This window comes from Nocardia sp. NPDC051981 (assembly GCF_040680715.1).
Classification (GTDB): domain Bacteria; phylum Actinomycetota; class Actinomycetes; order Mycobacteriales; family Mycobacteriaceae; genus Nocardia.
In genome coordinates, this window is record NZ_JBFAXK010000019.1 from 1 (window position 1) to 56,423 (window position 56,423).

The following is a 56,423-nucleotide window of genomic DNA, read 5'->3' on the forward strand; positions in this document are numbered from 1 at the left end:
CCCCGAAGGGCCTTACCGCTCGACTTGCATGTGTTAAGCACGCCGCTAGCGTTCGTCCTGAGCCAGGATCAAACTCTCCGTTGAAGACTCTCGATTTACCCCGAAGGGCGAATCAGAAGTATCTCGAACCAGAGTCCGAAAACCTAGCAAAATAGCCGGCTGGAAATTAGCCGACTTAAATGTCCGACCCTCACACGGGGGGTGAGAATCGGAACCAAATTTCAAAATTTGGCACTGACATTCATCGACACACTATTGAGTTCTCAAAGAACACACGCACACACGATCTCCCGGGCTCTTAGTCCCGCTCGTTCGTGAGGCAACTTTTACAGCTTAGCTCAGCCTTCTGAGCGAAACCAAATCCGCTGGTCAGGTGAAGCTAGTGTGATCATCAGGCGCTCCTCGTCCAACCTCGTTTCCCAGGCCCTTGGGGCTCCGGGTCGGTGTCCGTGTCGCTCTGACCTGGAATAAGTTACGTGTTGCTACGAACAGAAGTCAAATCGGCTGGTCAGAGGGGCAAACCGCGCAATTCGCACACTCACGCTCTTGCGACCCGTGGTTGGGTGGACGACCTTGGTGGTGTGTACGTCTGCGATCGGTCGATTACCAGTTCTGTTGTCGACGAGTTCGCGGAACGAGTTCCCGGCCATAAAGAAACCGACTGGCGTGTTAGTTGGCTGCCGGGCCGATTGTTCACTCGCGCCCAGGCGCTGGCCGCCATCGAATTGGCCGAACTCGTCTTCGCCCGGCCCGCCCCGCGGACGCCGACATCCACGCCACCATCGCCGCGACCGCCGAGCAGCTCGGTGTCCGGCCCATCGATGTGGCCGTCACCCTCTCGGCACGACACCCCGACCGCCGACCCCACCACTGTCCACCCGTCGGTGGGCCCGGATACACCGGGCGGACGATTCCCGCCGGAAGCCCTCCGCCCATGGGTGGAATTCCTTTGACACCCACCGTGAACATGCCGAAATTGGGGCTGTGACAGAGGTAATCGCACGTCCCGAACGATCCGGAACCGACTGGTCACGATGGTTTCGGGGGCCGGCCGACCAGCCACGCTGGGCCCGACCCGCTTTGCTGGGCATCGCGGTCGCGGCCGGGGTCCTCTACGCCTGGGGCATCGGCTCGCAGACACCACACCTCTACTACTCGGCCGCCGCCCGCTCGATGAGCATGAGCCGGCACAACTTCTTCTACGCGGCCTTCGACCCGGACGCGACCATCAGCATCGACAAACTGCCGGGCGCGATCTGGATCCAGGCGCTGTCGGTACGGGTATTCGGGCCGCACACCTGGGCGTATCTCCTGCCGCAGGTCATCGAGGGCGTGCTCACCGTGCTCGTGCTCTACCGCGCGGTGCGGCGACTGTCCGGTCCGTACGCGGCCCTCGTCGCGGCAGCGGTCGCGGCCCTGGCGCCGGCGGTGGTCGCGCTGGATCGCGGCAATATCTCCGACACCCTGCTGATCCTGCTGCTGGTGCTGGCCGCGGATCAGGCGGCGGCCGTGATCGTGTCGGGGCGGGTGCGGAATCTGGTGTGGTGCGGGCTGTGCATCGGCCTCGCCTTCCAGGCGAAGATGGTGCAGGCCTGGTTGATCGTCCCGGTGCTGGCGGCGGCGGCGCTGCTGGCCGCGCCGAGAGGTGAACTGCGGCAGCGCATCACGGGTCTGGCCTGGTTCGGCGCGACCACGCTGGCGGTGTCGCTGAGCTGGATGACAGTGGTCAGCCTGCTGCCCGCCGGGCACCGGCCGTACGTGGACGGCAGCCACCACAACTCGCTGTTCGAGCAGGTCTTCGTCTACAACGCGGCCAGCCGCACCAATGACGGATTCAGTGTGGGGTCGGCCAACTTCACCACCGGTGGCCAGGGCTCTGGATACCGCGCGGAGCTGGTGCTCGGGCCGGACAGCCGGTTCGACCATCTCTTCGGAGGCGGCGGCGGTCGCGAGACCGGGTGGCTGATTCCGCTCGCGCTGGTCTGCCTGATCGCCCTGGCCTGGGCGGCCCGGCGGCGGCCGCGCACCGACCGCGAGACCGCGGCGCTGGTGCTGTGGGGCGGCTGGCTCGTGGTCCACCTGGCGATCTTCCTGGTGATCGGGACGGTGAATCCCTACTATCTGGCGGTGCTCGCACCCGCGATCGCGGCCCTGATCGGCATGGGAGCCCAGGCTTTCCGCCAGACGGATGACCGCCGGGTCCGCGGGCTGGGGTTGACCGCCGTGGCCGCGACCGCCGCGTACGGCTGGTGGCTGTCCGCGGCCGCGCCCGGTTGGGCGCGGGCCGGGCTCGTGGTTGTCACCGTGGTGCTCATCCTGGCCGCGCTGCGCGTCCGCGAATCAGTGGCAACCGCACTGCTACTCGTCGCGGCGCTCGCCGCGCCGACGACGGCCGCGGTCTCGGTGGTCGCGGACGGATACGGTCCGCTGGACACCCCCTATGAATCGGCGCAGGCCCGGCAGGTCACCCAGGGTTTCATGGCCTCGGCCCTCACCTCGGCCCGGGAACTCGACGCACAGCTCGCCAAGACACCCGGCCACCCGCGATATCCACTGGTCACCTTCACCTCCGCGCTGGCCTCGCCGTTCATTGTGAGCAGCGGCCGGCAGGTGCCGGCCATCGGCGGCTTCACGGGTGCGGCCCCGGTGCCCACCACCGCCGATGTCGCCCGCATGATCGAGGCCGGCGAGGTCGGACTGGTCCTGGTGACGCCCGCGGACGACGACCGTGTGACCTGGATCCGGCAACACTGCCGCGCACTGCCCGGCGGCGGGGACGGCGTCGCGGTCCTCGCCTACACCTGCGCCCGCCGCTGACAGCGAAACCGAAACGGTCCCGAATCACTGTGCGGCACTTAGCATCACTGACCATGCAGGACATCAACGGGCTGATTCACAAGATCAAGCACGGCCTCGACACCCAGGTGAGCATCGCGCGGCTGCGGCGAAACCGCACCCTCGCGGAGGCCGCGACCGGACGCACCGTCCTGATCACCGGCGCCTCCTCCGGCATCGGACGCGTCGCCGCCGCCCAACTCGGCGCGGCCGGAGCCACCGTGCTGCTGGTAGCCCGCCGCGCCGACGAACTCGAACAGGCCGTCGCCGATATCGAGGCCGCCGGCGGCAGGGCCGCCGCCTACCCCTGCGACCTCAACGACTTCGACGCCCTCGACGCCATGACCGCCACCGTGCTCGCCGACCACGGCCACGTCGACATCCTGGTCAACAATGCCGGCCGCTCCATCCGCCGCCCGCTCGACCAGTCCTACGACCGCTTCCACGACTACGAACGCACCATGCGGCTCAACTACTTCGCGGCCGTCCGCCTCATCCTCGCCTTCGCGCCCGGCATGCGGGACCGGCGCGACGGCCACATCATCAACATCCTGTCCCTGGCCAACCTTTACGGCGGCCCGGGCTACGCGGCCTACGTCGCATCCAAGGCTGCCCTCGACTCCCTGAGCACCAGCCTCCAAGCCGAAACCCACACCGAGAACGTGCGTTTCACCTCCATCTACCTCCCCCTCGTCCGCACCCCGATGATCGCCCCCAACGCCGTCTACCAGAACGCCGACGCGCTCACCGCCGAAGAGGGCGGGCAGATCATCTGCGACGCCATCATCGACCGGCCCCGGCGACTCGCCCCGGTCATGGGCCGAGTCACCGCACTCATCGACAGCGTCCTGCCCGAACGCGCCGACAGCATCCGCAGCGCGCGCTTCCGGCGAGGCATGTGACCAGCGCCGCGGGGACACCGTCACGCGGACCGGCGGCCCCACAGTGCGGCCAAGGCCAGCAGCCATCCGCTCCACAGCACGTACCCGGCGAAATTCGCCTGCTGCGCGCCCGGCACCTGCCACGGAGCCACCACACCGGCCAGGATCAGGGCCGCCGCCGCCTGTTCCTAGCACCGCGAACGAGCTCGGAAAACCCCGGTGCCACAGAGCCGATGCCGCCGGCACCGCCCAGGCGGCGGTCAGCGAATAACCGTACATCTCACCGAGCGCCGTACCCAGCAAGCGATTCCAGAACTCGAATTCCGATGCGGCGGAGCCACTTCCGGGCGCGGCGCGATCCGCGAGACCTGGCGCCAGCAGCAGCCAGCGCAGCAGGCCGGCGGCCTGCACCACGCCCGCCGCGACCCCGGCACGCACCGCCCAGCGCATGCGCGCCGAATTATCGCGGCGGCCGGCCAGCAGCGCGATCGGAACGAACAGCACCGCCCCGAACGCGAGCACGGAGAACCACGCGACCACAGCGGACTCGTGCGCCCGGAACAACGCCGGCACCTCCGCGCTCGGACGGGACAGGACACGCGGATAGTCGAATACCACGCCCAAACCCGCGAACCCGGCATTCATGCACACGACTGCCAACGCGCCGGAAAGCTCGGCGGCGGTCAGGACGGCGCGATGCAGGGGTGGGAAATCCTGCGGCCCGCGGTGATATGAGGGCTGGGCGCACTGGTGCAGGGCGGTGGTGTCCGCGAGCTGATCCGACACAAGCGAATCGGCCTGTGCGCCACCATCACATGCCCGGGCCCGGCCACCGCGTGCCGACCGCTGCTCTCTTCCCCACACATGGCCGAGGGCCCGGCCACCGTCAGGTGGCCGGGCCCTCGTTCTTCAGATGTGTTGCCGGAAGGCAGGACTCAGAAGTCCATGCCGCCCATGCCGCCGGTCGGGTCGCCCGCGGGGGCGGCCTTCTCCGGCTTGTCGGCGACGACGGCCTCGGTGGTCAGGAACAGGGCCGCGATGGAGGCCGCGTTCTGCAGGGCCGAGCGGGTGACCTTGACCGGGTCGGCAACGCCGGCGGCCAGCAGGTCGACGTACTCGCCGGACTCGGCGTTCAGGCCGTGGCCCGCCGGGAGGTTCGAGACCTTCTCGGCGACAACGCCCGGCTCCAGGCCGGCGTTGAAGGCGATCTGCTTCAGCGGGGCGGACAGCGCGACGCGGACGATGTTCGCGCCGGTGGCCTCGTCACCCGACAGGGACAGGGCGTCCAGGGCCGGGGCGGCCTGCAGCAACGCCACGCCACCACCGGCGACGATGCCCTCTTCGACGGCAGCCTTCGCGTTGCGGACGGCGTCCTCGATGCGGTGCTTGCGCTCCTTGAGCTCGACCTCGGTCGCGGCGCCGGCCTTGATCACGGCAACACCGCCGGCCAGCTTGGCCAGGCGCTCCTGCAGCTTCTCACGGTCGTAGTCCGAGTCCGAGTTCTCGATCTCGGTGCGGATCTGCGCCACGCGGCCCTTGATGGCCTCCGGGTCGCCCGCGCCCTCGACGATGGTGGTCTCGTCCTTGGTGATGACGACCTTGCGGGCGGTGCCCAGCAGCTCCAGACCGGCGGTCTCCAGGGAGAGGCCGACCTCTTCGCTGATGACCTCGCCACCGGTCAGGATGGCGATGTCGGCCAGCATGGCCTTGCGGCGGTCACCGAAGCCCGGGGCCTTGACGGCGATGGACTTGAAGGTGCCACGGATCTTGTTGACGACCAGGGTCGACAGGGCCTCGCCCTCGACGTCCTCGGCGATGATCAGCAGCGGCTTGCCGGCCTGGATGACCTTCTCCAGCAGCGGCAGCAGGTCCTTGACGGTCGAGATCTTCGAGCCGACGAGCAGGATGTACGGGTCCTCGAGGACCGCTTCCTGACGCTCCGGGTCGGTCACGAAGTAACCGGAGATGTAGCCCTTGTCGAAGCGCATGCCCTCGGTCAGCTCCAGCTGGAGGCCGAAGGTGTTGCTCTCCTCGACAGTGATGACGCCTTCCTTGCCGACCTTGTCCATGGCCTCGGCGATCAGCTCACCGATGGACGAGTCGCCCGCCGAGATACCGGCGGTGGCAGCGATCTGCTCCTTGGTCTCGACCTCCTTGGCGGTGTCGAGCAGCTTGGCGGTGACGGCCTCGACGGCCTTCTCGATGCCGCGCTTCAGGCCGAGCGGGTTGGCGCCGGCGGCCACGTTGCGCAGGCCCTCACGGACCAGCGCCTGGGCCAGCACGGTGGCGGTGGTGGTGCCGTCACCCGCGACGTCGTCGGTCTTCTTCGCAACTTCCTTGACGAGCTCCGCGCCGATCTTCTCGTACGGGTCCTCGAGCTCGATTTCCTTGGCGATGGAGACACCGTCGTTGGTGATGGTGGGGGCGCCCCACTTCTTCTCCAGCACCACGTTGCGGCCCTTGGGGCCCAGGGTCACCTTGACAGCGTCGGCGAGGCTGTTCAGGCCACGCTCGAGTCCGCGGCGAGCCTCTTCGTCGTACGCAATTGTCTTGGCCATTGCGTTGAGATCCTCCAGATCAGGGGATTGGCATGATCTGGTCAGGTTCGGTGCCCGCGACGGACGACCCGGCTCATTTGGTCAAATACAGCCCGGTCTCACCGTTTCCGACCTAGCACTCGCAGGTGCGGAGTGCCAAATCCCTTTTTAGCACTCGCCCCAGACGAGTGCAAGGTTGGGGAGATGGCCGCACGAGTCGTCTCGGCGGCCCGGATCCCACGAGGACTACGAGAAGTGGGAGCGGTCGTCTACGCGCAGCAGCAGGGCGATCAGGGCGTCGGTACGACGTTCCTCCGGAGTCCGCGGCTCGCCGTGCTCGACGGTGACGAGTTCGGCGTCCTGGAGGAGGAGTTCGGCTTCGATTCGCATGATGGCCCGGATGAACGGTGGTGCGACCTCGGGTGGGAGGTCTCCGTTCACGATGTAGCCGCCGTCCGGCGTGTTCTCGGTGGAGACATAACTGAGCGCGCGCAGCAGATCGGCGCGCTTTTCCCCCGCAACTAGGTCGGAACCTTCGTCGCCCGCCATTCCGCAATCGTATCTGCCGCATCATGCACACCAGAGGACCCGGTGACGCGGGGATGATCGCGAGCCCTACATCACCAGGTCGGCAGCATGGTGGAGCGACACGCCGACTACTGCGCGTCGGCGGCGGGTGCCGTGACGCCGGGCACCGGCAGCGAGCTCAGCAGGTCCGCGATATCGGTCTGCACCGAGTCCTTGTCCAGACCCAGGCCGGACAGGATGCCCGTGCCGTTCTCCTGGTCCAGCAGGGCGAGAAGGAGGTGCTCGGTGCCGATGTAGTTGTGACCCAGCCGCAAGGCCTCGCGGAAGGTCAGCTCGAGTGCCTTGCGGGCCTGCGCGTCGAACGGGATGAGCGCGGGCACCGGTTCGCCGGTGGCGGCGGGGAGGGCGGCCGTGGCCACCCGGCGGACGGCATCGGCCGAGATGCCCTTGGCCTCGATGACCTTCACCGCGAAGGATTCCGGCTCGGCCAGCAGGCCCAGGATCAGATGCTCGGGACGGGTTTCGAGATTGCCGACGGCCCGGGCCTCCTCCTGGGCGGCCATCACCACGTGGCGGGCACGCTGGGTGAAGCGGGCGAACCCGGCATTGGGGTCGAGGGCGGCGGCCTGGCCCGGATCGGCGGGAGCCTTGGGGACGAAGCGCTTCTGAGCGGCCTGCTTGGTCACGCCCATGCTCTGGCCGATATCGGTCCAGGACGCGCCGGAGCGGCGGGCCTGGTCGACGAAGTGGCCGATCAGGTGGTCGGCCACCTCGCCGATGTGGTTGCCGAGGACCACGGCGTCGGAGAGTTGCTCGAGGACGTCGCCGGGACGGGCCTTCTTGATGCCGTCGATCAGATCGTCGAGGCGGATGGAGTTCGTCATGCGTCAACTTTAGGTTGACCATCATCGAATGGTCAACCATGAGTTGACGAATTGCCGCCACCTTGCGGCTAGTCCAGCGCCACCTTGCCGACCATGCGCACGATCTGCTCCTTGAACCACGCGGCCGTGCGACCGGTCAGCACCGTCCGAGCCGGGGAATCGTCGGCGTGCACGAACTGGATGACGCCATCGTGTCGGCCGAGGCTGATGCACTGGAAGACATAGCGGTACTTGCGCGCCGCCGGTTCCTTGCCGCGCAACCGCGCCGCGATGGCGGTGGCCGCGTACTGTCCCGCCGGAATCGCCGTGGCGCAGGCCATCCGGAGGTCATGTCCATCCGAGCCCGCGATGACGGCGGCGTCGCCGACCGCGTAGATGTCGGGGTGGGAACTCGAGCGCAGTTCGTCGTCGACCAGGATGCGGCCGCGGGCGTCCACGGCCAGACCGGACCTGGCCGCGACCTGCGGAACCCCGAAACCGGTTGTCCACAGCACGGTTTCGGCGGGGATGCGGTCCCCGTCGACCAGTTCCAGACCGTCCGCGGTCACGGCCGCCACCTTGGCGTCGGTGCGGACCCGGACGTCCAGGCGGTCGAGGGTGGCACGAATGTGGTTGTGCGCCTTCGGCGAGAGCCAGCCGCCGGGTTCGTCCGCGCTGACCAGCGACACCAGCAGGTCCGGCCGCGATTCGGCGAGTTCGCTGGCGACCTCGATGCCGGTCGCGCCGCCGCCCACCACGGCGATCCGGCCGGACAGCTCGGGCACGGCCCGAATGTCCTCGGGAACGGCCACGGAGTGCGCGAATTCGGTCGCACCGGGCACGGCGGAGCGATCGCCGGCGCTACCCAGCGCATAGACGAGGGTGTCGTACCCGAGCGCTTGTCCCCCAGCCAGTTCGACGCGGCGGCTAGCGGTATCGATGCGCTCGATCCGGGCCTGCACGAACTCGATGCCCTTGCCCGCCAGCATCTTCCGCAGATCCGCTCGCGGCACCTGCTGACCCGCCAGCGCTTGGTGCAGGCGCACCCGGTCCACGAATTCCGCGCGGGCGTCCACGACTGTGACCCGCGCGCCCTTGGCCTTCGCGACCTGCCGCGCCGCGGACAGTCCCGCGTAGCCCGCGCCCAGCACGACGATCCGATGTTCTCCGGTCATGAGAGGGGTCCTTCCCTTGCGAGGTAGCCGACACCCTCCAGACCGGATGGCCGGGCGCTCCCTGACAGATCGCCGACGTGTGCCCGATCACACCCGGAGTCGACGCAGGTCAGGTAATGGATTCGCCCGTCGATGCCGACTCGGCCCGCGCGAAGAAGGCCAGCTTGTCCGGGTTGAGCACCATGCGCAGCGCGGAGATGCGGTCACCGTCGACCTCGATGGCGCCGACCATGAAGACGACGCCCGCGGTGCGGAAGACCATGGCGGGCTCGCCATTGACGTCCTCGAAGGCGAAGGACGCATCAGGGAACTCGGGCAGCAGCTTGGTGACCAGACCGTAGAGGTACTGCGCCACCCGTGCGGGACCGACGACCGGGCGGCGAGCGGCGTTGACCTTGCCGCCGCCGTCGGCCGTCGAGACGATATCGGCGGTGAACATGGCCTCCAGCGCGGTCAGATCACCGGAATACGCCGCGGCCAGGAATTTTTCGAACAGGGCCCGCACGTGTTCCGGGGACGCGTCGAAGCGGGGGCGGTCGGCGCGCACGTGCTGCGAGGCGCGGCGATAGAGCTGCTGGGAATTCGCCTCGGAAAATTCGAGCATGTCGGCGATCTCGCGATGCGCGTACCCGAAGGCCTCCCGCAGCACGAAGACGGCGCGTTCGGCGGGACTCAGGCGCTCCAGCATGGTCAGCATCGCCATGGACACGAGTTCGCGCTGTTCGGCCGATTCCAGCGGTCCGAGTTCGCCGTGCCCGGTCGGGACCGGCTCCGGAAGCCACGGTCCGACATAGGTTTCCCGGCGGGCGCGCGCCGAATCCAGCCACGTGCGGCACAGATTCACCAGGATGGTGGTCAACCAGGCCTCGGCCGACCGGACCGCGGGGCGGTCGGTGGCGTCCCAGCGCAGGTAGGTCTCCTGGACGGCATCCTCGGCCTCACACGCCGAGCCGAGCATGCGGTAGGCGAGCGCGAACAGGCGCGGCCGGTGTCGCTCGAATTCGACCAGCCCGTCGGCGTCCATCCGTACCCCAGTCCTCGTCGTACGCAATCGTTTGAGGACGATACGCCTACGGCGCACGGCCACGACGGTGACTATCCACACGCCGCCACCGTGCGCCTGCGCACCGATGAGACGCCAATGGATCGCTAATGAAGATCGAGAGCGAAACTACTTGGGCGCCACCCGGATCGCCACCGCGACCGGCGTATTCGCATACGTCGAGGCCAGGCAGGCCAGTTTGGCGGTACCCAGCGCCACGTTCGGGCTGCCGTCCAGGAACGACCCCGGATTGGCGGCCAGGACCTGATCGATCACCTGCTTCTCGGCGTCCTCGGTGAGGTCGCGGAAGTCACCGCAGGTGGTCTGGGCGCCGGCGGGCGCGGCCGTCTTCTTGGCCGCGGTCGCGCTGGTCGGCGCCTCGGCGGGCGGTTGCACCGGGGTCGCGGCGGCGGTGGTGGTGGTGGAAGCGCCCGCGCTGGTGGTTCTGGCCGCAGTGGTGGTCCCGGCCTGCTTCAGGCCGTTCGTATCACTGGATTTGTCCGAGCCACAACCGGCGAGAGTCAACGCCATCGCACCGGCGGCGAGGGCGACGATCGAAAGACGCTTCATACCCTGCTTTCCGAACTTCCCGAGAGTGCCGGCACCGGACCGGCCCGGCGCTCGCAGCAGCGTACCCGGCCCCGGCGACTCCCGGTAGAAAAAGTTCCGGCCCGCGGCTTTCGTCAGTGCAGATGCTGCTGCCAGTCCGCGGGCACCCGGCCCCGCGGGCCGGGCACCGGCTGGTCCAGCGGATGCGCGTGCGGCGGCGCGAGTTCCGGGCCGCCCTCGTACATCTCCTTGTTCTCGAAGTTGTAGTACCAATCCTCACCCGGCTCGAAACTCTGGATGAAGGGGTGCCCGGTGCTCTCGAAGTGCTTGGTGCCGTGCTGGTTCGGCGACATGTCGCAGCAGCCGATGTGCCCGCACTGCGCGCACCGGCGCAGGTGCACCCACCAGCCGCCGGCGGCATCGCATTCGACGCAACCGGATCCGCTGGGCGCGATGCTGGGGTCGATGCCTTCGATCTGTTCGGTCATCAGTTGCCTTCCGTCGTTTACTGCGCTGCTTCTAGAGTGGACTGCGCTGCGTCGGGAGCGGCTGCCTGGAGCGGCAGTCGGACGATGAAACGCGTATTCCCGGGCTCGGATTCGACCCGGATGTCGCCGTGGTGCTTGTTCACCACGATCCGGAACGAGATGTCCAGCCCGAGCCCGGTGCCCTCGCCGACCGGTTTGGTGGTGAAGAACGGTTCGAAGATGCGGGTGCGGATCTCCTCCGGGATGCCCGGCCCGGTATCGCCGATTTCCACTGCGGCGCAGTCGTTCTCACGATAGGTGCGGACGCTGAGGGTGCCGCGCCCGGACATGGCGGAGACCGCGTTGTCGATCAGATTTGTCCACACCTGGTTGAGCTCGGCGGCGTAGCACGGCACCGGCGGCAGCGCCGGATCGTATTCCTTGACCACCGCGATGTCGTCGCCGATCTTGCGGGCCAGCATGACCAGCGTGCTGTCCAGCAGTTCGTGCAGGTCCACCACCTGGAACGGGGCCCGGTCCATCTGCGAGTACTGCTTGGCCGCGTTCACCAGCGAGGAGATGCGGTTGGTCGAGTCGGTGATCTCGTTCATCAGCAGCTCGGTCTCGACCGTGTAGTTGAGCCAGCGCATGGCCGCCTCGAAAACATCGCCGCCACAACCGGACAGCGTGCCGTGCACCTTCTCCATCCAGTCGATGTCGAATCCCGCCTGCACGAAGTTCGGCGCGATGTCCCAGCCATTGGCGACACCGTGGTCCTCGAGCCAGTCGCCCAGCTCGTCCTCGCGGTCGGCGGCTTCCAGCGGCGTCAGCGTCGGGGCCTTGGAGACCTGGGCGGCCGCCTCCTCCTGCAGCTGGGCCAGCGCCTCCAAGGTCTCGGAGTTGAACTTGCCGTGCGCCATCATCTTCAGCTTGTGCCGCATGCCCGCGACCCGCTCGCGCAGCGAGGAGGTGGCGCGCACCGCGGCGGCGGCCGGATTGTTCAGCTCGTGGGTGAGGCCCGCCGAGAGAGAACCCAGCGCCAGCAGCCGTTCCCGCTGACCGATGCGCTCATTGGCATTGCGATTGCCGAAGAAGACGCCCTCCAGCAGGTGCAGCGCCATCGGGAACCATTCCTGCATCATCTTCGCGAAGGTGCCGGCGTCCAGCACGAAGAACTTCGACGGCCGGGTCACGTAGAACGACGCGGTATAGGTCTGTTCGACCTTGTCGCCCATGTAGGCCGTCCACGCGCCCGAGTAGGAGCCGACGTGCTCGGTGCGGACGAGTTCGATCTCCTCCCCGCCCGACATCTTGGTCAGCCGCACCTCGCCATCCATCAGGACGTAGAAGCAGGTGGCCGGATCGCCCTCGCGGAAAACCATTCCGGGCTCGAACATTTCGACCCGGCCGTCCTTGCACAGCCAGGCCAGCTGCTCGTCGTCGAGCTTCTCGAACAGGAACAGCTGCCGCAGTTCGTTCGGGTCGCAGATCAATCGGGTGTTGCCCATTCACCTACTCCTACTGTTTCGCGAGCCAGCGGTGCACCAGCATGACGGCCATCGCGCCCTCGCCGACCGCGGAGGCCACCCGCTTCGCCGATTCCGACCGCACGTCGCCGGCCACGAACACGCCGGGCACGCTGGTCTCCAGATGCTGTGGGGGACGAGGTAGTTCCCAGCCGGCGGGCCGTTCGCCCTCGACCATGAGGTCCGGTCCGGCCAGCACATAGCCCTTGTCGTCGCGCTTGACGGTGCCTTCGAGCCAGTCGGTTTCCGGCGCCGCACCGATGAACAGGAACAAACGCTCCGCGTCCACCTTTTCTTCCGTGCCGGCCTCGTTGTTGCGCAGCATGATCCATTCCAGGTGGTCGTCGCCATCGGCGGACACCACCTCGGTACGGGTGTGCACCTTGATGTTCGGGATCTGCGCGATCTGCTGAATCAGGTAGTGCGACATGGACGCTTCCAGCGACGCCCCGCGCACCACGATGTGCACGGTCCGGGCCCGCCGGGACAGGAACACCGCCGCCTGGCCCGCCGAGTTCGCGCCGCCGACGATGTAGACGTCCTTGTCGGCGCAGTCGCTGGCCTCGGTCATGGCCGAGCCGTAGTAGACGCCGCGGCCGGTGAATTCGTCCACGCCGGGGGCCGGGTGGTGGCGGTAGTTGACGCCGGTGGCGATGAGCACCGAGTGCGCCGCGACGCTGCCGCCGTCGGCGAATCGCACCACGCGCGCGGAACCGCACGCCTCGAGGGCCACCACCTCCCGCGCGGTGATCAGCTCGGCCCCGAATTTCACGGCCTGCCGGCGGGCTCGGTCGGCCAGCTGCGCGCCGGAGAGGCCGTCGGGGAAGCCCAGGTAGTTCTCGATGCGGGAACTCTGCCCGGCCTGGCCGCCGGTGGCGGTGCGTTCCACCAGCACGGTGCGCAGACCCTCCGACGCGCCGTAAACCGCTGCGCCGAGACCGGCCGGGCCGCCGCCGACCACGATCAGGTCGTAGAAGTCGCTGGAGGCGTCGGTGTTCAGGCCCACGCCCTCGGCCAATTGCGCGTCGGTGGGCATGATCAGCACATCGCCGCTGGGATTGATGATGACCGGACACTGGTCCTCGGTGGCATTGGCCGCGGTCAGCAGCCGCGCCCCTTCCGGCTCGTCCACCTGGTACCAGCGATACGGCAACTGGTTGCGCGCCAAGAACTCCCGCACCTCCGAGCAGCGGGCCGACCAGCGGTGGCCCACCACCTTGGTCTCGGTCACCGGCTTGTGCTCGTCCCCGCGCCAGGCCTCCAGCAGGGCGTCGACGACCGGGTAGAGCTTCTCCTCCGGCGGATCCCACGGCTTGAGCAGGTAGTGGTCCAGGTCGACCACATTGATGGCCTCGATGGCGGCATTGGTGTCCGCGTAGGCGGTCAGCAGCACGCGGCGCGCATACGGGTGCAGGTCCATGGCCTGCTCGAGGAATTCGACGCCGTTCATCCCGGGCATCCGGTAGTCGGCGATCATCACCGCGACCGGCTGGCCGCGCAGTTTCATCTCGCGAAGGGCCTCGAGCGCATCGGCGCCGGACTCCGCCCGCAGAATCCGGTAGTCCGCCCCGTACCGGCGGCGCAAGTCCCGCACGACCGCGCGCGAGACGCCAGGATCGTCGTCGACGCTGAGGATGGCCGGCTTCGCGGTAGCTGGTGAAGTCACCTAACGAGTATGGGCTGACGAGGCAAGACCGCGAAGGCCAGACCGTGCCATGTTCGCGTCAGGCGGAACAGACCTGCGTCCTTGCTCGGAACATCCTGGGCATACCGATTCAAATCCGGTGATGCTCAATGAAATCCATCTCGGTAGGGGTGAGCAATCGCTCGAGTCGCTCTTCGAGGTCGCCGTTGGCCTTGCGGCGGAAGCGTTTCGTCGATTTGTCGAGCGTCGGGGACTCCGCATCGGTACCGGACTCTTCGGCGGGGAGGAGTGGGACCGTCTTGGTCTCGAGATGCAGGAGCGAACGCAGGTTCACGGCCGATCACCTCACGTTTCCCAATCGGAAAGCTGGTGGCAGTGTCTGTTGCTTCGTCTATCGACATTGTGCGCCGAGCATTACATTTCGGACATCAACACCCCCAGAATGTGATCTAGTTGATTTTCAACCGCGGAATGAACCGGCGGCACATGCCCATACGTGCAGGTGGGTGTGGTGATCCACACCACGGAGCCAAGGTGATCCACGCCACCCGAACTACGATGCGTGATACCGATCGTTACGTCCCCGGAGGCAACGTTGCCGAAAACTCTCGAAGCCAGCATCGATATCGCGGCAGCGCCCGAGCAGGTCTGGAGCGTTGTCGCCGACCTCAAGCGCATTCCCGAGTTCAGCCCGCAGACCCTGCGCATGCAGCCGCTGGGCCGCGCAGTGCACACCGGCACCTGGACGGTGAACCTCAACAGGGCCAAGGGCTACGTCTACCCGACCACCTCCCGGGTGGTGCGGTTCGAGCCGAATCGCGCGATCGCCTTCCGCATGAACGAGAACCGGACCATCTGGAGCTACACCCTCGAGCCCACCGCGGACGGCGGCACCAAGCTGGTCCAGCGGCGCGACGTCCCCAGCGGCAAGCTGCCGCGGTGGCTGCAGTTCACCATCGACAACGTCTTCGGCGGTGAGCAGCCCTTCGAAGGCGCGCTCGAGGACGGCATGCAGGTGACCCTCGGGAAGATCAAGCAAACCGTGGAGCGCTGAGCGTAGGTTCGGCCTATGCGACGACTGACAGCGCTCTGCGCCGCCACGGCCGGTGTGGCGCTCGTGCTCACCGGCTGCGGCGGCTCCGACTCCTCGGGCGACCGCACGGTCACCGTCACCGGTACCGGAAAGGTCCAGGGCACACCGGATGTGCTCAATGCCGAGCTGGGCACCGAGGTGAGCGCGGCCGACGTGTCCGCGGCCGTGAACCAGGCCGGCGACAAGGCCAAGGCGATCACCGACGCCATGGCCACGGCCGGGGCCAAGCGCGAGGACATCAGGACCAGCGACCTGTCCGTGCAGCCCACCTACGGCACCGACGGCCACAACATCACCGGCTATCGCGCCACCAACACCATGCACGTGGCCGTGCGGGACCTGCCGAAGGCCTCGGGCATCCTGTCGGCGGCGGTGCAGGCGGGCGGCAACGACACCCGCATCAACTCGGTGGCCTTCGGGCTGGAGGACAACACCAAGCTGCTGTCCGACGCCCGCGCGCGAGCCTTCGACGACGCCAAGAGCCGCGCCGAGCAGTACGCGGGCCTGTCCGGACTGAAACTGAAGACGGTCAAGACCATCAGCGAAAACGGCAGCGGCGCAACGCCGCCGCCGATGTACCGGGACACCGCCCCGGGCGCCGCACCCAACATCAACCTCGAACCAGGCCAGCAGACGGTCACTTTCACCGTGACCGTCGCCTGGGATATGGGATAGCTCATCCGCTGCGCGCCGCCGGGTGGCGGCGCGCAGCGGCGCTCACTTCCAGTTCGGCAGCTGGACCACCTGCGCCGCCCAGGACAACCCCGCACCGAAGGCGATGAGCAGTGCGGTGCCGCCGGGTTTGGCGTCGCCCGCGCGCATCATGGCCTCCATGGCCAGCGGGATCGAAGCCGCCGAGGTGTTGCCGGCCTCCTCGATGTCATTGGCCAGGGCGCACCGCTCGGGGAGCTTCAGCACCCGCGCCATGATCTCGATGATGCGACCGTTGGCCTGATGCGGGACCATCGCGTCCAGATCGTCCGTGGTCAGGCCCGCCCGCTCGATGGCCTCGCGGCACACCTGCTCCAAAGAGTGTGCGGCCCAGCGGAAGACGGCCGTTCCCTCCATGGCGAGGTAGGGCCGGACAGCATCGAGGCCCTTCTCGTCGATCTCGTCGAAGAACTGCAGCCAGTCCTTGTCCTGGCGGATGGCGTGGTGCTGGGTGCCGTCCGATCCCCAGACGGTCGGGCCGATGCCCGGTTCGCTGGAGGGGCCGATCACCACCGCGCCGGCGCCGTCGGCGAAGAGGAAGGCGGTGCCACGATCCCTCGGGTTGACCGTGTCCGTCAGCTTTTCCACGCCGATGACCAGCACGTACCGGGCGGTGCCGCCCTTCACCAGATCCGATGCCACGGCGACCCCGTGGCAGAAGCCCGCGCAACCGGCCGAGACATCGAAGGCGGCCACATTGTTCAGACCGAGCGCAGTGGCGATCTGCGGGCCCGCGGCGGGCGTGAGCAGTAGCCAGGTGGACGTTGCGACGATGACGCAATCGATCTGATCCGCGGCGATCTCCGCTGCTTCGATGGCGTCGCGGGCAGCCGCGGCGCTCATGCTGACGATCGTCTCCTCGGGAGAGGCGAAGCGTCTGTTGTGGATGCCGGAACGTGTCCGGATCCACTCGTCACTGGAATCTATCGGCCCCGCCACCTCGTCATTGGTGACGATTCGCTCCGGCCGGTACACACCGAGCCCGAGCATGGCCGTGTGCTCTGCCCCGTTGATCGAAGCAATTCGAGCAGACATTGGTTCTCTCCTATGTACTGCGTACCGCGCGTCGAACGTGACCTTCATCGGGTTCCTCACCCCCCGCGGACCCACAATGCCGCAGACATGAGGCTCCCTCATCTTAATCGCGATAGCCTCTCATGCCAGTGCTACTGATCACAATCGAGGGGTCAATGCCGGGTGGTGCACCTCCGGTCCGGGAGGCCGGCCGCGGGTGTTCGGTCACCGAGAACGCGAGCGTCGAACCCACTTCACGTATCGTGTGATCGCGGTCCCTGACCGTATCTATCCGCGCATGAAAGAGGAGCCTGTGGCCCGCCGACCCACCCCGCCCGGCACTCCGGAACAGACCGGCCTCGGCCACGTCGCCGACCTGGTCCGCAAAGCCGTTCCGCCGCTGCATCCGGCAGGTCTGCCGTTCGTGGCCGCACCGCTGGCGGTGGCCACCCTCGGCTATCGGCGGAAGTGGCTGCGCCGCACCGGTTTGCTGGCGGCCGCGGCCTGCGCCGGATTCTTCCGGCACCCGCACCGGGTGCCGCCGAACCGCCCCGGCGTCGTGGTGGCCCCCGCCGACGGCGAGGTCGCGCTGGTCGACACCGCGGTGCCGCCGGCCGAACTCGGCCTTGGCGACGCGCCGCTGCCGCGGGTGAGCATCTTCCTGTCGGTGCTGGACGTGCACGTGCAGCGGGTGCCGGTGAGCGGCCTGGTGGAACAGGTCGCCTACCAGAAGGGCAAGTTCGTCTCCGCCGATCTGCCCGAGGCCAGCGACCGCAACGAGCGCAACAGCGTGGTCATCGAGACCGCCTCTGGGCAGCGCGTGGTGGTGGTGCAGATCGCCGGGCTGCTGGCCCGCCGCATCATCTGCGAGGCCGAGGCCGGCGACAAGCTGAACATCGGTGACACCTACGGCCTGATCCGGTTCGGTTCGCGCGTGGATACCTACTTCCCGGCCGGGACCAGGCTGCTGGTCACCCCGGGGCAGCGCACCATCGGTGCGGAAACGGTGCTGGCCGAACTGGATTCATGATGGAACAACTCGCGCCCGAACCGAACGGGCGTCGCCGTAACCGCACCATCCGACTGCTGCCGAGCATGGTGACCATCCTGGGACTGTGCTCGGGCCTGTCCGCGGTGAAGTTCGGCATGGAGGGCAAGCTGGGGTTCGCGCTGGCGCTGGTCGGCGCGGCCGCGGTCTTCGACATGCTGGACGGGCGCATCGCCCGCATGCTGGACGCCACCACCAAGATGGGCGCGGAGCTGGATTCGTTGTCGGACGCCATCGCGTTCGGCGTCACGCCCGCCCTGGTGCTGTACGTGACCTTCCTGCACGCCGACAGCATCGGCTGGATCCTGGCGCTGATGTTCGCGGTCTGCATGGTGCTGCGGCTGGCCCGCTTCAACACGCTGATGGACGACGACAACCGCCCGGACTGGCAGCGTGAATACTTCACCGGCGTGCCCGCCCCGGCCGGCGCGCTCATCGTGCTGACGCCCATCGCGCTGTCCGAGCAGTTCGGCGATGGCTGGTGGGTGAGCTTCCCGGTGGTGGCGGTGTGGACGGTGCTGACCGCCCTGCTGTGCGTGAGCACGCTGCCCACCCTGGCCGTCAAGTCGGTGTCGGTGGCCCCGCGCACCGCGCCCATTCTGCTGGTGCTGGTCGCGCTGGCCGCCGCACTGCTGGTCACCTACCCGCTCATCCTGATGATGGCGCTGGTCGTGCTGTATCTCGGCCACATCCCGTTCGCGGTGCACTCCGCGCGCTGGGTGGCGGCCCGGCCCGAGACCTGGCACCACAAGCCCGCCGAGCGCCGCGCCCAGCGCAAGGCCCAGCGCCGCCAGCGCCCGCTGGCCGGACGGGTGCCGCGGGTGTCGGTGTCCACGGCACGGCTGCGCCTGCGCCGCCCTGGTCAGCGCGACCGGGTGTCGAACCGCCCCGGGCGCTGAAACCAACGGCCGGGCCGCGATTCGCCGACGCTGCCGTCGGCGGCCGCCCGGCCCGGGCAGAATTGACGGCGTGACCGACTCACAGCCGGGTTTCCAGTTCACCGCTCGCCTGAACACCTCCCCCGCCGACGATCGGCGGGGGGTGGTCCGGTTGCATCCGGACTCGCTGGCGCTGCTGGGCGTGAATCCGTGGGACGTGATCTCGATCGCCGGCGGCAGACAGACCTCGGCGTTGGTGGCTACACCGTTGAAAGGCAAACCCGTCGGGCGCGGCGAGGCGCTGCTCGACGAGGTGACGATGTCGAACGCGCACATCTCGGCGGGCTCGAAACTGACCATCGCGAAGGTGATTCCGCGCCGGGCCACCCGGATTTCGGTCACGGGCTCGCCGGACGTCATGCGCGCCATCGACGAGACGACCCTGCGGCATGCCCTGCAGGGCAAGGTGGTGTCGATCCAGGACGCCGTCTCGCTGCGCCCGATGGATCTCAAACCCGGGACCAGCCGATCCGGTGTGGCCCAGCAGCTTTCGCGAGCCCTCCATATCGCCTGGACCTCGGAGCTGCTGCGGGTGACGGCCGTCGATCCGCAGCCCGGCCCGGTGGTCGTGAGCACCAACACCGCGGTGGGCTGGGGTTTCGGCGTCGCCGAGACGGACCTGCCCGCGGCTCCCCTGGACGATACGGATACTCGCACCGACCTCCGGGTCAGCACTCCGGCGTCACCAACGCCGTCGGTGGTGACGGTGGCCGATCTGGCCGGGGTCCAGGCCCAGGCCGCGAAACTGCAGGAGTGGCTGAGCCTGGCGCTGGACGAGCCGGACCTGCTGAAGAAACTCGGAGCGTCCTCGCATCTGGGGGTCCTGATCACCGGTCCGGCGGGCGTCGGGAAGGCGACGCTCGCGCGGGCCGTGGCGGGATCGCGGCGGCTGGTGGAGCTGGACGGTCCGGCGGTCGGTGCGACCGACATCGGGCCCAGGCTGCGCGACGTGTCCGACAAGGTGGCCGAAATCTGTTCCGGCGCAGGCGGAGTGCTGCTGATCACCGATATCGACGCGCTGCTGCCGACACCGGCCGAACCGGTGGCCACGCTGATTCTCGACCAGTTGCGCGCCGCCGTGGCGCAGGAGACGGTCGCGGTGCTGGCCACGACGTCGAATGCGGCGGGCATCGACCCGCGGCTGCGTGCTCCGGAGCTGTGCGATCGGGAGGTGTCGCTGCCGCTGCCCACCTCGGGGGTGCGCGCGGCGCTGCTGGAGCAACTGCTGCGCAATGTCCCCACCGATGGGCTGAAGATCGATGAGATTTCCTCGCGGACACCGGGTTTCGTCGCTGCGGACCTGACGGCGCTGGTGCGGGAGGCGGCCCTGCGGGCGGCCGCGCGGGCCAGTCGCGAGCAGTCGGATCCGATGCTGCTGCAGGAGGATCTGGCCGGAGCGCTGGAGGTGATCCGTCCGCTGTCGCGTTCCGGGTCCGAGGAACTGGCCATCGGCAGTCTGAGCCTCGCCGACGTCGGTGACATGACGGAGACCAAGCAGGCCCTCACCGAGGCCGTGCTGTGGCCGCTGAAGCATCCGGATTCGTTCCAGCGGCTGGGTATCGAGCCACCGCGCGGAGTGCTGCTGTACGGGCCGCCGGGGTGCGGCAAGACCTTCCTGGTGCGGGCGCTGGCGGGATCTGGGCAGTTGAGTGTGCACGCCGTGAAGGGCGCGGAGCTGATGGACAAGTGGGTCGGCTCCTCGGAGCGGGCGGTGCGCGAATTGTTCCAGCGCGCACGGGATTCCGCGCCGTCGCTGATCTTCCTGGACGAGGTGGACGCGCTGGCGCCGCGGCGCGGGCAGTCCAGCGATTCGGGCGTCTCGGATCGCATTGTCGCCGCACTCCTGACCGAACTGGACGGTGTCGAGCCGCTGCGGGATGTGGTCGTGATCGGCGCGACCAACCGGCCCGAACTCATCGATCCGGCCCTGACCCGTCCCGGGCGTCTGGAGCGCCTGGTGTTCGTGCCGCCGCCGGATGCCGATGCCCGCGCCGAAATCCTGGGCACCGCCGCCAAATCCGTGCCGCTGGCGAAGGACGTCAATCTGCGGCGGCTGGCGCGTGAGCTGGAGGGCTACTCGGCGGCGGATTGCTCGGCGCTGCTGCGCGAGGCGGCACTCGCCGCCATGCGCCGCGATGTCGAGGCCGCCGAGGTGACGGGCGCGGATGTGGGGGCCGCGCGCAAGGCGGTGCGACCCTCGCTGGATCCGGTCCAGGTGGAGGCCCTGCGGCTGTATGCCGCCCAGCGCGAATCGTCGACTCCGCCCGGCGATGTGTCCGGCTACGTCTGAATGTTCCCCACCAGGGCATATGAGACCGATTAGTCTGCTGTGTCGATGGTTTCGCGGCGTGTTCGCCATGCGCGCCGGTAGCGCGCCGAATCTGTACAAAGTAGGCGAGTCGTACCAATCGGTCCGCCTATCACCGGTAATTTTTCCCTGGTGAGGTCGCATCAGGTAGCCGCGGAGACGATCACGGCGCTGGTCGCAGCAACGGTTGCCGGCCTGGCGCTGGCCCTGCCCATCGACTTCGGCTGGACCTCGGAGACGTCGGCCCTGCAGCGGGACCTGCTGGCCTACACCCTGCCCCGCGCCGTGTCGGCCGGCGCGCTCATCGCCATGATCGCGGCGGTGCTCATCACCACGCTGGGCAGCCCCGTGGCGGCGTGGGCGACCACGCTGGGCGGGCTGCTGGTGCTGCTGGCCAATCACGTGTTCGGCCATGCCGGCGAACCGAATTCGTCGCTGCCCACCATGAACTTCATCGATTCCCTGGCCGGCGGCCTGATCCTGGGCGCGCTGGGGGCGGCGGTGCTGCACCGTCGGCTACCCGCCTTCGGCTGGACCATGGGCATTCTGATCAGCCTGCTGCTCGGTTCGGTGAATCCGGTGTCGCGGACCGGTGGCGGCATCGACGCGACCGCGAGCGATCACTGGCACGCCGGCGATGTGCTGCCCATCTGGATGCTCCTGCTGGCGCTGGTCCTGGTCGGCTTCGGGTTCCTGACCCATCGGAAGCGCGAGGCAGAGGAACGGCTCTCGGCGGAGCTGCCGCTGGCCCCGATCCTGGGGGGCGTGGTGCTGGTGCTGGTAACGCTGGCCAGTGCGGAATGGCTGGCCCGGCACGGCGACAGCCAAGCGGGCATCGTCCTCGCGGTGGCGACCGCGGTGGGGACCGCCATTGTCGCGGCCATGCTGTTGCCGGGCCGGGACGGCGAGATCGTGCTGCTGGCGGTGGGCCTGGGCGCGGTGGGTGCGGCGACCGTGGCGGCCGAGATGCCGGCCTGGTCGATCCCGGTGCTGGCGGCGGTGTCGGCGGTCGGCATGTGGGTGGGCAGCAGGGGCGGGGGTCCGGCCGTCTCCCTGGCCGCGGGCATGGCGCTCGGGGTGCTCACGGCGTTCACGGCCGATTCGACCCGGGCCTGGCTGATCGTGGGCAGTGCGGCGGTCGTGTCCTGGCTCATCGGTTTCGCCCTGCTGTCCACCCGGCCGCGCTATGTGCCGAGCCGGGTGCTGGGCACCCTGGTGCTGTTCGTCCCGTCGGCGGTGCTGGGCATGCGCGATTATGTGTCGCGCGGCCACTACGCCACGCAGTCCGCCGGCAGCGCGTCGATGTGCGCGGTCAGCTCCACCGGCACCGCGGCCCCGGGCTGGACGTCGGCGCTGGTGGCCGGGGGCTGTCTGGCCGGGATCTACCTGCTGCGGCGCAGTCGCCCGCGAATCCCGGCGGCCACCGGCACCGCGCCCGAATCTCCGAACGGCGCGGCCGCCTCCGGCTGACCGTGGTGTGACCGGCGAGCGGTCAGGCGCGCACCGCGGATTCGAGCGCGGGGGCCGTGGTCACGGCGTCGCCGAACCAGGTGCGGTAGAAGGCCGTCACGTAACCGGCCAGCAGGCCGAACACGACGATGCCCGCGGGCACCGGATGTTCGGCGAAGCCGGTCGACAGGTACCGGTAGGACAGCAGCAGCCCGGCGAAGAGCGCGGCGCCGGCCGACACCAGCTGTACGCGGGTGCGATCCCAGCCGCGTTCCGGTGCGCGCAGGGCGGATTCGATGGTCAGGCACAGCACCGCGCCGGCCACCAGATCCGCGCCGTAGTGGTAGCCGAAGCCCAGGGTGGCCGACAGGGTGGCGACGAGCCAGAAGGTCCCGCCCCAGCGCAGCCAGACCGGCGCGGGCGCACCCGTGAAGGGGTCGCGGCGCGAGTGGATGAAGATCGACAGCGCCCACGCGGTGTGCAATGACGGCATGCAGTTGCGCGGGGTGTAGTGGTCGAAGGCGATCGAACCCGGCGAGAGGTCCACCGGCGGCACGATATTCGGCCAGTAGCTACCCAGGGAGAAGACGTGCCCGTCCGCGCCGAACGCGAACATCGGCCCGACGACGGGGAATACGACATAGAAGACCGGGCCGATGAGGCCGAGCACCAGGAAGGTGCGCACCAGGTAGTGCCTGGGCCAGTCCCCCGTCGTGACCACGGTGCGCAGCTGCCAGATGGTCACGATCATCGCGCCGACGGGCAGTTCGATGTAGACCCAGTGCAGCACGGCGGAGGCGAGGGGCCCCAGCCAGTCCAGCAGCTGCCCCATCAGCCAGGAGGGGTCGCCCAGGGCGTGGTCCACCAGCACGATGTGTTCGTCGAGCACCCGGGGCCCGGCCAGCACGGTGATGCCCAGCCAGACGTCGGCGACCTTGCTGGACAGCACCAGCAGGATGCCGAGCGCGGCGGCGTGCAGCGCATTGGTGCGGTCCTTGCCCTGCCACTTCCAGCACGCGAGCCCAATGAGGGCGAACAGTACGAGCACGGGGCCGTTGCCCATGGCCAGTGGTCCACCGGACAGCGTCCGAATCGCTTGGTACGCAAGGTCGATGCCGAGTGCTGCGCCGACCGCCAGGAACCGCCGCCGCCAGCTCAGCCCGATGAGCGCGAGCCCGAGCCCGGCCCACGGCACGGTGAAGGATTTGGCGTTACCCGCGAAGTCGGCCCAGATGCTTTCCAGCGGGCCGGTGAAGTGGTGGTGCGAGGCCACGATCTGCAGGACGATCAGCAGCGCCGCCCCCACCGACAGCGCGGCCGTCAGGCCGGCGCGCGGCGACAACATCCGTAACCCGGTTCGGCGTGTCTCGCCGCCGATTCGGGAGTACGGATCGTCGAGCAGCATCCAGCCATAGTAAACGCCGCATGAACGCCAGCTCGGTGAGTAGTTGAACGCCGCCCATCTCACCAGATGAACAGGCCCCGGTCAGCGCCGCATCACTCCTGGCCACGCGTACACCCTACGGATCCGGTCGTAATCGAAATCACAACCGTGCAAGACGGTTCCGTGGCGCGCGAGTTTCGCGGACCTCAGTGCTCGAGTTCGCGGACCAGCGAATCGACGACCGCGACCAGATCGCCGTGCGCGGCCGCGGCCACCCGGCGCTGACGCTGATAGGACGCGCCCTTCTTCGGGATGTCGGCGACCATGGCGAGCTCGTTCTCGCAGCCGAGGCTCTTGGCGGTCGGCTCCAGCCGATTGAGCAGTTCCATCAGGTCGTCGGTGACCAGTCGCTCATTGCTGTCGGCATCGGTGATGACGATGGCGTCGAGCCCGTATCGCGCTGCGCGCCACTTGTTTTCCTGCACATGCCAGGGCGGCAGGATGGCCGGCATGGTCTCGCCGGATTCCACCCGGCGGTCGAGATCCACCACCAGGCAGTGGATCAGCGCCACGATGGCCGCCAGTTCGGCCTTGGTGGGGGTGCCGTCGCAGACGCGGACCTCGATGGTGCCCCACTTGGGCGCGGGCCGGATGTCCCAGTGCATGCCGCCGAGTTGTTCGATCACACCGGTTTTCATCTGGTCGTGCACGAAACCCTCGAACTGTTCCCAGTTCTCGAACTGGAAGGGCAGTCCGGCGGTGGGCAGCTGCTGGAACATGAGCGCCCGGTTGCTGGCGTATCCGGTGTCGACGCCCGCCCACATGGGCGAGGAGGCCGACAGCGCCAGCAGGTGCGGATAGGACGGCAGCAGCCCGTTGAGGATGGGGAAGACCTTGTCCGGGTGGGAGATTCCGACGTGCACGTGCACGCCCCAGATGAGCATCTGGCGGCCCCACCACTGGGTGCGCTCGATGAGCTCGTCGTAATGCGCACTGCGCGTGAGCTGTTGGGTGGACCACTGCGCGAAGGGATGGGTGCCGGCGCAGAACAGGTCAACGCCGACCTGGTCGGCGGCGCGGCGCACGATGTCCTGGGTGGCGCGCAGTTCGTCGACCACCTCGCTCACGGTGTCGTGCTTGCCGGAGACGAGTTCGACGGTGTTCTTCAGCAGTTCCTTGGTGATCTGCGGGGTGCCGTCCCAGGCGCGCAGATCACCGCAGGCTTCGAAAACCGCTGCGGCGGTGTTGGACAGGTCGCGCGTGCGCTTGTCGACGAGCGCGACCTCCCATTCCACGCCGAGCGTGTGCCGGGGCGATGAGTTGAAGGGGACCTTCGTTCTGCCTGCCCCGGCCATGGCTCACCTCGAGAGGGTTCAGGCGACGACGCCGCAGGCGACCCGTGCACCCGCGTCGCCGGTCGCGAGGGTGTCCGCATCCGGTGCGGGCGCGTACCGGGTGGGAATGTTGCCGAAGTTGTCGGCGCCGGCGTGGATGATCAGCGCCTTGCCCTTGACCTCGTCCAGGGTGAAGGCGTCAGTGGTGGTGACCAGCTTGGCGGTGCCGTCCTTGAGCACCTCGAGCGAGGTCAGATCACCGCTGGCCGGGTGGGTGTTCTGGTCGCCGACCTGCAGGTGGCCACCGGCGGAGAGGAAGTCGCCGGGCGCGCCGCCCGCCGGTGCGGTGGAGTTGGGCTCGCACTTGCCGACCTGGTGGACGTGCAGGCCGTGGAAGCCGGGCTTCAGCCCGTGCGCCTCGACGGTGATCTGCAGGTGGTTGCCCACCTTCGCGATGGTGGCGGTCCCGACGGTACCGCCGCTGGGATCCTTCAGCGTGACGCTGGACGAGTCCTCCGGAGCATTACCGCCCTCGGTCCCCTGCGTGCCGGCGGGGGCCTGCGAGCTGGTGAACACCGGCGGGGTCGTCCCCTTGACGTCGCTCGACTCCTGGCTGTTGGAGCAGGCGGTGAGACCGAGGGCTGCGACCGCGAGCACCGGAGCAACAGTCCACCAGGACGGGCGACGAGTTGTGGACGAGGCCATCGGGGAACTCCTTTACGAGTCCGAGTTTATCGGGAAAGCAGGGTGGACATACTTCGTACCGGACAAGATGATGCCAGAGACGTGCGTGTGTGCCGTGGAGGGGCCGCACGGTTTCTTTCGAGCGACCCGACAGTGCCTTACCAATAGCGATTCAGTGCCTTGTCAACAGCGATTCAGTTACCGGTGACGATGACGATGACACCGGTGGGCGAGTCCGAGATTCCGGGGAATCGGGGTTCGGCCGAGCAGCCCAGTTGCGCGGCGATGGCCTGGGCCAGCGCCTGCTCCTTGGGCGAACTGCCGTAGTACACGGTGGTTTTCGGAATGACGCCGTTCGCGTAATTGCCCACCTCGGTGACGTTGTACCCGTCGGAGGTGAGCTGGTCGCCGGTCTTCTTGGCCAGGCCGGGCACGGTGCCGTTGTTGTAAACCCGTACGGGAAGGGTCTTGTCGACGCCCGCGGCCACGGTGGTGGTCGTGGGCAGCGCCGCCGTGGTGGTGGGCGCGACCGGTGGAGCGGTGGTGGCCTGGGCCGAATTCTGCTGTGCCGCAGTGGTAGTGGCCGCGGCGGTGCTCGACTGCGAGGTCGAGTCGGCGCTACTGCTCGAGGAGTCCGAACTCGACAGCGACATCGCGCCCAGCCCGGCGAACACGATGGCCAGCGCGATCAGGACCATCGCCAGGGCCCGCAGCGGCGGGCCGCCGGCCGGCGAATTCGGGTTGCTCACGGCGTCGAGCCTAATGGGTGATGGGGCGCCCGCGCGGGATCATGCGCGTACGCACGCGGTGTTGGAAGCTGCTTCACATTCCTGGTGTGGTTCACACCTGGAAACCGAGACGGCGTGCGGCCCTGGTCTTCTGACGGCTGGCGCGCAGCCGGCGCAGGCGTTTGACCAGCATGGGGTCGGCGGCCAGCGCCTCCGGCTTGTCGACGACCGCGTTCAGGACCTGGTAGTAGCGGGTGGGTGAGAGGTCGAAGAGCTCACGGATGGCTTCTTCCTTCGCACCGGCGTACTTCCACCACTTGCGTTCGAAGTCGAGAATGTCGAGCTCGCGGCGGGAAAGCCCGTGTGCGCCATCCTCGCCGGAAGGGCCGTCCTCGCTTGCGGGGATGTCGCGTGCCGCTGCGCTGTCCATAGTGCTCCTCGCCGAGTGGTCACCAGACGAATATGGTGCTTGTGCGTCGCCGATCATTCAACCACGCGGCGGAGTCGTCCCGATGCGTACCGATCGGCGTGTTCTGTGACGCCCCCTCGGCGTGTCGTGCTTGTTCTGCCCCTCCGCTTCGCTCCGGGGCGGGGTTCGCGGCCCTGAGGTCTCGATTCTTCCCTTCTCCGCTCCTCCGCTCCGTCAGTCCAGAATCGAGACAGCCGCGAACCTGCGGGCGGGTGTCCAGGGGGTGATCTGCTACAAAATGGCAGCCCAGTAGGCTGCTCAGCATGGCTATTCTCCCGATTCGCATTGTCGGCGACCCGGTTCTGCACCGCGTGACCACTCCGGTCACGCAGACCCCGGAGGAGCTGGCCGAGCTGATCGCGGACATGTACGAGACCATGGACGCCGCCAATGGCGTCGGCCTGGCCGCCAATCAGGTCATCATCAAGGACGAGGACGAGGTCTCGCCGCGCATCTTCGTCTACGACTGCCCGGACGACACCGACGGCGCGAAGATGATCCGCCGCCGCGGCTGCGTCGTGAATCCCGTGCTGCAGACCTCGGAGATCCCGGAAACCATGCCGGATCCCGATGATGACGAGGAGGGCTGCCTGTCGGTGCCCGGCGAGCAGTTCCCCACCGGCCGCGCCGACTGGGCGAAGGTCACCGGCACCGACGAGCACGGCGCACCGGTCGAGATCGAGGGCCGCGGCTTCTTCGCCCGCATGCTGCAGCACGAGACCGGGCACCTGGACGGCTTCCTCTATGTCGACGTGCTGATCGGGCGCAATGCCCGGGCCGCCAAGAAGTCCATCAAGCGAAACGGCTGGGGCAAGCCGGGTTTGAGCTGGGTGCCGGGCACCGTGCCGGATCCCTTCGGACACGACGACGACGATCTCGACGACTGATCGGGTATGACCGATTCCGAACTCCCGCCGATCGGTAAGCGGGTGGTGGTTCGCTACCGCCTGCCTGCGGGCTATCCGCAACCGCTGACGGATGTGATCGGGGAACTCATCGAGCCCGATCCGCTGACCGTGCGCACCGCCGACGGCCAGGTGGTGTCGATCGCCTGGGATCGGGTGGTGGCCTGGAAACCGCTCGGGCCCAGGCCCATTCGGACCAGCGAGATCCGCGCCCTGGAGGCCGCCGCGGCCGACGGCTGGCCGGGCCTGCGGCGGTCCTGGATCGGCGGTTGGCTGTTGCGCGCCGGGGACGGATACACCAATCGTGCGAATTCCGCAGTGCCGCTGGGCGGTACGGACGGACCCGCCCTGATGGACACCGAGACCCTGCATCGGATCGCCGAGTGGTACACCGCGCACGGCCTGCCCGCACAGTTCCAGCTGCCCGACCGGCTGGCCACCCTGCCCGCGGGCTGGCGCAGCTGGAACGAAACCCAGGTGCTGGCGGTCGATATCGAGACCATGGCGCTGCCGTCCGGACCGCCGATGGTGCGCTTCAGCGTGGATCCGGACGGGGCCTGGTTGTCCATGCACCGCCATCGCGGCGGGGACGCCGAACTGGGGTCGACCCCGGTGGTGGAGGTGCTGACGGCGGTGCGCGACGGTCAGGTCGCCTTCGCCACGCTGGGGTTGCAGTCGCCGCTGGCCATCGGCCGGGTCGCGGTCACCACGGCCCCGGACGGCCGCTGCTGGGCGGGGCTGACCTGCGTCGTGGTGGCGAACGAGCATCGGCGGCACGGGCTGGGCGCGCTGGTGTGCGCGGAGATGATCCGCTGGGGGCAGTCACACGGGGCCACGCACGCGTACGTGCAGGTGTCGGGCGAGAATGACGCGGCGCTGGCGCTGTACCAGGAGATGGGGTTCGTCGAACACCACCGCTACCGGTACGCCGCGCCCTGATTGCGTGCCACTCGCTTTCGCAAGACACTAGTTCTGAAAGGTTCACCACTCGTGCGCATCGCTACCTGGAACGTGAATTCGATTCGTACCCGGCAGGATCGGGTGCTGGCGTGGCTGGACCGCGCCGATATCGACGTGCTGGCCATGCAGGAAACCAAGTGCAAGGACGAGCAGTTCCCGTTCGAGGCCTTCGAGGCGGCCGGGTACGAGGTCGCCCACATCGGCTACAGCCAGTGGAACGGTGTGGCCATCGCCTCCCGGGTCGGGATCGACGATGTCGAGATCGGCTTCCCGGATCAGCCCGGATTCGACAAGGACGCCGGGGAGTCACTGCTCAGCGCGCCGGTGGTGGAGGCCCGCGCGATCGGCGCGACCTGCGGCGGGGTGCGGGTGTGGAGCCTGTACGTGCCCAATGGCCGCGCCCTGGACGATCCGCACTACACCTACAAGCTGGAATGGCTTGCCGCCCTGCGCAGTGCGGGCAGCAAGTGGCTGTCGGAGGATCCGGACGCGCAGATCGCGCTGGTGGGTGACTGGAATATCGCGCCGACCGATCTGGATGTGTGGTCGCCGGAATTCTTCGAGGGCAAGACCCACGTGTCCGACCGGGAGCGCGACGCCTTCGACGCCTTCGGCGAGGTGGGCTTCAGCGACGTGATGCGGCCCTTCCACCCGGGCCCGGGCGTCTACACCTACTGGGACTACACGCAGCTGCGCTTCCCTCGGAAAGAGGGCATGCGCATCGATTTCATCCTCGGCTCTCCCGCCCTGTCGGCCCGGGTCACCGAGGCGAATGTGGACCGCGAGGAGCGAAAGGGCAAGGGCGCCAGCGATCATGCGCCCGTGGTGGCCGAACTCGCCGACTAGACGGACCGGCTCTTGATGGCGTCGCGGGAGATGAAGACGTCGTAGCTGCCCGCGGCCGCGATGACCGCGTTGCCGTAGGCCGAGCGCACGAAAGGCCTTGTGTACCAGGACTGATTCTTCATGTCCTGGAAGAAGTCGGCGTCGCTGCCATTGAGGAAGATCTGATTCTGCTTGGTGGCGATGCCGTCCAGCCGCTGGCCGTAGAGTCGGGTCACCTTGTACCCGGAGTTGAAGCCGAGCGCGTTCACCCACGGTTCGAGTTCCACGATATTGGCCTGCAGTACCCACAGGTCGCCCTCGACCTGATAGGTCTGGTGCTGGTCGCCGTGGTCCTTGTCGCCGTAGAGGGTCAGTTCCACGTTCATCATGTGCTGTTGCCCCGCAACGGGTTTGGCCTCGATGTGCGCCGCCTTCACCTCCCCGGTGAGGCCGAGGAAGGTCTGCAGCAGCGTGGTGATCCACAGGATCACGACCGCGACGAGCACCAGCCCGGCCGCACCCGCGCCCCGCCCGGCCAGCGCCCGCCACCCCACTTTGCGCGCCTCGAGAACAGCCGTGACGAGCAATCCGATCGCCGCGATGCCGAGCACCAGCAGCAGCATCTGGATCCAGCCGAAGGTAACCGGGAAGACCATGCCGTAGTTGTACCCGCTGGGGACGACACTCCGCGGCGCCGTCACACATCGAATGTGCGTGTCACATCGGCGAGTCGCGCCTCGCCGACAAGACACACAGGAACTCGCTCGGGGCCGGGTGGATCGGGGAGTCTGCTGGCTGACCCACCCGGCCGTCGAGCAACTTTCCGCGCACGGTGCACCACCCGGGTTTGATGGAGCGTGGGCACCGCGTTCCGGGACCATCCGGCGACAGCCCCGCAGAGTGATCCGGATCAGGGGTGCGGCGAGATAACCATTCCCGAGCCCCGCCACCGTTCCCCACTCCGGTCACCCCTACCGGACAGTAGGGCAATCTGGCGCTGGAGCGGCCCAGATCCACGCCGATGGCACGAATCGAGAGTGCTCTAGGCACGGAAGGTCACAGTTATCCCCAAAGTAGCTACGCGTTCGAATATCTCGTGCAGAATGCCGGTCAAAACCCGGCCCCGGCCGGTGGCGGACCTCGGAGGGGCGAGATGAACAATCCGACAGGCTCGAGTGCGCACCAGGTACTCGACGAGATCCTCACGCGCTACGGCAGCCTCGAGGCCTTCAGCGCCCACCTACACGCCGTGCTGGACGCACCGACCATCGTGCTCCCCAACCCTGTGGTCGCTCCCCCTGCGGGCGGACGGCACCGGCGTCGCGATCCCGCCGACCGGGGACCCGCGAGCCGGGTGGCGTGAAGCAAACCGGCCCCGCACCGAACAGGTGCGGGGCCGGGGGATGCGGGTGGGTCAGAAAGCGGCCTCGTCCAGCTTCATGATGTCGTTGTCGATGTTCTCGATGACCGAGCGCACGCCGCTGATGAGCGGCAGCTTGTTCTTCGCGAACCAGGACGCCACGCCGACCTTGCCGGTGTAGAAGTTCTTGTCCTTGTCGGCCGCACCGGCGTCCAGCGCCGCCTGGGCGATGGCGGCCTGCTCCAGCAGTCGCCAGGAGATGACGAGATCGCCCACGGCGTACAGGAATCGGACCGAACCCAGACCGACCTTGTAGATCTCGTCGATCTGCTGCTGCGCGGCCATCAGGTAGCCGGTGAGGGTGGCCGCCATGGCCTGCACGTCGGCCAGCGCCGCGCCGAGCAGCCCGCGCTCGATCTTGAACTGGTCCGGGCCGCCGTCGATGAACTGCTGGATCAGGCCCGCGACGTGCGCGAGCGCCACGCCCTTGTCGCGAATGATCTTGCGGAAGAAGAAGTCCTGCGCCTGGATGGCGGTGGTGCCCTCGTACAGCGAGTCGATCTTGCAGTCGCGGATGTACTGCTCGATCGGGTAGTCCTGCAGGTAGCCGGAACCACCCAGGGTCTGCAGCGATTCGGTCAGGCTCTCGTATGCCCGGTCCGAACCGCAGCCCTTGACGATCGGCAGCAGTAGGTCGTTGACCTTCTCCGCCAGCTCGGCGTCCACCCCGTAATTGGCCTGCGCCACATCGGCGTTCTGGTACGAGGCGCAGTACATGTACAGCCCGCGCAGACCCTCGGCGTACGCCTTCTGGGTGGCCAGCGAACGACGCACGTCCGGGTGGTGGGTGATGGTGACGCGCGGCGCGCTCTTGTCGGCCATCTGGGTCAGATCCGCGCCCTGCACGCGCTGCTTGGCGTACTCCAGGGCGTTCAGGTACCCGGTGGACAGCGCGCCGGTGGCCTTGGTACCCACCATCATTCGCGCGTTCTCGATGACCTTGAACATCTGCGCGATGCCATTGTGCTGGTCACCGACCAGGTAGCCGACGGCCGGAATGTCGCCGCCGAAAGTGATCTCACAGGTGGGCGAGGACTTGATGCCCATCTTGTGCTCGACGCCGGTGACCAGCGCGCCGTTCTTGGCGCCGAGTTCCATGGTCTCGGTGTCGAACAGGAAGCGCGGCACCACGAACAGCGACAGGCCCTTGGTGCCCGGGCCGGCGCCCTCGGGGCGGGCCAGCACCAGGTGGAAGATGTTGTCGGCGGTGTCGCCCACGTCGCCACCGGAGATGAAGCGCTTCACGCCCTCGATGTGCCAGGTGCCGTCGGCCTGCTGGATCGCCTTGGTGCGGCCCATGCCGACATCGGAGCCGGCGTCCGGCTCGGTGAGCACCATGGTGCCGCCCCAGCGGTTCTCCCAGGCGTGGGTGGCCCACTTCTGCTGCTGCTCGGTGCCCTCGTCGAAGAGCACCTTGTGCATGAGCGGACCCATATTGAAGAACGAGGCCGAGTTGTTCGCGGCGACCAGCATTTCCTGGATGCCCCAGATGAGGGCGTTGGGGGCGGGCACGCCACCCATCGCCTCGGCCATGCCCAGACCGGAGTACCCGGCCTCGTTCACCGCAGCCACGGTCTTCTTCAGCGATTCCGGCACGGTGATGGTGTGCTGGTCCGGAATGAACTCGACCGGGTTGCGGTCGGCCTCGACGAACGAATCCGCGATCGGCCCCTCCGCCAGGCGCTTCGCCTCGGCGAGCATCTCCCGTGCGGTGTCGGCGTCCAGGTCGCCGTAGGCGCCCTGGTCCAGCAGTTCCCCGATACCCAGTACTTCGAACAAGTTGAACTCGATGTCTCGTAGGTTCGCCTTGTAATGGGACACGGAAGGGCCTCCTCGGCTGAGTCTGAACTGGTCGAGCGATGTCGAAAGATCTGGTCGAAGATCTCGAAGATCAAGGCGAGGTTGCCGTACGCCTGTCCTGTTACGCAAGCGTAGGTACGCCTCTTTACCCGAAAAGCCCCGTTCGACCGGGAAGAATCCCAAAAAGTTAACCCCGCCGTTATGCGCTGGACCGGGACCCCGCGGGCATACAGCCCCTTGGCCTGCTGCGGAGTGACGGTCACGGGATTCGTGGGAACCGCGGATCGCATGTGGTCCCCGAGCAGACGCCCGGCAAATGCGGCATTTGCGGCCCGGGCGAATTCGCTCTTCAGCGCGGGCACCGCCTTGGCGGCCGGGCCGCCGGCGCGACGGCTGGTCCAGCTCAGCACGCCGGATACCGCGCGCACCGCGCCCTTGGGCGCGACGCCCGCGCCCGGCAGGTAACGCAGCGCGGCCAGTCCGGCGACGGCGGGGTGGAACATGAAGTTGGGCATGAACTTCAGCGACAGGGCCATGTTCACGTGGACGGTGCCCTCGAGCCGCGGCAGGCCGAACATGCCGACCATGGCCATCGGGAAGTACATGTCGTTCTCGAAGCCGCGTGCCGCGATGACATCGGCGAGGTCCTCGTACCCGGCTCCCCCCGGGTGGTTTCCTTCGTGAATGTAGAATTTTTGTTCACTGCTGCAGGAAACGATCTTGTTACCGGCTCGGACCAGCGGGTCCCCACCCCGCGCGCACTGCTATCGTCGGTGCGCATGGGCATCGATTCGGCGATACGACCACGCCAGCGCGCGCGGCATCTGGGTCCCGAACGGCGTCGCCCGCAGGTCCTCGACACCGCCCTCGAGATCGCCGTCGCCGACGGCATCGCGGCGGTGACCATCGCCGCCGTGGCCGACCGTATGAAGGTCACCCGCCCGGTCGTCTACGCCTGCTTCGCCGATCGGGTGGAGCTCCTCGAGGCGCTCATCCGCCGCGAGGAGGACTACCTCGTGCAGGGCGTCATGGACACGCTGCCGCGCCGCCGGGTCGAAGCCGACGAGGCGGTCTTCGTGGAGGGCTTCCGCGCCCTGCTGCACACGGTGTCCCAGCGGCCCGACACCTGGCGCCTGCTGTACGGCAATCCCGATCCGGCCGTGGCGGATTCGTTCGGCAAGGGCCGGCTGCTGGCCGTGGAGCGCTGCACTCGGCGGCTGCGACCGACCCTGAAGGCCTGGGGCACCGCGCAGGCCGAGCGCAAGCTGCCGGCCCTGGTCGAGCTGTGGGTCTCGGCCGGTGAGGGTGCGGTGCGCACCCTGCTCACCGATCCGGGCGAGTGGACCCCCGACACACTGGGCGAGTTCGTCGGCGCGGCGGTGTATCGGGCCCTGCGCCACGCTTGAGAATCCGGGGTCCTGCCGTTATCCGGTGGCTACGATGGGAAAGGGACCATCGGTCAGCGGGAGGCCGCCATGACGTTCTATCGGCAGGTTGGTTCGGTGCCGCCCAAGCGGCACACGCAGCATCGGGACGAGCGGGGCACGCTCTATTACGAAGAGCTGATGGGCGAAGAGGGCTTCTCCGGTGATTCCTCGCTGCTCTATCACCGGGGATTGCCTCCGGCCATTGTGGATTCGTCGGTGTGGATACTGCCCGAGCAGCGGCTGTACCCGAATCATCCACTGCGGCACCGGCATCTGAAGCTGCACGAACTGTTCCTGGGCGACAAGCCGGCCGACAGCGATGTGGTGACCGGGCGGCGGCTGCTGCTGGGCAATGCCGATGTGCGCATCTCCTACGTGGCGGCGCTGCGGGAATCGGCGCTGTACCGCAATGCCGTCGGCGACGAACTCGTCTACATCGAATCCGGTTCGGGGCGGGTGGAAACCGTCTTCGGGGCCCTGCCGGTGCGGCAGGGGCATCAGGTGCTGCTGCCGCGCGCCACCACGCATCGCTGGATTCCCGACGGCCCCGAACCCTTGCGCGCCTATGTCATCGAGGGCACCGGCCACATCACCCCGCCCAAGCGGTATCTCTCGAAATACGGCCAGTTCCTGGAGAACTCGCCCTACTGCGAGCGGGATCTGCACGGGCCCACAGAGTTGATGCAGGTCGACGGCGAGGACGTGGAGGTGCTGGTCAAGCACCGCCCCGCCGGGGAGATCGTCGGCACGAGCATGGTGTACGCCAGCCATCCCTTCGACGTGGTGGGCTGGGACGGCTGCCTGTACCCGTTCACCTTCGATATCGCCGACTTCGAACCGATCACCGGCCGCGTGCATCAGCCGCCGCCGGTGCATCAGGCCTTCGAGGGCCAGAACTTCGTGATCTGCAATTTCGTGCCGCGCAAGGTGGACTACCACCCGCTGTCGATACCGGTCCCCTACTACCACTCGAATGTGGACTCCGACGAGATCCTCTTCTACTGCGGCGGAAACTACGAGGCGCGCAAGGGATCCGGGATCGGGCAGGGCTCGGTGTCGGTGCATCCGGGCGGGTACGCGCACGGGCCGCAGCCGGGGGCCTACGAGCGCAGCATCGGCATCGATTTCTTCGACGAGCTGGCGGTCATGGTGGACACCTTCCACCCGTTGCAGCTGGGCGAGGGCGCGCTGGCGTGCGAGGACGCGCGGTATGCCTGGACCTGGTCGGGGCGAGGGCCGTCCGAGTGGATCTGAGTCCGAATGGTGCGACGGCGCAGGGGTTGGTGACATGGGATCGGGTGGTGGGGAAATGAGCAGCCGGGTGCGGATCGAGGTGCCCGCGGGTTCCGGATTCGGTCCGGAACACCTGCCGTACTGTGTGTTCCGCCCGCTGGGCGGGGACCCGCGGGTGGGGGCGCGGCTGGGCGATTCGATCATCGATCTGGCGGTGGCGCTGGATGATCCGATGTTCGCGCAGCCCAGCCTGAACGCCTTCATGACCCAGGGCCCGCAGTGCTGGCGGGAGGTGCGCGAGCGGGTACGTGCGGCGGCCGACGCGGAACTGCCCGCGGCGGCGGTGCATTCGGTGCGGGCGGTGCGGCTGGACCTGCCGGTGGAGATCGGCGACTACGTCGACTTCTACGCCAGCCTCGATCACGCCACCGCCATGGGCCGGATGCTGCGGCCGTCCGGTGAACCGCTGCTGCCGAATTGGCGCCATCTGCCGGTGGGGTATCACGGGCGCGCGGGCACCGTGGTGGTGTCGGGCACGGATGTCGCCCGGCCGCACGGACAGCGCCGGACCGATTCCGGCACACCGGATTTCGGGCCGAGCCGCCGCCTCGATATCGAGGCCGAACTGGGCTTCGTGGTGGGCGCGGGCTCGCGGCTCGGTACGCCCATCGGGACCGGCGAGTTCGCCGAGCACGTCTTCGGGGTGGCGCTGGTGAACGACTGGTCGGCCCGGGATATCCAGGCCTGGGAGGGGCAACCGCTGGGCCCGTTCCTCGGCAAGTCCTTCGCGACCAGCCTGTCGGCGTTCGTGACTCCGCTCGACGCGCTGGCCGCCGCGCGGATTCCGCTGCCGCCGCAGCATCCGAAGCCGCTGCCGTATCTGCGGGACGACACGTCCTGGGGACTGGACATCATGCTGACCGTCGAGTGGAACGGCCAGGTGATCTCCACTCCGCCGTTCCGGCGTATGTACTGGTCGGGGCCGCAGATGCTCGCGCATCTGACGGTCAACGGCGCGTCGACTCGCACCGGCGACCTGTTCGCCTCCGGCACCATCTCGGGGGCCGATCGTGGCGAGCGTGGGTCGCTGATGGAAATGAGCTGGGGCGGTACCGAACCGATCGAGTTGAACGGGGTCCAGCGGACCTTCCTGCAGGACGGCGACGAGGTGGTCATCACGGCCACCGCACCCGCCATCGGGGGCGGTCACCTGGCGCTGGGTGAGGTGCGCGGGCGCATCGCGAAGGCCGAGTGATAGCCGAATCGCATCACCATGAAGATGATCACTGATCCTACCGACCGGTAGGTCAGGAACGTTACCGTTCCGGACGTCTGAAGACTTCGGAGGGTGGCGTCAATGTTGACCAGTACTGCCCGGTTCGCCATGGCACGCCCGCGCGCGGTGCTGGTGGCCGCGCTCCTGTTGATGCTCGTGTGCGGCGGCTTCGGCGCCACCGTGAAATCCCACATGGTCGGCGGCGGCTATCTCACCGATTCGCTGGAGTCGGTGCGCGCCAATGACTTCATCACGAAGAACTTCCCCGGCGGCAATCCCAACCTCATCGTCATGGTCAGCGGTGATGGGGGCGTCAACAGCCCGCAGGTGCGCGGCGAGGCGCAGCGCGTCACCGACGAGCTGAGTCAGGACCCGACGGTGACCGGCGTGCGGTCGTATTGGACCAGCCTCGCCACCCGGCCCGACCTGGCCGCCGCGCTGAAGAGCGAGGACGGGCAGCGCGGGCTCATCATGGCCACGGTCACCGGCACCGACACCGAGGTGCAGAACCGGGCCGCCGAGCTGTCGAACCAGCTCAATGGGGACAACGAGGGCGTGCAGGTCCGGGTCGGCGGGATGGCCGGTTCCTTCGCCGATATCAATCACCAGGTCGAGAAGGACCTGCTGCTGGCGGAGGCCATCGCGGTGCCGGTGTCGGCGCTGCTGCTGGTGCTGGTGTTCGGCAGCGTGGTGGCGGCGCTGCTGCCGGTCGGCGTGGGACTGTTCGCGATTGCCGCGACGCTGGGCATTCTGCGCGGGCTGACCACGGTCATGGATGTCTCCATCTTCGCGCTGAACATGACCAGCGCACTGGGGCTGGCCCTGGCCATCGACTACAGCCTGTTCATTGTCAGCCGGTATCGCGAGGAGCTGGCCAATGGCCGCGATACCCGGGCGGCCATTCTGCGTTCGGTCCAGACCGCGGGTCGCACCGTGGTGTTCTCCGGCTTGACCGTCGCCCTGGCCCTGGCGGCGCTGGCGGTGTTCCCGCAGCCGTTCTTCAAGTCCTTCGCCTACGCCGGTGTCGCGGTCGTCGCCGCGGCCGTGGGCGCGTCGGTGCTGTTGCTGCCCGCCGCGCTGGTGCTGCTCGGCGATCGGGTGAACGCCTGGGATCTGCGGAAACCGGTGCGCCGCCTGCTGGGTCGCGGCGAGCCCGCGCCCAAGCCGGTCGAGACCACCTTCTGGTACCGGCTGGTGACCGCGGTCATGCGGCGGGCGCTGCCGGTCGCGGTGATCGCGGCGGCGGTGCTGCTGGCGCTCGGATCCCCGTTCCTGAAAGCACATTTCGGCACCCCGGACGATCGCGTGATCGGCACCTTCGCGTCCAGCCGTCAGGTGGGTGACGCGCTGCGGCAGGACTTCAATGCCGACATGGCCTCGAGCACGGTGATCGTGCTGCCCGGATTCCACGGCGGCGCAGCGGAAATCGGCGCGTATGCCAAGAACCTGTCGGAGGTGCCGGGCGTCGCGGCGGTGCTGTCCAGCGAGGGCGTCTATCTGGCGTCACCGTCCGCCGAGGGCGTTCCGCCGACCGGCAAGCGGGTGGCGGCCGGTATCCCGCAGATGGCCGGCCAGAACGGGACCTACCTTTCGGTCGGCACGAAGGTCGCGCCCTACTCCGCCGCGGGCAAACAGCAGCTCGCGGCACTGCGGGCGGTCCCGGCTCCCGGCGAGGTGCTGTACGGCGGCGCGGCGGCCCTGAACGAGGACACCATGGACTCGGTCATCAGCCGGATCCCCTTGGCGGCCGCGCTCATCGCCGTCATCACCCTGATCCTGCTGTTCCTGTTCACCGGCAGCGTGGTGCTCCCGGTGAAGGCCCTGCTGCTGAACATGTTGTCGCTGACCGCCACCTTCGGCGCCATGATCTGGGTCTTCGCGCAGGGCCACCTGTCCGGTCTGCTGGGGTTCACCCCGACCGGCAGCATCGACCTGTTCATGCCGATCCTCATGTTCTGCCTGGCCTTCGGCATGTCGATGGACTACGAGGTCTTCCTGCTGTCCCGGATTCGCGAGGAGTGGCTGGCCTCCGATCGCGGCCGGGCGGCCAATACCCGTTCGGTGGCCCTCGGGGTGGCCCGCACCGGCCGGATCTTCACCGCCGCAGCGGGTTTGATGGCGGTGGTGCTGCTGGCCGTGGCCACCTCCGAGGTCGCACCCATGAAGTTGTTCGGCATCGGCCTGGCGCTGGCCGTGGTCTCCGACGCCACCATCATTCGCGGCCTGCTGGCCCCGGCCCTCATGCGCCTGATGTCCACCGGCAACTGGTGGGCGCCGAAACCGCTTGCGGCGCTGCACAAGCGGATCGGGCTGGAGGAGGAGTCAGCCGCGGCGGTAGCCGAGGGCGACTACGCCGGCGGCGAGCAGCACCAGGACGCCGATGACGCCGAGACCGACGCCCATGCTGTCGGCGAAGGCGACCGGGTGGGCGCCGTCTCCGGCGTGTGACTCCATCACGGCGCCGATCATCGCGAGCCGATGGCGGCACCGAATTCCCTTGCGGCGGAGTTCAATCCGGCCCAGCCGCACCCCAGCCGTGTGACGGACCCTCGATGAGGCCGTACAGCACCGCGGTCGATCCGGCCATGAGCAGCACCGCCCCGAGGGGATCCTGATCCGCCTCGCGCCGTGAGGTTTTCGGCGTCACCACCGCCGCCACCGCCAGCAAGGCCAGACCGGCGGGAGCAACGACACCGATCCCGCCCATGTCTGGCTCCGCGATACCCTGCGCGAGATCATGCTCGCCGCCCGCCCACGCGACTGAGCGCCCCCCACTCAGCGAGCGGCGACCCGGCCCGCGTCGACCACCGCGACGAAGTGGTTCAGATCGGCGACGAGGGTGTCCACGGAATCCGGCGCGCCGCCGTCGTCGTCGTGGTGGTGCAGCCAGTCGGCGACCAGTTCGAACATGCCGCCGATGGTGGCGAGGGCGAGGGTCAGCAGGTGCGGGTCGTCGCGCGGATCGGCCTGCAGCCATTGGTATTTCAGGAATTCAGCGGACCAGCGGCGGTTGGAGCGGCGCATGGCTTCGACGGTGGGCGAGATGCCACCGGCTTCGCCGAAGGTGACCTTGGCCAGGCGGGGGTCGTCGGCGATGGCGTGGACGAAGGCGGCCAGGACGGTGGCGCGGCGGGTGGCCCAGTCCGCATCGGCGGTTTCGACGGCCACCTCGGCCACCCGTTGCTGGATGCCCGTGGTGATCTGTTCCAGCAGGGCGGTGTAGCAGGCTTCCTTGCTGTCGAAGTGGTCGTAGAAGCCCTTGGTGCCGACGTAGGCGTGCTGACAGATCTGTTCGATGGAGGTGCCCGAATAGCTCTGCCGGGCAAAGAGTTCGGTGGCGGCGGTGAGCAGCTGACGACGGCGCTGGGCGCTGCGCTCGTCGGCGTCGAGGCCGCGGATGCGACGCCGCACGGGGGTCCGGTCGGTCGGCGCGGCAGATTTGCTGCGGGACATGCCTAGACGATAGCCAAGCTCATTTCAGAAAGACATCTTGTTGACAATCGGATGCCGTGCTTGCTGTAATCGCCGTCACGTCGATGCGGAAGGGAACAGAGACGTGGCAATCACTGGGGATCGCGGGCCCGGGAGGTGGCCTGCTCGCGGCCGCGCTCGCGCGGGGCAGTGACGGCCGCCTCGGCCGTACTACTGGGGGAGTCACCGCGGGAATGGTTGCCGCGCAACCACTCCCGATGAACGTCGACCCGTTCTACCAAACGCCCGACGGGTTCGAATCCACCGATCCCGGCACGATCCTGCCCAGCCGCGAGGTGCAGCTGGCGGTGCTCACCGCACTGCCGGTGCACGTGCGATGGTGGCAACTGCTGTACCGCACCACCGACTTGTTCGGGCAGCCGACGGTCGCGGCCACCACGGTCAGCCGAACTCACCCGGCCGAATCCATCCCCCGAGCAGACCGAATCGTATATTCCGCGGTCTCGGAGCGTGCGTACCGTGGAGCGCGGTATGGTCGCTGCGGAAAAGTACGTATGCCAACGGGGGCTCGCACCAGCGGGCTGAGAGGACGGCTAGTGGGCCGTCGACCGTATGAACCTGACCGGGTAATGCCGGCGTAGGGAGGATTCACCCATGTCATCGAGTCATGTCCCGAGCAACTCCGCGCCCGTAGACACCGTGACAACCGGTCCCATCGAGGGCAGCGTCAAGCACTACGAACAGGTCGAGGCCGGCGGCACGACGCTGCGGGTCCCGGTGCGGCGCATCAATCTCACCAATGGCGAGCACTTCGACGTGTACGACACCTCCGGTCCGTACACCGACGACACCGCCACCATCGATCTCGAGGCGGGGCTACCCAAGCTCCGCGACACCTGGGACAAGCCGCAGGTCGACGGCCCGCCGACCCAGCTGGCCTGGGCCCGCCAGGGCATCATCACCAACGAGATGCGCTACATCGCGGCGCGCGAGGGCGTCGCGCCCGAGCTGGTACGCGACGAGGTGGCCGCCGGTCGCGCGGTGATCCCGGCCAACCACCGCCACCCCGAGTCCGAGCCGATGATCATCGGCAAGAAGTTCGCGGTCAAGATCAATGCGAACATCGGCAATTCGGCCGTGAGCTCCTCCATCGCCGAGGAGGTGGAGAAGATGGTGTGGGCCACCCGCTGGGGCGCCGACACCATCATGGACCTGTCCACCGGCAAGAACATTCACGAGACCCGTGAGTGGATTCTGCGCAACTCCCCCGTCCCGGTCGGCACCGTGCCGATCTACCAGGCGCTGGAGAAGGTGAACGGCGATCCCACCAAGCTCACCTGGGAGATCTACCGCGACACCGTGATCGAGCAGGCCGAGCAGGGCGTCGACTACATGACGGTGCACGCCGGCGTGCTGCTGCGCTACGTGCCGCTGACCGCCAAGCGGGTCACCGGCATCGTCTCGCGCGGCGGTTCCATCATGGCGGCGTGGTGCCTGGCGCATCACCAGGAATCGTTCCTGTACACCAACTTCGCCGAGCTGTGCGAGATCCTGGCCAAGTACGACATCACCTTCTCGCTGGGCGACGGTCTGCGCCCGGGTTCCATCGCGGACGCCAATGACGAGGCCCAGTTCGCCGAGCTGCGCACCCTGGGCGAGCTCACCAAGATCGCGAAATCCCATGGCGTGCAGGTGATGATCGAGGGCCCGGGCCACGTGCCCATGCACAAGATCGTCGAGAACGTGAAGCTGGAGGAGGAGCTCTGCGAGGAGGCTCCCTTCTACACGCTCGGCCCGCTGGCCACCGATATCGCGCCGGCCTACGACCACATCACCTCGGCCATCGGCGCGGCCATCATCGCGCAGGCGGGCACCGCCATGCTCTGCTACGTGACGCCCAAGGAGCACCTGGGCCTGCCCAACCGGGACGACGTGAAGGTCGGCGTGATCACCTACAAGATCGCCGCCCACTCCGCTGACCTGGCCAAGCAGCACCCGCGCGCCCAGGACCGCGACAACGCACTGTCCAAGGCGCGCTTCGAGTTCCGCTGGACCGACCAGTTCAACCTCTCGCTGGACCCCGACACCGCCCGCGAGTACCACGACGAGACCCTCCCGGCCGAGCCCGCCAAGACCGCGCACTTCTGCTCCATGTGCGGTCCGAAGTTCTGCTCCATGCGCATCTCGCAGGACGTGCGCGATTACGCCGAGAAGCAGGGCCTCACCGATATCGCCGCCATCGAAGCGGGCATGGCGGAGAAGTCCGCCGAGTTCGCCTCGAGTGGCAACCAGGTGTACCTGCCGGTCGTGTCCTAGGACCGCATCCGGTAGTCGGCGAATCCGATTCGGGGCAGGCGGCTTTCGAGCCGCTCGCCCCGAATCGTGTTCCGGCCCGGCCTCGTCGCCTCAGGCCCGGCTCGAAATCTGCTGGACGGCCCAGCTGTTGCCGTCCGGATCGTCGAAGAAGATGAATCCGCTGTTGTCCAGCGGGTCGCCCGCGGACGGCGGCCCCGGCAGCACCTGGATGTCGCTGACCTCGACTCCGCGCTCGACCAGTTCAGCGTGGGCACGCTTCAGATCCGGCACCACCAGCTGCAGCCCTTTGAGATATCCCGGCTCCATCTTCGGCACCACACCCTCGCCGATGACGATCGAACAGCCCGACCCCGGCGGGGTGAGCTGACAGATCCGCGTGCCCTCCGCGGGCCGGACGTCGTGGTCTACATGAAACCCGAGCTTGGTGCTGTAGAAGTCCTTGGCGCGGTCGACGTCCGACACGGGAACGATGACCACTTCGAGTGTCCAGTTCATGACAGTTCCTTCCGATTCGAGTGCTCTTGCGGAAGTCGGAGCCGAGCCGCGGAATTCATCATGGTTCGGGAACGAATGCCGGCACGCCCGCGGCGAACGCTACCGTTCACTCGACGCGACGCTGCCAGCGTTGGGCGAATTCGCCCGGAACCGGTGGCGGGCCGGGCAGGTCGCCGGTGGCGGTGAGGCCGTCGATCAGCAGGGCCAGGACCCGGCGGCGCAGCTGGGCGGTGCGCTCGGGATCGGGCAGTGTAATCGTCGCGCAGGCTTCGAGGATCAGGCCGAAGTCGGCGACGGTGACCCCGGGACGCAGCCGCCCCGATTCCCGGGCCCGGCGCAGGAGTTCGTCATTGAGTTCGGCCGAGCGCTGGACGTCCGGGAGGATCGATTCGTCCGGGGTGAAGGTGCCGGCCAGATGCACGGTCAGCGAGTGCACATCGGCGTCGACCACGCGGTGCAGGAAGTCGACCAGCGCCGCCCAGCCGTCGGAATTCTCCAGGGCCGCTTCGGCTTCCGTGTTGTAGCGGCGCAGTCCGTCGTAGCAGAGGGTGCGCAGCAGCTCCTCCTTGCTCGGATAGCGGCGGTACAGCGCACTGATGCCCACCCCCGCGCGCTCGGCGACGGCCGAGATCGGCGCCTTGGGTTCGGCCAGGAACACGTCCCGGGCGGCGGCCAGGATGAGTTCGTCATTGCGCGCGGCCTGCGCCTTGCGGCCGGGTAGGGCGCGCTGAGCTGCGGGTTCGGCTGTCTTCGACATGCATCCGAGCCTACCACTTGAACGGAATGATCCGTTCCGTTATCGTTTTAACAGAACGAAGCATTCCGTTCCGACAAGGAGAGAATGATGAACGCCATCCGCCCCTTCCGCATCGACGTCCCCCAGGCCCAGCTGGACGATCTGGCCGAGCGGCTGCGCAAGGCGCTGTGGCCGAACGAGCTGCCGGGCGTGGGCGACACGTACGGCGTCCCGAACGCGCGCATCCGCGAGCTCGCGCAGTACTGGCTGGAGGAGTTCGACTGGCGGGCACTGGAATCCGAGCTGAACGCCTACCCGCAGTTCACCACCGAGATCGAGGGCGAGGATATCCACTTCCTGCACGTGCGGTCGGCGCGAGAAGACGCCACCCCGGTGATCCTCACCCACGGCTGGCCGGGCTCGATCCTCGAGTACGTGGATCTCATCGCGCCGCTCACCGCACCCGAGGATGCGGACGCCCCGGCCTTCCACGTGATCATCCCGTCGCTGCCGGGCTACGGATTCTCCGGCCCGACCCGCTCCGCCGGCTGGAACCGCTACCGCACCGCCCGCGCCTGGGTGGAGCTCATGGACCGGCTCGGCTACACCCGGTTCGGCGCGATCGGCAATGACGCCGGCTCGATGATAGCGCCGGAAATGGGCCGGATCGCGCCGGATCGCGTGCTGGGAGTCCATGTGACGCAGCTGTTCTCGTTCCCGTCGGGCGACCCGGCCGAGATGGCCGGCCTGTCCGAGGAGGACATGGCCGCGCTGGCGCACCTGCAGTGGTTCTACGACAACAAGTTCGCGTTCAATACGGTGTCGAGCCAGCAGCCGCACACCCTGGCCTTCGCGCTGTCGGACTCGCCGCTGGGCCTGCTGGGCTGGAACTCGCAGCTCTTCCCCGAGAGCCTCGACGCGGAATTCGTGATCGGCAATGTGGCCACCTACTGGCTCACCGGCACCGCCGGATCCTCCATCCGCTTCTACTACGAGGACGCCCATGCCACCGAGCAGCCCACCGGACCGACCACCGTCCCCACCGCGCTGGCCATGTTCGCCGGCGATTTCCAGTCCATCCGCCCCTTCGCCGAACGCGATCACAAGAACATCGTGAGCTGGCACGCCTACGACGTGAACTCGGGCTCGACCAGCGCCAACGATGCCGCGGGACACTACGCCGCGCACGAGGCGACCGACGTGCTGGTCGCGGATATTCGCGAATTCTTCGCCGGGCTGCGCTGATTCGCCCGGTTCCGCTCGAAGGCCGGCCCGGTTCATCCCACGGGCCGGCCTGGATCCTCCCGCATGTTCGCGAGACGCGCGGCGATGGTTCCCGGAGGCACTCGCTGATGTACTGAATTCATCATCGCAACAACGAATTACACGAGGTGAGAGCCATGAAGGTCGCCATTTTCGGAGCCACCGGAACCGTCGGTCGCCACGTCGTCGCCCGCGCCCTCGCGGCCGGGCATCAGGTCACCGCACTGACCCGCGATCCCGCCAACCTGACCGCCGCACCCCACGAGCGGCTGCGCGTCGAGGTCGGCGATGTGCTGGACCCGGCCGTGGTGGAGCGCACCGTGATCGGGCAGGACGCGGTGATCGTCGCCCTCGGCGCGGGCCGCAAGGGCGTGGTGCGCGCCGAAGGCACCCGCCACATCATCGAGGCCATGGCTCGGACCGGGGTGAAGCGGCTGATCTGCCAGTCCTCGCTGGGTGTCGGCGACAGCCGCGGCAATCTGAACTTCGTCTGGAAGTACGTCATGTTCGGCATGCTGCTGCGGCAGGCCTATGCCGATCACGTGCGGCAGGAGGAGTACGTGCTGGCCAGTGATCTGGACTGGACCATCGTGCGGCCCAGCGCCTTCACCGACGGACCGGCCACCGGAAACTACCGCCGCGATTTTCCGGCCACGGAAACCGGTCTGTCACTGAAGATCTCACGCGCCGACATCGCCGAGTTCCTCGTCGCACAGCTCACCGACGTCACCTACGTCCGTCGCACCCCGGGCATCTCGAACTGACCCGGTGCGCCGCCGATCAGAAGCCGAAAACCTCTGCCATGGAGATGGATTCGTCGTCCCAGCGCCGTTCTATGGCCGCGCGCTCGGCATCCGGGAGGTACGGATCCCATCCGGCCCGGCGCCAGAAGGCTTCTCGATGCTCATCGCTGAGGGGATGCGGCGTGCTCATGGCGGATTCCCTGGATCGTGACGACCGTCACATCGATTCTAACGACGAGGTAGATCACTTGCGGCCGAGTCGCGCACCCACTTGCGTGCGACGGAAAGAACCGAGCGCTCGTCCCCCATCGGGTCCAAGCGCTCAGTCCTTTTGTGGCGGTGGCAAGCCTGCCGGTCAGGTGGTCTTCGGCGAGGTCAGGTCGTAGAGGGTGATGCCGTCCACCTCCTGCGAGTCGAAGTGCTCCTTCACCCACGCCGTGATCTGCGAGCTCTGGCTCTGGTTGCCGCCGTTGCCGCCGCGGTCGCCGCCCATCTGATTGCCACTGATGATGTAGTGGATCCGGCCGACCTGCACGTACTCCTGGAACTGGGACAGTGTCGGCGAGGGGTCGCTGCCGTTGAAGCCACCGATCGGCATGACCGGCAGCTGGGTCGCCAGCTGGAATCCGGCCGCCGAGTTGGAGCTGACCGTCGCCGCCACCCAGGTGTACTCGGAGCCGTCGGCCTTCAGCAGCGCGGTGACCTTGTCACTCGGGTTGCTCGCCATCATCATGTTGCCAGCGCCGCCGCCGAATCCGCCGTGCTGACCGCCACCCGGCTGACCGCCGGGCATGCCATTGCCGGGTCCCGCATTGTCACCCGGTCCACCGTTGCCGGTGCGGCCGTTGGGCATACCGTGGTCGCCGCCGCGCGGACCGCCCGGACCCCAGCCGCCGCGCACCGGGGGTCCGGCCGAGGGCATCGGCCCCTGATGTGCGGTGGCGATGCCGTCCACGGCGTAGGCGGTGGGACCGGCCAGACCGGCCAGCACCGCGGCCGCCGCGACGGCCAGGCCGGCCCTGCGGGGCAGGCGAATCAGCAGCAGGACGGTGGCGACGATGCCGCCCACCAGGACCACCCAGCGCAGCCACGGCACGAAGGACGTGCTGCGGGACAGGATGATCCACGCCGTGGCCGTGGTCAGGACCATCGCCGGCACGGCGGCCAGACGCACCCACAGCCGATCGCGGTGCTGCCAGGCGAGCACCGAGCCCGCGCCCATCAGTGCGGCCACGGCCGGGGCCAGCGCCACCGTGTAGTACGGATGGAAGATGCCCTTCATGAGGCTGAACACCAGTCCGGTGCCCACCAGCCAGCCGCCGAACAGGATCAGCGTGGCGCGCTGCGGATCGGTGCGGGTCAGCTTGCCGCGCAGGGCGATTCCCGCCACCAGCAGCACCAGGGCGGCCGGGATGAGCCAGGCGATCTGACCGGCCTGCGCCGGTTCGAACAGCCGCCCGATACCTGGCGTGCCCCACATGCCGCCACCGCCGGTCGGCAGCTGGTCGCCGCCGCCGAAACCGCCGACGCTGCCGCGCTCATTGCCGTCGAGACGGCCCAGGCCGTTGTAGCCGAGGGTGAGTTCGATGATCGAATTATGCTGCGAGCCGCCGAAGTACGGGCGATCCGAGGCCGGCCACAGCTCGGCCAGCAGCACCCACCAGCCCGCGCCCGCCATCATGGCCGCGGCCGCGCCGAACAGCTGCGCGATGCGCTTGCCCAGCTCGGGCGGGCCCGCGATCAGGTAGGTCAGTGCCAACGCGGGCACCACCAGCAGCACCTGCAACTGCTTGGCCAGAAAGCCGAGTCCGATGAACGCGCCGGTGACCAGCACCCAGCGCCAGCGGCCGTCGGCGACCGCGCGGGTCATGGCCCAGGCCGCGGCCAGCATGAGGAACACCAGCATGGCGTCCGGGTTGTTGAACCGGAACATCACGGCGGCAATGGGAGTCAGCGCCAGCACCAGGCCGGCCAGCAGTCCGGCGCTCGCGCCGAAGCTGCGGCGCACGATGGCCCACAGCAGCGCCACCGAGGCCACGCCGAGCAGGGCCTGCGGCAGCAGCATGCTCCAGCTGTGCAGGCCGAAGATCCGCACCGAGATCTCCATGGGCCACAACGACAGTGGCGTCTTGTCCACGGTGATGGAGTTGGCCGCGTCGGAGGAGCCGAAGAACATGGCCTTCCACGACACCGAACCCGCCTGCACGGCGGCCGCGTAGAAGGAGTTGGCCCAGCCGTTGGCGGACAGGTTCCAGAGGTAGGCGATGGCGGTGCCGATCAGCAGGGCCGCCAGCGCCAGGTACTCGCGGCGGCCGGTGCCGGCCGCGGGCGGCTCGGCCGGGGGTGGAGCGAGCCGGGGCTCGGTCAGAGTCGCGGTCATCGGTCGCCTCCTCGGTCAGCTCGATCAGTGGGGGTGTCGGACGGGGTGGTCCAGTACGGCAGGTCGCCGTGTTCGGGGTGGCACCGGCCGGGGAAGTCCACTCGCACCAGCCGGAAGCCGTCGTCCGGAAGCGCCTGTGGCGCAGGGAAGATCGTGGTCACCGGACCGCCTCGGGCACGGGATGCCGCCCGGCATTGCGGAAGACCCAGCGCAGGCCGACGAAGCGCAGCAGGGTGGCGACCAGGTTGGCGATCACCAGCACCAGCAGTTCCAGGTGCACCGCAGCATCCGGGGCCCAGTGGTGCAGGGTGTAGAGCGAGCCACTGGTCAGCGCCAGGCCGACGCCGAAGATGACCAGACCCTGGAAGTGGTGCGACACCGCCTGACTGGACCCGCGCACCCCGAAGGTGAAGGCGCGGTTGGCGGCGGTATTGCCGATCGCGGTGACCAGCAGGGCCAGGAAGTTGGCGGCCTGCGCGCCCGTGATGCCCTGCAGCAGGACGTAGAGCAGCAGGTAGGCCAGGGTCGAGGTGACACCGACGATGCCGAAGCGAACCAGCTGCCCGACCATGCCCAGCGGCACGCCCTCCACCAGCGGCTCGCGGCCGATGGCGGCGCGCAGCTCGTGGATGGGCAGCCGGCCGGTGGTCAGCGCGCGACCGACCCGCCAGACGCCGAGCAGGTCCTTGCGGGCGGTGTCGATGATGTCCACCCGGGAGTCCGGGTCGTCGATCCAGTCCACCGGCACCTCGTGGATGCGCAGCCCGATGCGCTCGGCCAGCACCAGCAGTTCGGTGTCGAAGAACCATTCGCCGTCCTCGACGAGCGGCAGCACCAGCTTGGCCACCTCGCCGCGCATGGCCTTGAAGCCGCACTGCGCGTCGGAGAACTTGGCCTGCAGCGAGGCCCGCAGGATCAGGTTGTAGCAGCGGGAGATGATCTCGCGCTTGGGCCCGCGCACCACCCGTGAGGAGGAGGCCAGCCGAGTGCCGATGGCGACATCGGAGTGCCCGGACACCAGCGGCGCGACCAGCGGTAGCAGCGCGTTGAGGTCGGTGGACAGGTCCACGTCCATGTAGGCGACGACCTGGGCGTCGGAGGCCTGCCAGACCTCGCGCAACGCGCGGCCGCGGCCCTTGCGGTCCAGGTGCACCACCCGCACGCCGTCCATCTGGTCGGCCAGCTGCCGGGCCATCTCGAGGGTGTGGTCGGTGGAGGCGTTGTCGGCGATGGTGATGCGCGCCGTGAAGGGGAAGTTCAGCGTGAGGAACGCGTGCAGTCTGCGCACGCAGGGGCCGAGGTCGACCTCCTCGTTGTAGACCGGAACGACCACATCCACGACGGGCGCGGTCACTGCTTCTGCGGGTTCCGCCGCCCGCACGGCGGTTACGGTGTCGTTCATGGTGACCAATCTCGATCACCAGACTCACATCAGTCTGCGGCCTGCCTGGGAGGTTCCTGGGAGCCGCTTGCCTCAGCGTCGATTTCGTGCGTTGCGTGACCCCGGATCGAGATCGCGCGAGCCCCGCCGTGATCGCGCTAGCTCGGTCCGAGATGCAGCCGCCACAGCGGGGAGACCGGTCCGTGTCCTTTGCCCAGGTCGTAGGACGCTTCCAGGCAGCGGAAGGTCCATTCCTTGGCGAAGGCGACCGCGTCGGGGACCGAGTAGCCATGGGCCAGCGCGCAGCAGATGGACGCGGCCAGGGTGTCGCCGCCGCCGTGATCGTTGCCGGTGACCAGGCGCCGGGCGGGGAGCTCGTGGAAGGTGTCGCCGTCGAAGAGCAGGTCGGTGGACTGCTCCGAGGTGCGCAGGTGGCCGCCCTTGACGATGGCCCACTGCGGACCCAGCGCGATGAGCGCCTCGGCGGCCTTGCGGGCGGAAGCGTCGTCGATCACGTCGATGCCGGTGATCAGACGGACCTCGTCGAGGTTGGGGGTGACCACGGTGGCCAGCGGAATCAGGGTGTGGCGCACCGCATCCAGGGCCTCGGCGTGCAGGAGGGCGTCGCCGTGCATGGAGGCGGCGACCGGATCGACCACCAGCGGGATGCTGCCCTGGCGTCCGATGCCGACCTCGCGGCAGACCCCGGCCACGGCCTCGATGATGGCGGTGGAGGCCAGCATGCCGGTCTTGGCCGCGCCGATTCCGATGTCGCCGACCACGGTTCGCACCTGGTCGGCCACGATCTGCGGCGGGATCTCGTGGAAACCGCTGACGCCGACGGTGTTCTGCACCGTCACCGCGGCGACCGCCACGCACGCGTGCACACCGCACAGGGCCATGGTGCGGGAGTCGGCCTGGATACCCGCGCCGCCGCCGGAGTCGGTGCCCGCGATGGTGAGGGCGCGGACCGGGGTGGTGCCGTTCGGGGCAAGCGGTAAGAGTTGCACGGCGCTTATCTTGCCGTGTTCAATTTGCCCTCCGCTTCGCTCCGGGCGGGTTCGCGGCGCTGGAGTCTCGTTCTTCCCTCCCTCCGCTCCTCCGCTTCGCTCCCCCGCTCCACTCAGTCCAGAACGAGACGCGCCGCGAACCAGGGGCGATCAACCATCATTATTGACAATCATTATCATTAAGTCCGTGACTTCAACTCAGCTGCCTGTGACCGTGCTGTCGGGATTCCTCGGTGCGGGCAAGACGACCCTGCTCAACCACATCCTGGCCAACCGGGAGGGCCGCCGGGTGGCGGTCATCGTCAATGACATGAGCGAGGTGAACATCGACGCGGCGCTCGTCGCGGGACAGGGGCACCTGGACCGCACCGAGGAGAGACTGGTCGAGCTCACCAACGGCTGCATCTGCTGCACACTGCGCGAGGACCTCATCGAATCGGTGGGAAAACTGGCGCGGGAGGGGCGTTTCGACCAGCTGGTCATCGAATCCACCGGAATCTCCGAGCCGATGCCGGTGGCGGCCACCTTCGAGTGGGAGTTCGAGGACGGCTTTCAGCTCGGCGAACTCGCGCGTCTGGACACCATGGTGACGGTCGTGGACTGCTCTACCTTCCTCGCCGAAGTGGTGAAGGGGCAGGCCCTGGCCGAGCGGAATCTGCAAGCGGGAGAAGGGGATGCGCGCACCATTGCCGACCTGCTGGTCGATCAGGTCGAGTTCGCGAACGTGCTGGTGCTCAACAAGACCGACCTGGTGAGCGCGAATGCCGTCGGAACCGTGGAGGCCATGATCCGGCGATTGAACCCGGGCGCGCGGATCCTGCGCGCCGCACACGGCGTCGTCGACCTCACCGAAGTTCTCGGCACCGGCCGCTACAACCCCGATCTCGCCGCCCAATTCGAGGGCTGGGACGAGGAATTGGCGGGCGGCCACACCCCCGAAACCGAGGAATACGGCATCAGCAGTCTCACCTTCACCGCCGACCGCCCCTTCCACCCCGAACGCCTCGACGCCGCCCTCGCCCAACTACAGAGACTGCTCCGCAGCAAAGGCTTCTTCTGGCTGGCGAGCCGCCCGCACCTGGCCGCCATCTGGTCCCAGGCCGGCCCGAACCTGACCTTCGAAGCCGGCGCCTACTGGGACGCCCTCGACATGCAACCCGGCCAGGAAATCGTCTTCATCGGCATCAGACTCGACCGTCCCCACGTCCACGACCTCCTGACCTCGGCACTCCTCACCGACGCCGAACTGGCTGCGGGCCACCAGGAATGGCTCACCTACCCCGACCCCTTCCCCTCGTGGGACCCATCCCACAACCACGCCTGATCATCCGAACCGGCGGCGACTGCCCGAGCGACTCCGCCACCTATGACACAGGTCATACGAAGGCGATGTCACAAGACCGGACGATTTCGAGTCTTGTGTGCGAATCGCTGAGAAGGAGTCGCCACCATGAACATCGCCCTGTGGATCTGCGCCGGCCTGCTGGCAGCCGTAGCCCTCTTCGGCGGCCTCACGAAAATCGTCGTCCCCAAGGAGAAGCTGGCCGCCGCCCCCGGCGGCGGCTGGACCGGCGACGCCACCGCCACATTCGTCAAAACCCTCGGCGCCCTGGAAGTCCTGGCCGCCCTCGGCCTCACCCTCCCCGCAGCCCTGGACATAGCCCCGTTCATGGTCCCGGTCACCGCCGTCTGCTGGATCCTGCTGATGATCGGCGCCATGATCACCCACCTCCGCCACGGCGACCGAGCCGCCCTGATCGCCAACGTGCTCTACCTGGCCCTGGCCCTCTTCATCACCGTGGGCCGCTTCTGGCTCCACCCCTTCTGACCAGCACCGAGTGCCTAACCGAGATACGCGCTACCCGATCCCTTGCGCGATCCAGCATTTATCGGGCTGTCGTGGTGTGCGGCGCGGCGGGTTCCGATGTACAGGAGGATTGTCGCGAGCGCCATGATCGGCCAGGGGGTGGGCGCGAGGACGATGGCGCCGATCACGGTCCAGATCCCCAGAATCCAGGGGATGAAGGGCGGTGGCGTGATGTGCCGGTTGTCCAGCCAGAGCACGGTCAGGCCGACCACGATCAGCGGAATGCCGAAGCTGTCCAGGGAGAGCCAGTAGGCGCTGTCCGCCGGGCTCATGGCGGCGAAGTCGTCGCCCCACAGCCCTCCGCTGAACCACGCTCCGGCGTGGCGTGCCGCGTGCTCGATCGTCAATGCGCCCACGGTGTGTGCGGCTCCGAAAAATACGATGAGCCGACCAGCCCACTTGATCATCCGAACTCCCCATTTCTCTTGCGGGGTGCGTGTCTCGTCCCCCGCCAGCCTTGTTGTACGGTGGCGTATAACAGCGAGGGTAGCCCTGATATACGGTGCCGTATAGAAGGCGAGGCGTGAGAGGAGTCACCCTATGGGCGTGGCCCGCACCCCACGCGAGGCGTGGATCGAGCAGGGCTTGCAGACGCTCGTCGACAGCGGCGTGGAAGCGGTCCGCATCGAAGTCCTGGCCAAGCGGCTGGGCGTGACCAAGGGCGGGTTCTACGGTTACTTCCCCGACCGCGCAACCCTTTTGGAGGCGATGCTGGACGTCTGGGAGCACGAGAGCACCGACGAAGTGCTCGAAACCATTGCGCTCGAGGACGACCCGCGGGACAGGATCACGCTCGCCGGCCAATTGACCTTGTCCCCCAGCCGATTGCTCGCAATCGACCTGGCGATCCGGGACTGGGCCCGCCGCGATGAATCGGTCGCCGCCCGGCTCCGCCGCGTCGACGACCGCCGAATGGCCTTGCTACGCGAAACCATCGGCACTTTTTGTTCCGACCCCGACGAGATCGAGGCCCGCAGCCTGCTCGCCTTCTGCCTGGCCATCGGGAACCAGTTCCTCGCCGCCGACCACGGACCTGGCCGCACCCGCGCCCAGGTCCTCGCCCGCGCCGCCGCGATCCTCCTCGACCGCCCCGCAGAGCCGGACCGCTAGCCAGCGAACAACGAATCTGCGCCGAGTCTGCCACGGCGGCACCGGGTTCGGCGAGCACGGCGGTCAGGGCGGCGGTCGCCGGATGGTCAGTGGCGGGCGGCCAGAGCGGTGTGGAGGGTGGCAGCCCACTGTTGGACGATTTCCTTGCGGCGCAGGGAGTCGTCGGTGAGGACATCGGCGAGGCCGAGGCCGCGGGCCAGGTCGAGGGTGGCCTGTACCAGGTGGTGGGCGACCGGATCCGAGTCGTCCACGCCCAGCGCCTCGACGGCCATCCGATGCGAGATGCGGCCGAAGCGGGCTTCCAGGGGGACGATTCGTTCCCGCAGGGCCGGGTCGGCGGCCGCGTGGGTCCACACCTGCAGCGCCGCCTTGAACAGCGGGCTGGTGTAGGACTCGACCAGGCCGGCCACCACCGCCTCGGTGCGCGCGACGCCCTCGGCGACGTCGGCGACCGCGAGGGCGTCGGCCTTGGCCTGGTCCATCCGAGTGTCGAACATGTACTCCAGGGCGGCGGTGATCAGATCCTCACGGGTGGGAAAGTGATGCTGGGCCGCACCGCGCGACACCCCGGCCCGTTCGGCCACCACCGCGACCGTGGCGGCCGCCCAGCCCGTCTGGGCCAGGCAGTCGATGGTCGCCTCCAGCAGCCGCTGCCGGGTGGCCCGGCTGCGGTCCTGCTTGGGTTCGTGGGGTGTCGCCATGGTTGCCTATTCTGCCCAGCTGGGTGGGCGGCGCTGCATGAAGGCCGTGATGCCCTCGATCACCTCGGGGGTGCCGAAGAAGCTCGCGGAGCGTTTGGCCAGGTCCTCGGCCCCGCGGTCGAAGGCCGCGAGCAGGTCCGCGTTGACGAGCTGCTTGGCTTCGGCCAGGCCCTGCGGTGAGCCCTTGCGGAGTTCACCGAGCAACCGCGCGGTCTCGGCCGCGGGGTCGTCGGCGGCGACGGTGATGAGACCGATGCGTTCGGCCTCGGCCGCGTCGAAGGTCTCGCCGGTCTGGAAGTAGCGGGCCGCCGACCGGCCGGTCATGCGCGGCAGCAGGGTCAGCGAGATCATGAACGGGGCCAGGCCGATCCGCACCTCGGTCAGCGCGAAGCTGCTGTTCCGCCCGGCGACCACGAGGTCACAGGCGGCGATGATGCCCATGCCGCCCGCCCGCACATTGCCGTCCACCTGCGCCACCACGGGCTTGGGGATGGCGAGGATGTCGCGCAGCACCGAGATCATCCAGCGGGTGCGGATGTCGGCGGCGGCCGCCGGGTCGGCGTCCACCGCCTCCTTGAGATCCGCGCCCGCGCAGAAGGTGTTGCCGGTGTGGGTGAGCACCACCCCGCGCACCGCGTCGTCCCCGGTCGCCCGCGCCAGGCCCGCGAGCAGTTCGGTGACCAGCCGTGAGCTCAGGGCGTTGCGATTGTGCGGGGAGTCCAGGGTCAGTACCGCGAATCCGTCGCGCACCTCGTAGCGCACGAACGGCGCGTCCGCGGCGGCACCGGCTGTGTCGGTCATCGAATACTCCTGCTGCTGTGTGGCTTTCGGGTGCGGGAGGGACGAGTGGCGGTGGCCGCGCACACCGCCGCCACTCGTCGCCCCCGGTCAGTAGGACCGGGGCAGACCCAGCGAGTGCTGGGCCACGAAATTGAGGATCATCTCGCGGCTGACCGGCGCCACCCGGGCGATGCGGGCAGCGGCCAGCATGCCCGCCAGGCCCACATCCGAGGTCAGGCCGGAACCGCCGTGGGTCTGGATGGCCTGGTCGAGAGCCTTGATACTGGCCTCGGCCGCAGCATATTTCGCCATATTGGCGGCCTCGGCCGCACCGAAGTCGTCACCGGTGTCGTAGAGGAACGCGGCCTTCTGCATCATGACCTTGGCCAATTCCAGATCGATCTTCACCTGCGCCAGCGGGTGCGAGATGCCCTGGTGCGCGCCGATCGGCGCGCCCTTCCACACCGCGCGCTCCTTGGCGTAGGCCACGGCCCGGTCGATGGCGTAGCGACCCATGCCGACCGCCATGGCCGCGCCCATGATGCGCTCCGGGTTCAGGCCCGCGAACAGCTGCGCGATGGCGGCGTCCTCCTGGCCGACCAGGGCGGTGGCGGGCAGCCGCACATCGTCGAGGAACAGCGTGAACTGGTTGTCCGGCTCGAGAATGTCCATCTCCTGCTTCGTCTTCACGAAGCCGGGGGCGTCGGTGGGGACGATGAACAGGGCGGGCTGCAGGTTGCCGGTCTTGGCGTTCTCGGAGCGGGCCACGATGAGCACCGCCTCGGCCTGGTCCACGCCGGAGATGAAGATCTTGCGGCCGTTGAGGATCCAGTCCTCGCCGTCGCGGCGGGCAGTGGTGGTGATCTTGTGCGAGTTGGAGCCCGCGTCCGGCTCGGTGATGCCGAAGACCATCTTCGACGAGCCGTCGGCCAACTTGGTCAGCCAGTGCTGCTTCTGCGCCTCGGTGCCGTACTTGGTGATGATGGTGCCGCAGATGGCGGGCGAGACCACCATGAGCAGCAGGCCGCAGCCCTGCGCCGCCAATTCCTCCTGCACGAGCGCGAGTTCGTAGATGCCCGCGCCACCGCCGCCGTACTCCTCGGGCAGGTTCACGCCCAGGAAGCCGAGCTTGCCGGCCTCGTCCCACAGCTCGTC

53 protein-coding genes, 1 rRNA gene and 1 riboswitch (1 of these 55 running past the window's edge) are annotated in these 56,423 nt (G+C 68.2%); of the genes, 22 read left to right on the forward strand and 32 right to left on the reverse strand.

What is annotated here, in order from left to right; translation table 11 throughout:
* Positions 1–84 (reverse strand): 16S ribosomal RNA (locus AB0L60_RS28260); the annotation flags it as partial.
* A gap of 996 nt (positions 85–1,080) precedes the next feature.
* Here AB0L60_RS28260 and AB0L60_RS28265 point away from each other — a divergent pair.
* A complete protein-coding gene (locus tag AB0L60_RS28265) occupies positions 1,081–2,817 on the forward strand; it encodes a glycosyltransferase family 39 protein (RefSeq protein WP_364619673.1) in 1,737 nt (578 codons plus the stop codon).
* A 53-nt stretch (positions 2,818–2,870) separates the two neighbouring features.
* Positions 2,871–3,737 (forward strand): SDR family NAD(P)-dependent oxidoreductase, encoded by an 867-nt coding sequence (locus AB0L60_RS28270; protein ID WP_364619676.1) that lies wholly within the window; start codon positions 2,871–2,873, stop codon positions 3,735–3,737.
* 914 nt (positions 3,738–4,651) lie between these two features.
* Here AB0L60_RS28270 and groL read toward each other — a convergent pair.
* The 10 genes from groL to AB0L60_RS28320 all read right to left on the reverse strand — a co-directional run bounded on the left by groL (position 4,652) and on the right by AB0L60_RS28320 (position 14,382).
* Complete coding sequence (groL, locus tag AB0L60_RS28275) at positions 4,652–6,274, reverse strand: chaperonin GroEL (RefSeq protein WP_354843619.1); 1,623 nt, start codon at positions 6,272–6,274, stop codon at positions 4,652–4,654.
* A 225-nt stretch (positions 6,275–6,499) separates the two neighbouring features.
* Entirely contained in the window at positions 6,500–6,802 is a 303-nt protein-coding gene (locus AB0L60_RS28280) for a hypothetical protein (protein ID WP_364619680.1), read from the reverse strand.
* 107 nt (positions 6,803–6,909) lie between these two features.
* Positions 6,910–7,665: a Clp protease N-terminal domain-containing protein gene (locus AB0L60_RS28285; RefSeq protein ID WP_364619683.1), complete on the reverse strand. Its 756-nt coding sequence runs from the start codon at positions 7,663–7,665 to the stop codon at positions 6,910–6,912.
* Between the two features lie 68 nt (positions 7,666–7,733).
* On the reverse strand, positions 7,734–8,819 hold the full coding sequence (locus tag AB0L60_RS28290) for an FAD-dependent oxidoreductase (protein WP_364619686.1): 1,086 nt from the start codon (positions 8,817–8,819) through the stop codon (positions 7,734–7,736).
* A 109-nt stretch (positions 8,820–8,928) separates the two neighbouring features.
* Positions 8,929–9,843, reverse strand: a complete 915-nt coding sequence (locus AB0L60_RS28295; protein ID WP_364619688.1) for an RNA polymerase sigma-70 factor — start codon at positions 9,841–9,843, stop codon at positions 8,929–8,931.
* Positions 9,844–9,990: 147 nt separating this feature from the next.
* Positions 9,991–10,431: a hypothetical protein gene (locus tag AB0L60_RS28300; RefSeq protein WP_364619691.1), complete on the reverse strand. Its 441-nt coding sequence runs from the start codon at positions 10,429–10,431 to the stop codon at positions 9,991–9,993.
* 113 nt (positions 10,432–10,544) lie between these two features.
* Positions 10,545–10,898 carry a UBP-type zinc finger domain-containing protein gene (locus AB0L60_RS28305; protein WP_357004805.1) on the reverse strand — a complete coding sequence of 118 codons (354 nt, stop codon included), beginning with the start codon at positions 10,896–10,898 and terminating at the stop codon, positions 10,545–10,547.
* A gap of 17 nt (positions 10,899–10,915) precedes the next feature.
* Positions 10,916–12,385, reverse strand: coding sequence for an ATP-binding protein (locus AB0L60_RS28310; RefSeq protein WP_364619694.1), 1,470 nt, complete (start codon positions 12,383–12,385; stop codon positions 10,916–10,918).
* Between the two features lie 10 nt (positions 12,386–12,395).
* Entirely contained in the window at positions 12,396–14,069 is a 1,674-nt protein-coding gene (locus AB0L60_RS28315) for an FAD-dependent oxidoreductase (protein ID WP_364619696.1), read from the reverse strand.
* Positions 14,070–14,178: 109 nt separating this feature from the next.
* Positions 14,179–14,382 carry a hypothetical protein gene (locus AB0L60_RS28320; protein WP_364619699.1) on the reverse strand — a complete coding sequence of 68 codons (204 nt, stop codon included), beginning with the start codon at positions 14,380–14,382 and terminating at the stop codon, positions 14,179–14,181.
* A gap of 261 nt (positions 14,383–14,643) precedes the next feature.
* Here AB0L60_RS28320 and AB0L60_RS28325 point away from each other — a divergent pair, with 261 nt between their 5' ends.
* Positions 14,644–15,102 carry an SRPBCC family protein gene (locus AB0L60_RS28325; RefSeq protein WP_364619702.1) on the forward strand — a complete coding sequence of 153 codons (459 nt, stop codon included), beginning with the start codon at positions 14,644–14,646 and terminating at the stop codon, positions 15,100–15,102.
* 15 nt (positions 15,103–15,117) lie between these two features.
* On the forward strand, positions 15,118–15,816 hold the full coding sequence (locus AB0L60_RS28330; RefSeq protein ID WP_364619705.1) for an SIMPL domain-containing protein: 699 nt from the start codon (positions 15,118–15,120) through the stop codon (positions 15,814–15,816).
* 42 nt (positions 15,817–15,858) lie between these two features.
* On the opposite strand, the gene AB0L60_RS28335 is transcribed toward AB0L60_RS28330, so the two are convergent.
* Positions 15,859–16,887: a beta-ketoacyl-ACP synthase III gene (locus tag AB0L60_RS28335; protein WP_364619708.1), complete on the reverse strand. Its 1,029-nt coding sequence runs from the start codon at positions 16,885–16,887 to the stop codon at positions 15,859–15,861.
* 292 nt (positions 16,888–17,179) lie between these two features.
* Here AB0L60_RS28335 and AB0L60_RS28340 point away from each other — a divergent pair, with 292 nt between their 5' ends.
* From AB0L60_RS28340 to AB0L60_RS28355, 4 genes are all read left to right on the forward strand, one after another.
* Positions 17,180–17,896, forward strand: a complete 717-nt coding sequence (locus AB0L60_RS28340; protein WP_364620032.1) for a phosphatidylserine decarboxylase — start codon at positions 17,180–17,182, stop codon at positions 17,894–17,896.
* Positions 17,896–18,813 (forward strand): CDP-diacylglycerol--serine O-phosphatidyltransferase, encoded by a 918-nt coding sequence (pssA, locus tag AB0L60_RS28345; protein WP_364619711.1) that lies wholly within the window; start codon positions 17,896–17,898, stop codon positions 18,811–18,813. The genes AB0L60_RS28340 and pssA overlap by 1 nt, the downstream gene beginning before the upstream one ends.
* Before the next feature lie 70 nt (positions 18,814–18,883).
* Positions 18,884–21,142, forward strand: coding sequence for an AAA family ATPase (locus tag AB0L60_RS28350; RefSeq protein ID WP_364619714.1), 2,259 nt, complete (start codon positions 18,884–18,886; stop codon positions 21,140–21,142).
* A gap of 150 nt (positions 21,143–21,292) precedes the next feature.
* Positions 21,293–22,630, forward strand: coding sequence for a hypothetical protein (locus tag AB0L60_RS28355; RefSeq protein ID WP_364619717.1), 1,338 nt, complete (start codon positions 21,293–21,295; stop codon positions 22,628–22,630).
* A gap of 22 nt (positions 22,631–22,652) precedes the next feature.
* On the opposite strand, the gene AB0L60_RS28360 is transcribed toward AB0L60_RS28355, so the two are convergent.
* The 5 genes from AB0L60_RS28360 to AB0L60_RS28380 form a co-directional block, all read right to left on the reverse strand.
* The gene (locus AB0L60_RS28360; RefSeq protein ID WP_364620035.1) at positions 22,653–23,954 is read right to left on the reverse strand and encodes a DUF5933 domain-containing protein; all 1,302 of its coding nucleotides are present in this window, start codon (positions 23,952–23,954) and stop codon (positions 22,653–22,655) included.
* Positions 23,955–24,199: 245 nt separating this feature from the next.
* Positions 24,200–25,348: a glutamate--cysteine ligase gene (locus AB0L60_RS28365; RefSeq protein WP_364619720.1), complete on the reverse strand. Its 1,149-nt coding sequence runs from the start codon at positions 25,346–25,348 to the stop codon at positions 24,200–24,202.
* A gap of 18 nt (positions 25,349–25,366) precedes the next feature.
* Positions 25,367–26,032, reverse strand: coding sequence for a superoxide dismutase family protein (locus AB0L60_RS28370; RefSeq protein ID WP_364619722.1), 666 nt, complete (start codon positions 26,030–26,032; stop codon positions 25,367–25,369).
* Positions 26,033–26,205: 173 nt separating this feature from the next.
* Complete coding sequence (locus tag AB0L60_RS28375; protein WP_364620038.1) at positions 26,206–26,709, reverse strand: LytR C-terminal domain-containing protein; 504 nt, start codon at positions 26,707–26,709, stop codon at positions 26,206–26,208.
* A 142-nt stretch (positions 26,710–26,851) separates the two neighbouring features.
* On the reverse strand, positions 26,852–27,169 hold the full coding sequence (locus tag AB0L60_RS28380; protein ID WP_364619725.1) for a DUF3263 domain-containing protein: 318 nt from the start codon (positions 27,167–27,169) through the stop codon (positions 26,852–26,854).
* A gap of 302 nt (positions 27,170–27,471) precedes the next feature.
* On the opposite strand from AB0L60_RS28380, the gene AB0L60_RS28385 reads away from it, so the two are divergent.
* Genes AB0L60_RS28385 through AB0L60_RS28395 form a run of 3 tightly spaced genes read left to right on the forward strand, consistent with a single transcriptional unit; the run spans position 27,472 to position 29,919 of the window.
* Complete coding sequence (locus AB0L60_RS28385; RefSeq protein WP_364619727.1) at positions 27,472–28,095, forward strand: peptide deformylase; 624 nt, start codon at positions 27,472–27,474, stop codon at positions 28,093–28,095.
* A gap of 6 nt (positions 28,096–28,101) precedes the next feature.
* A complete protein-coding gene (locus AB0L60_RS28390; RefSeq protein WP_364619730.1) occupies positions 28,102–29,052 on the forward strand; it encodes a GNAT family N-acetyltransferase in 951 nt (316 codons plus the stop codon).
* A 51-nt stretch (positions 29,053–29,103) separates the two neighbouring features.
* Entirely contained in the window at positions 29,104–29,919 is an 816-nt protein-coding gene (locus AB0L60_RS28395) for an exodeoxyribonuclease III (protein WP_364619733.1), read from the forward strand.
* On the opposite strand, the gene AB0L60_RS28400 is transcribed toward AB0L60_RS28395, so the two are convergent.
* Positions 29,916–30,554, reverse strand: coding sequence for a hypothetical protein (locus tag AB0L60_RS28400; RefSeq protein ID WP_364620041.1), 639 nt, complete (start codon positions 30,552–30,554; stop codon positions 29,916–29,918). The two genes, AB0L60_RS28395 and AB0L60_RS28400, sit on opposite strands and share 4 nt — an antisense overlap.
* Positions 30,555–31,051: 497 nt before the next feature.
* Here AB0L60_RS28400 and AB0L60_RS28405 point away from each other — a divergent pair, with 497 nt between their 5' ends.
* On the forward strand, positions 31,052–31,261 hold the full coding sequence (locus tag AB0L60_RS28405; RefSeq protein ID WP_364619736.1) for a hypothetical protein: 210 nt from the start codon (positions 31,052–31,054) through the stop codon (positions 31,259–31,261).
* A 51-nt stretch (positions 31,262–31,312) separates the two neighbouring features.
* Here AB0L60_RS28405 and AB0L60_RS28410 read toward each other — a convergent pair whose 3' ends face one another.
* Positions 31,313–33,139 carry an acyl-CoA dehydrogenase gene (locus AB0L60_RS28410; protein ID WP_364619739.1) on the reverse strand — a complete coding sequence of 609 codons (1,827 nt, stop codon included), beginning with the start codon at positions 33,137–33,139 and terminating at the stop codon, positions 31,313–31,315.
* A 758-nt stretch (positions 33,140–33,897) separates the two neighbouring features.
* Between AB0L60_RS28410 and AB0L60_RS28415 the strand changes: the two genes are divergently transcribed.
* The 4 genes from AB0L60_RS28415 (at position 33,898) to AB0L60_RS28430 (ending at position 39,502) form a co-directional block, all read left to right on the forward strand.
* Complete coding sequence (locus AB0L60_RS28415) at positions 33,898–34,524, forward strand: TetR family transcriptional regulator (RefSeq protein ID WP_354843547.1); 627 nt, start codon at positions 33,898–33,900, stop codon at positions 34,522–34,524.
* A 69-nt stretch (positions 34,525–34,593) separates the two neighbouring features.
* Positions 34,594–35,799: a homogentisate 1,2-dioxygenase gene (locus AB0L60_RS28420; protein ID WP_364619743.1), complete on the forward strand. Its 1,206-nt coding sequence runs from the start codon at positions 34,594–34,596 to the stop codon at positions 35,797–35,799.
* 55 nt (positions 35,800–35,854) lie between these two features.
* Entirely contained in the window at positions 35,855–37,033 is a 1,179-nt protein-coding gene (fahA, locus tag AB0L60_RS28425) for a fumarylacetoacetase (RefSeq protein ID WP_364619746.1), read from the forward strand.
* Positions 37,034–37,135: 102 nt separating this feature from the next.
* Positions 37,136–39,502: an MMPL family transporter gene (locus AB0L60_RS28430; RefSeq protein ID WP_364619749.1), complete on the forward strand. Its 2,367-nt coding sequence runs from the start codon at positions 37,136–37,138 to the stop codon at positions 39,500–39,502.
* 61 nt (positions 39,503–39,563) lie between these two features.
* Here the strand turns inward: AB0L60_RS28430 and AB0L60_RS28435 are convergent, their stop codons facing one another.
* The 3 genes from AB0L60_RS28435 to AB0L60_RS28445 form a co-directional block, all read right to left on the reverse strand.
* Positions 39,564–39,761: a hypothetical protein gene (locus AB0L60_RS28435; RefSeq protein ID WP_364619752.1), complete on the reverse strand. Its 198-nt coding sequence runs from the start codon at positions 39,759–39,761 to the stop codon at positions 39,564–39,566.
* A gap of 68 nt (positions 39,762–39,829) precedes the next feature.
* Positions 39,830–40,507 (reverse strand): TetR/AcrR family transcriptional regulator, encoded by a 678-nt coding sequence (locus AB0L60_RS28440; RefSeq protein ID WP_364619755.1) that lies wholly within the window; start codon positions 40,505–40,507, stop codon positions 39,830–39,832.
* 110 nt (positions 40,508–40,617) lie between these two features.
* Positions 40,618–40,941, reverse strand: a complete 324-nt coding sequence (locus AB0L60_RS28445; RefSeq protein ID WP_364619758.1) for a hypothetical protein — start codon at positions 40,939–40,941, stop codon at positions 40,618–40,620.
* Positions 40,942–41,036: 95 nt separating this feature from the next.
* Positions 41,037–41,147: riboswitch (TPP riboswitch) on the forward strand.
* Between AB0L60_RS28445 and thiC the strand changes: the two genes are divergently transcribed.
* Complete coding sequence (thiC, locus tag AB0L60_RS28450) at positions 41,141–42,802, forward strand: phosphomethylpyrimidine synthase ThiC (RefSeq protein WP_364619760.1); 1,662 nt, start codon at positions 41,141–41,143, stop codon at positions 42,800–42,802. Its footprint overlaps the riboswitch before it by 7 nt.
* 90 nt (positions 42,803–42,892) lie before the next feature.
* Here the strand turns inward: thiC and AB0L60_RS28455 are convergent, their stop codons facing one another.
* Both AB0L60_RS28455 and AB0L60_RS28460 read right to left on the reverse strand, forming a co-directional pair.
* Positions 42,893–43,297, reverse strand: coding sequence for a VOC family protein (locus AB0L60_RS28455; RefSeq protein WP_354843524.1), 405 nt, complete (start codon positions 43,295–43,297; stop codon positions 42,893–42,895).
* 106 nt (positions 43,298–43,403) lie between these two features.
* Positions 43,404–44,054, reverse strand: a complete 651-nt coding sequence (locus tag AB0L60_RS28460) for a TetR/AcrR family transcriptional regulator (protein ID WP_364619763.1) — start codon at positions 44,052–44,054, stop codon at positions 43,404–43,406.
* Between the two features lie 87 nt (positions 44,055–44,141).
* Here AB0L60_RS28460 and AB0L60_RS28465 point away from each other — a divergent pair, with 87 nt between their 5' ends.
* Positions 44,142–45,278, forward strand: coding sequence for an epoxide hydrolase (locus AB0L60_RS28465; protein ID WP_364619766.1), 1,137 nt, complete (start codon positions 44,142–44,144; stop codon positions 45,276–45,278).
* Positions 45,279–45,433: 155 nt separating this feature from the next.
* On the forward strand, positions 45,434–46,060 hold the full coding sequence (locus AB0L60_RS28470; protein WP_364619769.1) for an SDR family oxidoreductase: 627 nt from the start codon (positions 45,434–45,436) through the stop codon (positions 46,058–46,060).
* A 16-nt stretch (positions 46,061–46,076) separates the two neighbouring features.
* Here the strand turns inward: AB0L60_RS28470 and AB0L60_RS28475 are convergent, their stop codons facing one another.
* The 4 genes from AB0L60_RS28475 to thiD all read right to left on the reverse strand — a co-directional run bounded on the left by AB0L60_RS28475 (position 46,077) and on the right by thiD (position 50,810).
* The gene (locus AB0L60_RS28475; RefSeq protein ID WP_364619771.1) at positions 46,077–46,229 is read right to left on the reverse strand and encodes a hypothetical protein; all 153 of its coding nucleotides are present in this window, start codon (positions 46,227–46,229) and stop codon (positions 46,077–46,079) included.
* Between the two features lie 165 nt (positions 46,230–46,394).
* Entirely contained in the window at positions 46,395–48,419 is a 2,025-nt protein-coding gene (locus AB0L60_RS28480) for a glycosyltransferase family 39 protein (RefSeq protein ID WP_364619773.1), read from the reverse strand.
* A 157-nt stretch (positions 48,420–48,576) separates the two neighbouring features.
* Positions 48,577–49,821, reverse strand: a complete 1,245-nt coding sequence (locus AB0L60_RS28485) for a bifunctional glycosyltransferase family 2/GtrA family protein (RefSeq protein WP_364619776.1) — start codon at positions 49,819–49,821, stop codon at positions 48,577–48,579.
* Between the two features lie 137 nt (positions 49,822–49,958).
* Positions 49,959–50,810, reverse strand: a complete 852-nt coding sequence (thiD, locus tag AB0L60_RS28490) for a bifunctional hydroxymethylpyrimidine kinase/phosphomethylpyrimidine kinase (RefSeq protein WP_364619779.1) — start codon at positions 50,808–50,810, stop codon at positions 49,959–49,961.
* A gap of 187 nt (positions 50,811–50,997) precedes the next feature.
* Here thiD and AB0L60_RS28495 point away from each other — a divergent pair, with 187 nt between their 5' ends.
* Complete coding sequence (locus AB0L60_RS28495; RefSeq protein ID WP_364619782.1) at positions 50,998–52,134, forward strand: GTP-binding protein; 1,137 nt, start codon at positions 50,998–51,000, stop codon at positions 52,132–52,134.
* Positions 52,135–52,260: 126 nt separating this feature from the next.
* On the forward strand, positions 52,261–52,638 hold the full coding sequence (locus AB0L60_RS28500) for a DoxX family protein (RefSeq protein ID WP_364619785.1): 378 nt from the start codon (positions 52,261–52,263) through the stop codon (positions 52,636–52,638).
* Positions 52,639–52,652: 14 nt separating this feature from the next.
* Here the strand turns inward: AB0L60_RS28500 and AB0L60_RS28505 are convergent, their stop codons facing one another.
* Positions 52,653–53,084 (reverse strand): DUF6463 family protein, encoded by a 432-nt coding sequence (locus AB0L60_RS28505; RefSeq protein WP_364619787.1) that lies wholly within the window; start codon positions 53,082–53,084, stop codon positions 52,653–52,655.
* A gap of 133 nt (positions 53,085–53,217) precedes the next feature.
* On the opposite strand from AB0L60_RS28505, the gene AB0L60_RS28510 reads away from it, so the two are divergent.
* On the forward strand, positions 53,218–53,787 hold the full coding sequence (locus AB0L60_RS28510; RefSeq protein WP_364619790.1) for a TetR/AcrR family transcriptional regulator: 570 nt from the start codon (positions 53,218–53,220) through the stop codon (positions 53,785–53,787).
* 86 nt (positions 53,788–53,873) lie between these two features.
* Here AB0L60_RS28510 and AB0L60_RS28515 read toward each other — a convergent pair whose 3' ends face one another.
* The 3 genes from AB0L60_RS28515 to AB0L60_RS28525 form a co-directional block, all read right to left on the reverse strand.
* Positions 53,874–54,488: a TetR/AcrR family transcriptional regulator gene (locus AB0L60_RS28515; protein ID WP_364619792.1), complete on the reverse strand. Its 615-nt coding sequence runs from the start codon at positions 54,486–54,488 to the stop codon at positions 53,874–53,876.
* Between the two features lie 6 nt (positions 54,489–54,494).
* On the reverse strand, positions 54,495–55,289 hold the full coding sequence (locus AB0L60_RS28520) for an enoyl-CoA hydratase family protein (protein ID WP_364619795.1): 795 nt from the start codon (positions 55,287–55,289) through the stop codon (positions 54,495–54,497).
* An 87-nt stretch (positions 55,290–55,376) separates the two neighbouring features.
* On the reverse strand, positions 55,377–56,423 hold the 3' portion of the coding sequence (locus AB0L60_RS28525) for an acyl-CoA dehydrogenase family protein (RefSeq protein WP_364619798.1). Its footprint extends 117 nt past the window's final position; only the last 1,047 of its 1,164 coding nucleotides appear in the window; its start codon lies off the right edge, out of view; its stop codon occupies positions 55,377–55,379.

Coding starts and splice junctions, on each gene's coding strand:
- AB0L60_RS28480 (WP_364619773.1), bottom strand. CDS start 48,419: ATGACCGCGACTCTGACCGAGCCCCGGCTCGCTCCACCCCCGGCCGAG.
- AB0L60_RS28510 (WP_364619790.1), top strand. CDS start 53,218: ATGGGCGTGGCCCGCACCCCACGCGAGGCGTGGATCGAGCAGGGCTTG.
- AB0L60_RS28270 (WP_364619676.1), top strand. CDS start 2,871: ATGCAGGACATCAACGGGCTGATTCACAAGATCAAGCACGGCCTCGAC.
- AB0L60_RS28485 (WP_364619776.1), bottom strand. CDS start 49,821: ATGAACGACACCGTAACCGCCGTGCGGGCGGCGGAACCCGCAGAAGCA.
- AB0L60_RS28375 (WP_364620038.1), bottom strand. CDS start 26,709: ATGGTCCTGATCGCGCTGGCCATCGTGTTCGCCGGGCTGGGCGCGATG.
- thiC (WP_364619760.1), top strand. CDS start 41,141: ATGTCATCGAGTCATGTCCCGAGCAACTCCGCGCCCGTAGACACCGTG.
- AB0L60_RS28295 (WP_364619688.1), bottom strand. CDS start 9,843: ATGGACGCCGACGGGCTGGTCGAATTCGAGCGACACCGGCCGCGCCTG.
- AB0L60_RS28465 (WP_364619766.1), top strand. CDS start 44,142: ATGAACGCCATCCGCCCCTTCCGCATCGACGTCCCCCAGGCCCAGCTG.
- AB0L60_RS28280 (WP_364619680.1), bottom strand. CDS start 6,802: ATGGCGGGCGACGAAGGTTCCGACCTAGTTGCGGGGGAAAAGCGCGCC.
- AB0L60_RS28515 (WP_364619792.1), bottom strand. CDS start 54,488: ATGGCGACACCCCACGAACCCAAGCAGGACCGCAGCCGGGCCACCCGG.
- AB0L60_RS28380 (WP_364619725.1), bottom strand. CDS start 27,169: ATGGACAGCGCAGCGGCACGCGACATCCCCGCAAGCGAGGACGGCCCT.
- AB0L60_RS28500 (WP_364619785.1), top strand. CDS start 52,261: ATGAACATCGCCCTGTGGATCTGCGCCGGCCTGCTGGCAGCCGTAGCC.
- AB0L60_RS28440 (WP_364619755.1), bottom strand. CDS start 40,507: ATGTCCCGCAGCAAATCTGCCGCGCCGACCGACCGGACCCCCGTGCGG.
- pssA (WP_364619711.1), top strand. CDS start 17,896: ATGGAACAACTCGCGCCCGAACCGAACGGGCGTCGCCGTAACCGCACC.
- AB0L60_RS28405 (WP_364619736.1), top strand. CDS start 31,052: ATGAACAATCCGACAGGCTCGAGTGCGCACCAGGTACTCGACGAGATC.
- AB0L60_RS28430 (WP_364619749.1), top strand. CDS start 37,136: ATGTTGACCAGTACTGCCCGGTTCGCCATGGCACGCCCGCGCGCGGTG.
- AB0L60_RS28435 (WP_364619752.1), bottom strand. CDS start 39,761: ATGGGCGGGATCGGTGTCGTTGCTCCCGCCGGTCTGGCCTTGCTGGCG.
- AB0L60_RS28335 (WP_364619708.1), bottom strand. CDS start 16,887: ATGTCTGCTCGAATTGCTTCGATCAACGGGGCAGAGCACACGGCCATG.
- AB0L60_RS28290 (WP_364619686.1), bottom strand. CDS start 8,819: ATGACCGGAGAACATCGGATCGTCGTGCTGGGCGCGGGCTACGCGGGA.
- AB0L60_RS28300 (WP_364619691.1), bottom strand. CDS start 10,431: ATGAAGCGTCTTTCGATCGTCGCCCTCGCCGCCGGTGCGATGGCGTTG.
- groL (WP_354843619.1), bottom strand. CDS start 6,274: ATGGCCAAGACAATTGCGTACGACGAAGAGGCTCGCCGCGGACTCGAG.
- AB0L60_RS28505 (WP_364619787.1), bottom strand. CDS start 53,084: ATGATCAAGTGGGCTGGTCGGCTCATCGTATTTTTCGGAGCCGCACAC.
- AB0L60_RS28520 (WP_364619795.1), bottom strand. CDS start 55,289: ATGACCGACACAGCCGGTGCCGCCGCGGACGCGCCGTTCGTGCGCTAC.
- AB0L60_RS28370 (WP_364619722.1), bottom strand. CDS start 26,032: ATGGCCTCGTCCACAACTCGTCGCCCGTCCTGGTGGACTGTTGCTCCG.
- AB0L60_RS28460 (WP_364619763.1), bottom strand. CDS start 44,054: ATGTCGAAGACAGCCGAACCCGCAGCTCAGCGCGCCCTACCCGGCCGC.
- AB0L60_RS28385 (WP_364619727.1), top strand. CDS start 27,472: ATGGCTATTCTCCCGATTCGCATTGTCGGCGACCCGGTTCTGCACCGC.
- AB0L60_RS28415 (WP_354843547.1), top strand. CDS start 33,898: ATGGGCATCGATTCGGCGATACGACCACGCCAGCGCGCGCGGCATCTG.
- AB0L60_RS28390 (WP_364619730.1), top strand. CDS start 28,102: ATGACCGATTCCGAACTCCCGCCGATCGGTAAGCGGGTGGTGGTTCGC.
- AB0L60_RS28470 (WP_364619769.1), top strand. CDS start 45,434: ATGAAGGTCGCCATTTTCGGAGCCACCGGAACCGTCGGTCGCCACGTC.
- AB0L60_RS28475 (WP_364619771.1), bottom strand. CDS start 46,229: ATGAGCACGCCGCATCCCCTCAGCGATGAGCATCGAGAAGCCTTCTGG.
- AB0L60_RS28455 (WP_354843524.1), bottom strand. CDS start 43,297: ATGAACTGGACACTCGAAGTGGTCATCGTTCCCGTGTCGGACGTCGAC.
- AB0L60_RS28360 (WP_364620035.1), bottom strand. CDS start 23,954: ATGTTGTCGCCGCGCGCCGGCCTGACGGCCGCGCTGTCGGTGGGGGCG.
- AB0L60_RS28330 (WP_364619705.1), top strand. CDS start 15,118: ATGCGACGACTGACAGCGCTCTGCGCCGCCACGGCCGGTGTGGCGCTC.
- AB0L60_RS28420 (WP_364619743.1), top strand. CDS start 34,594: ATGACGTTCTATCGGCAGGTTGGTTCGGTGCCGCCCAAGCGGCACACG.
- AB0L60_RS28365 (WP_364619720.1), bottom strand. CDS start 25,348: ATGGCCGGGGCAGGCAGAACGAAGGTCCCCTTCAACTCATCGCCCCGG.
- fahA (WP_364619746.1), top strand. CDS start 35,855: ATGAGCAGCCGGGTGCGGATCGAGGTGCCCGCGGGTTCCGGATTCGGT.
- AB0L60_RS28400 (WP_364620041.1), bottom strand. CDS start 30,554: ATGGTCTTCCCGGTTACCTTCGGCTGGATCCAGATGCTGCTGCTGGTG.
- AB0L60_RS28285 (WP_364619683.1), bottom strand. CDS start 7,665: ATGACGAACTCCATCCGCCTCGACGATCTGATCGACGGCATCAAGAAG.
- AB0L60_RS28305 (WP_357004805.1), bottom strand. CDS start 10,898: ATGACCGAACAGATCGAAGGCATCGACCCCAGCATCGCGCCCAGCGGA.
- AB0L60_RS28310 (WP_364619694.1), bottom strand. CDS start 12,385: ATGGGCAACACCCGATTGATCTGCGACCCGAACGAACTGCGGCAGCTG.